The organism is Verrucosispora sp. ts21 (assembly GCF_002879555.1).
GTDB lineage: Bacteria > Actinomycetota > Actinomycetes > Mycobacteriales > Micromonosporaceae > Micromonospora > Micromonospora gifhornensis.
Window position 1 is genome coordinate 113,428 of the sequence record NZ_PNOZ01000004.1, and the last position, 41,444, is coordinate 154,871.

Genomic DNA, 41,444 nt, shown 5'->3' on the forward strand with positions numbered 1-41,444 from the left:
GTGGCAGCGTACGGCAGCCTTGCCGCGGCGCTGCACGTCGTAGCAGCCGACCAAGGTATGTCCCTCACGATGGTCGTCACCCCGTCCGATCCCCTTCGTCATGCAACGATCAGCAGCGTTCTCCCGCACCGGGAAACACTGTTCGTGTCAGCCTGGCATTTTGAACCCAGATGGCGGATCCAGGGTTCGGCCAACAACGGGATCCTGATCAGCGGAACCACTCCTGACCTGCGCCAGCTTCCTGCAGTGGTGCTCGGCTGGGCGGAAGGAGCTGCTCTGGATGACATCGCCCAGGCCGCGCCGTTCGACATCCTGACCGGACGTTTCGAGGTCCCGGACGGCAACCCCGCCGACGTCATCGCCTCAGAATGGCAGTGGTTGCTCAAGGACGCCAAGGAATCAGGCTGGCCTGAGTATGAAGCACTAATCAAAGCGGCCCACGCTGAGCCGAAGCTGCGCAAGCTCTATCCCTACACCAGCCACTGGGCGCTGAGTTTCTCCGCAACCCCATACCCCTTCACCCCGAGCTTCGCCACTCTACTGGCTTCCCAGGGAGGCGCATACACCGTCAAGGAATGGTGGAACGGTCCGCCACTGGCACAGGTTGCCACCCCAGCCGAAGCGATCTCCATGGCCACTGACCGACTCCCGGAACATCTCGCATCAGCAAGCCGAACCGAGCGAAACAACGACTGAGCCTCAGCGGGCAGCCCGGCGTCGCGTCGAAGAAGCCGGACCCGACCAGCCGTTTGCGTTGGACTACAGACCTTACATAGTCACCCCATCGGTGATCTACCTGAGCACAGCGGCGGACTGGGTCGAGGTTGCGCCCAACATTGAGAGCTGATCGAACGCCTCGGGATCTGACTGTGCCGAGGGAAGCCGCACGCTTCTGCCGTGAGGTGCGCGTTCGACCATGCTCGCCCGTGTCCGCTAATCGTCGAAGTCGAAGTCGAAGGTGCCCGCCTCGATGCGGTCGATGAGCTCGTCGACATCATCGGCTTGCCGGATGGCGCTGTCCCATCCGCTGCTCGTGATGTCGACCAGGAGCACCGGTGCGGGGTCGCTGCGCAGGTCGAGTACGAGCTGTTCGCGGGATCCGTCGCCGCCGATGATCGCGATGCCGGGGTGCAAGTCGGTGCTCTCGTGCCATGCGTGATGCAGCTCAAGCATCTCGCGTGGGGTGTTGAGCCAAACGTACGCCTCGCCTGTCATCCAGCCTCGCCGAAACCACGACGCACCTTGCAGGTACGTTCGCCACGCGGCCGGTAGGGCTCGGCCCAGCGCATGGTGGGCGTCGGTGAACTCCTGGTCGCCTACAGGGCCGCGATAGTCGGCTTCCTCGCTGATCGCGCCGACGAGGTGGGCGTTGAAGTCCGCAAGCTCCTCTGCGGGGATCCAGTACTCCAGCACGTCGCGGCCACCGACCTGATGAACCTCGTAACGGTCCATGTACTCACGCTGGACCTCGAATCGAGTCACGTAGCCGACGCCACCGGCAGGGACGTTCCACTCGCGGGCAATCTTCGTGGCGTACCAGCGGTTGAGTACCGGGTAGAAGATCGGCTGGTCCGGCAGGCGTGGAGGCCACTCCCGCCACCCTGACGCCTCCACAAGGTCGAGTTCGGCCTGCCCGGTGGGCCGCCAGAGGGTGATCGTGTCGGCCTTGTCGATGGTCTGCTCCTCGCAATCATGGTTGCCCCGTGGTCGGGGCGAGCCACGTACGCACCATTCTGATGGTCCGCCTCCGGACGTTGCCGAGGCCGGCTCGGTCAGGCCGGTCACACCTGGGACCCAGGTACACGGATCTACCGCGAACGGCGCTGCCGGAAGCATGATGCGTCCGGGAGCGGTGGCGCTCATCGGCTCATGGCTGGTTCTCAGGACGGCAGGATGAGGCGGGGGTCGTGGAGACTCTCGGGCGTATCGCTCATCTCTTGCGGCGTACGAGGTCTGCCACTGTGGTCGGTAGTTCGTCCTGCGGCATGTCCTCGCAGCCGGGACGGGCGAAGTCGAACAAGAGCACGATGCGGTCGCTGGAGCCGTAGTTCCACGCCTCGTGGATGACGGTGTCGGAAGGCGACCAGTCCGTACACGCTCCAGCCCTGGCCGTACATCTCGCGTTGCACCCACGGCTGGTGACTGTCCTGCGGCAGAGCAAGGCATTCGTCCCGGATCGCCTCCCACCGTGCCCGAAGATCGGCCAGGAAGGGGAACTGCCGCTGATCCAAGAACATGAGACATCATCCTGCAGCAATGACAGAGGATCTGTGGTGCGGGCACGGTCCCGCCGCCCCCGGAGCTGAGCGCCCGGTGGCGAGCTGCCGGGCTGGTGGCGGCCAGCGACCGGGACGCCACCTGGCAGGGGAGTGGCCGCCTGCGGCCAGTTGCGCCTGCGGGAGCCAAGGCCGCGTAGGGCGAGGTTGGCCAACTGCGCCACTGTGGAGGTGTCTGCCGGTGGGGCGGTCCGCGGTATGAGAGCCGACTCAGGCTGTCCCGGCAGCGTCCGTACGCGCGTCAAGGTGAGCGTGACGCGGTAGGGCGTTGCGGTCTGCTCACCGGCGCGGATCGACGTTAGTGAGCTCGGCGTCCAACAGATGGGCTGCTTCCTCGACCGTGGCCACGAATTCCTCGGGCGGGATCCTGGCGACGAAGACCTTGCCCAGGTCCTCTGGAAAGGGATGGTCATCGCGCCAGAACTCGAAGACGATCACCAGGTCGTCGTCCAGGTATCCGTACATGGAGACGTTGTCGACCGTCTCTCCCCACCGCATGAACCAGAACTGCTCCCGGAACTCCGTCTCGTCTGCGTGGAGCAGCCGGAAGACCTCCTCCGGTGCGCGGCCCGGAAAGGGACAGGGCTTGACGTCACGTCGGCGCACCTGCGCCGCGCTTGACCGCATAACGCGGATGAAGAACGGGAGGAAGGCCCAGTTGTCCCCGATGGTCAGCCTCTTGCCAGCCGCCCACAAGTCGACGACGCGGAGTTGGTGCGGTTCGACCTCGCCGATCTCCACCGCGAACGTGGCCCGGTCACCGAAGCGTCGCGTCATCAGTCCGACGGCGCAGTCATATGAAAGGCCGTGCCTGGCTGGGTAGGTTGCCATCCCTCGGCCAGTGCTGCTCGGACGATCGCCGCGACCGTCGACGGGAGAGCGGGCACCGCCGGCCCGCCAAACCAGTTGCTCGGATGGTCCTGAGGCATGCTGACCAACAACACCCTGCCCTTGCAGTCGACCTGTTCGACAGCGACAGCGAGTGGCTTCTCACACAGCGCTTGGGCATAGGTTGGTCTGGCGCGTACTCGCCACCTGTAGGTGATCCCGTCAACCGTGATGAGCCGAGAGCCCTTCTTGACCAACGCCATGACGACCCTCCTCGACGTCAGATGCCCGTGCCCGTGGCGCGCCCGATGCAATGGTCAGTATGGGGCGGCCGAGAAACCCGGGCAGGAACAAGCCTGCCCGACCGACGAAGCCCACCACCGCCGAGCCAGGTGACAGCCGCCGTCGAGTCGGGCGCGACGTTCGACTGCGGCTACGACCCGACGGGAGGCCAGAACTCGTCGTCCTCCTCGTCAGGCGACGAAGGGGCGTACTGGCGTAGAGCGCCCTCGGGGTTCTTATGTCCGCCCCACTGATTGTCCACACCGGTGATGAAGCGCAGGCGGCCGCAGCCGCCCGGCCCCATGCCTGGTTCACGACAACGACACCGGCTGTCGAGCCAGTCGCTGAACGCCTCCGCGTTGAGGCGGTCCGCCAGGCCCACCGACAGCATCACGTTGGCAACCCAGCTCACCGCATCCTCCGATCCACGCCCGGACCGTACCGCCAGGATCATCCGCTGACACCGGCACAGACAAGGCGATGACGTGCTGGGGCAGCATGGCCGTCGGTCCGCTGGGCGGCCGGTGGGACGATCTGGCTAGCATTCCCTCGTGATCGAGGAGCTGATCCAACAGGTTGCCGCCGAGGACGGCGACGCGATCGAGGAACTGTGCCAGATCGCGGACACCGATCCGGGCAGGCTGACACCACACCTGGGCTCCCTGCTCGATCTGGACGTGCTGTGGCCGGCGAAGTTGTACCGGGCTGCAGACGCCGACGTGGTTCACCGGATCATCGAGCGGATCGATGGTGGTCGAACACCCGGGCGGCTCAACCACCTGCTGGTCATCCTGGCGCACACCGCTCACCCGCTCGCCGAGGACGCCTTGCGCCGCTGGTCGACCGAGCCACCGAGCGGCGCGGACCAGCTGTATGTCCCGGTGCTGACCTACGCGCATGAGGGCGGTTGGACGGTCACGCCGGACGGCAGCCGGCGGGAGCTGTGCGGCAGCACCGCGTACCAGTGGGTCATGCGCGACACACCGCGCCGCGCGGACGGCCCCACCTGTCCGTGGTGCTCGTCGCCGCTGTGGATTGCCGCGGACCTCGACACCACGGAACCTGCCATCGCTGCGGCCTTGGCACACACCGGCTGGTCCGGTCGGCTGGTGATCGAGACCTGTCACTTCTGTGCCTGCTACACGACGCTGTACAGCCAGGTCACACCGACCGGGTCCACCACCTGGTGGAGCGGTAACACCCGCCCCGGCTACATCGGCTCCGCCGAACCGGAGGATCCGCCGGCGCTGGCACCTGTCCCGGGCGCGGCCCGGCCGAGCCCTTACCAGGCGTGTGCTTGGAGTCGCGGGGGCTCGACCCTGGGTGGCTGGCCCGACTGGATTCAGGACGCGGAGCACGCCGACTGCCCCGACTGCGGTCAGCCCATGGACTATGTGGGCCTGGTCGGCGGCGCGGACCTCGACGACTACGGCGAGGGTGCCTACTACCTGCACCTGCACCAGCCGTGCGGGTTCGCCGCAGTCAACTACCAGCAGAGCTGACCGCCGTACCCGCTCCGCCCGCAGGCCGCTGGCACCACCCATGCCGCGCGCCGCGGATGGAGGAAGAATTGGCTGTCTTCCAACGCATTGCCTGCGGCACACGACTTCAAATGTTGCGTTACTGACTCCCGTCATTGGGCGAATGAGATGGGGGTGGCAATACAGTTACCCCTGTCGACACCGGCGGTTCTCCTCTCAGTCATGAAGCTCCATCCCTCCGGCTGGCCCCACGCCACCTGCTGTTCTACATACCAGGATTGGGGGCATGCGCGTCGCCGTGGATCTCGACGCCCATATGCTGTTACCGAGACCAGGGCCTACGACGGGTGGACGACTGCCGCGCGGGCCCGTCCGATGTCTTTGGCGCGAGGTCGCGTAGGAAGCATGCCTGGAGGGCCATTTGTCGACGCATGAGAAGTTCGAGGCCGTTCTGACCGGTGTGATCCGACGCAACCCCGGCGAGGAGGAGTTCCACCAGGCGGTGCGCGAGGTGCTGGACAGCATCCGTCCCGCGCTCGTGCGGCACCCGGAGTACGTCGAGGCGAAGATCATCGAGCGGATCTGCGAACCGGAGCGGCAGGTGATCTTCCGCGTACCGTGGGAGGACGACCGTGGCGAGGTGCACGTCAACCGCGGTTTCCGGGTGGAGTACAACAGCGCCCTGGGCCCGTACAAGGGCGGCCTGCGGTTCCATCCGTCGGTGTATCTGGGCATCGTGAAGTTCCTCGGTTTCGAGCAGATCTTCAAAAACTCCCTGACCGGTATGCCGATCGGTGGTGGCAAGGGCGGCGCGGACTTCGATCCCAAGGGTCGCTCGGATCGCGAGGTGATGCGCTTCTGCCAGAGCTTCATGACCGAGTTGTACCGGCACATCGGCGAGTACACCGACGTGCCGGCCGGTGACATCGGCGTCGGCGCACGCGAGATCGGTTACCTGTTCGGCCAGTACAAGCGCATCACCAACCGGTACGAGTCCGGGGTGCTGACCGGCAAGGGCCTTGCGTACGGCGGCGCCCAGGTGCGTCGGGAGGCCACCGGGTACGGCTGCGTGTTCTTCGCCGAGGAGATGCTGCGTGCCGCCGGGGACGGGCTCGACGGCAAGCGGGTGGTGGTCTCCGGATCCGGCAACGTGGCGATCTACGCCATCGAGAAGGTCCAGCAGTTCGGCGGCGTGGTGGTGGCGTGCGCGGACTCCTCCGGGTACGTGGTGGACGAGAAGGGCATCGACGTCGAGGTGCTCAAGCAGGTCAAGGAGGTGCAGCGCGGCCCGATCAGGGACTACGCCATGGCCCGACGACACGCGACCTTCGTACCCGGGCGCAGAGTGTGGGAGGTGCCCTGTGAGGTCGCCCTACCCTGCGCCACACAGAACGAGGTCAGTGGCGCGGACGCCGCAACCCTTGTCGCGAACGGCTGCATCACGGTGGTGGAAGGCGCGAACATGCCGACGACGCCCGACGGCATCCGGGTCTTCACCGAAGCCGGTGTACGTTTCGCCCCGGGTAAGGCCGCCAACGCCGGTGGTGTGGCCACCAGCGCCTTGGAGATGCAGCAGAACGCGAGCCGCGACTCATGGACGTTCACCTACTCCGAGCAGCGGCTCCAGCAGATCATGCAGGACATCCACGCCCGCTGCTTCGAGACCGCCGAGGAGTACGGGATGCCCGGCAACTACATGGCCGGGGCGAACATCAACGGCTTCCTCCGGGTCGCCGAAGCCATGCTCGTTCAGGGACTCATCTGACTGTCCTGCCGGTGGACGGCGTGGGGCGCGTGACGAGCAGGCTCAGCACACTGTTGACGGCCAACGATGTCTGCGCCACCCGTCCCATGTCGTGAACCCGGCCGGTGGGTTGTCGACGGGTTCACTGCCGTCGAGTTCCCCTGGCGTGGGGATGTCGAAGCGCTCAGCCCACTCGGCGAGGTCCCGATCGGACATGGGCCACGTGGTGTGTGGCGCTGCGGCTTGACGTCGGTCGCGTCGTCTCCGCTGTTCCGTGAGAGTGAGTTCGAAGTAGCGCATCTGCACTGCCACACCGAGGTCTGCTGCTGCCTGGCGTAGCGCCGAACGTTCGTTGCGGTCCCAGAGGCCGAAGTCGATCACGACGTTGGTGCCGAGTTCGAGGGCGCGTAGCCCGATCTGGATGAGCCGCCCCTCGATCACGTCCCCGGCCGATGGTGGATTCTCGGGCCCGTAGAGGGCCTTCACCCATTCGTCCTTCGTCAGGCGCAACGCTTCCTGCTCGATCTCGATGCGCCGGGCGGCTGTGGTCTTTCCCGTACAGGGAAGCCCCACGGTCAGGAACAGTGTCGCTTGCCCCATCATCACCCTGCGAACGTACGCCTCATCACCACCTTCGGTGGGGTGGGGAGAAATCAGCACCGGCGCTCGAATCACCGCCCTGACGTCGCGTGCTCGGAGACGATGTCGTCGATGACGCGGTGGGCCTCTGCGACCGCGGCCGGGTCGTCGTGCAGCGCGCCAGCGCACGTGATCAGGGTCTTCCACAGGGCCCAGGCCCGCCCGCGGGCCCAGGTCGCCGCATCGACATCGAGCCCGGCGCGGAAGGCGTCGCGGCTCGGACCGGACAGCAGCGTCCAGGCGATCGCCACATCGCACGCGGGTCGCCCACCCCGCAGGTGCCGAAGTCGATGACGGCGGCGAGCACCCCGTCTCGGATCAGGAGGTTTCCCGGGGCCATGTCGCCGTGGAACCACACCGGGCGGCCGTCCCAGGTCGCCGTCAGTGCCGACTGCCAGATCTCGGTGATGATGTCGCGGGGTATCCGGTGGTCCAGTGTCTCGACCGCCCGGCGGACCTGCGGGTCGTAGACGTGCAGGGGCCCGCCACGAAACCAGTTGTGCAGTCCGGGCTGCGGCCCCGTGGCCGGATCGACGCGACGCAGAGCGACGAGGAACGCGGCCAGCTCTTTCGCGAACCCGGTCAGGTCGCCGATCCTGTCGAGGCTGGCGGGTTTCCCGTCGATCCACTCGTAGACCGACCAGTCGAAGCGGTACCCGTGGGCGGGGACGCCGCGCGTTACCGGCCTGGGCACCGGCAGCGGCAGTTGCGGCGCGAGCACCGGCAGCCATCGGTGTTCCTTGTCGACCGCCAGGGCGTACTCCCGCGCGGTGGGCAGTCGTACCGACAAACGCTCACCCAACCGGAACGTCTGGTTGTCCCAACCGCGCGGCACAGGCCGAACCGGCAGATCGGCCCACTGCGGGAACTGGCTCGCCACCAGCCGGCACACCAGCGCTGCGGCCCTTGAGGACCAACGCTCGGAGAAGTCCCGTTAGGCAAGATCAATTAGCCACGCCCGAGTTGGGGGTCTAGCGGAAGCGGCGACCTCAAGCCGACCGCGACCGGCACGGTGCTGACTCGCCGTGCTTTTCTGCGATAGATGCGGGAGGGCGGTCCGGATGGGTACGGTGCGCCGGCTGCGCTCGGTGGCGGGGCCGTCCGTGGTCGAGGCGATCGACGGCTTCCTGGCTACCCTCGATCACCCAGAAACCGCTGGCACCCGTCGGGTCTACGCCTCCACCCTGCGGCAGGTGCGGGAGCACCTGGGCGCGGCTACCCCGCTGGCGGTGCTCGACACCCCGGCCGCCGCGGCGGGATTGGTTGCCTGGTTCACCGTCCGGTGGGGTGAGCGGGCGCCGGCCACGTTCAACCGCAACCTGGACACCCTGCGCTCGGCGATCGGCTACTGGCGGGAGCAGGACTGGCTGGCCGGCGATCCGAGCCGGGCGTTGCGACGGCGTGGCCGGGCACCGGACCGGACCCGGTCGCTGGGCCGGGCGGAGATCACCGCGCTGCTGGGCCGGGAGGAGCTGCCGCTGCGGGAGCGGACGCTGTGGCGGCTGCTGTACGAGAGCGCCGCCCGCGCCGGCGAGGTCCTCGCGCTTGACGTGGAGGACCTCGACCTGCGCAACCGGTGCGCGAAGGTGCGCCGCAAGGGCAACGCCGTCGACGTGATCGTGTGGCAGACAGGCACCGCCCGGCTGCTGCCCCGCCTGCTCAAAGGGCGGTCCGGCGGGCCGGTGTTCCTCACCGACCGCCGCGCCCGGGTGCCCTTGGCCCCGGGCGACGTCTACGAGCCGACCGGGCAGGCCCGGCTGTCCTACCGCCGCGCCGCCGAGACGTTCACCGCCGCGACCGGCGGCGCGACGCTGCACCAGCTGCGGCACTCCGCGTTGACCCACGCCGCGGAGGACGGGGCGAACACCTCGACCCTGCTGTCGTTCTCCGGGCACACCTCGGTGGCATCTCTGGCCCGCTACGCCCGGGTGTCACCGGAGGCGCTGCGCCGCTGGCAGCAACGCCGCGACCCGGCCACCCGTTGCCGGTAGGCGTCAGCGCGGCCGGGCCGGAGGCCGGCCGCGTAGCGATTCCCACGCCACCTGCTCGTCGGGCTTGGCCATCAGCGCCTCGATCCGTCGTCGGCCTCAGGGCTTTGCGAGCCAGCGAAGCACGTCGTCGGTGAGGATCACGTCGTATGGAAGACCGCGCAGGTCTTCGGCAGAGGCCTTCAGGCCGCGAGCCCGAGCCAGGTCGGCCAGCTCCGCCCACGGGTGTGTCTCGGGGTTTTCGTCGTCGTCAGGAAGAACGGCGTTCAACGTCGCGTGGATGATGCTGTCCCGGGCCACGTGGTCCGGGACAGCATCGTCGCGTGTGCTACCGGACGTCCGGCCGATCGTGAAGCCACGAGCATTATGCAAGATCACGCGGCGGCCGTCATCGAGCGCGGCGTATTCACTGACCGAGAAGCTCTGGGCGTCCGGGTCGTCAAGGCGTTCCGGTCGGATGTCGCAGATCGCACCCAGCCCTACGACTCGTCCTGGGTTGACCGGGCGAAGATCGGCGTGATCGTCAGCGGCGTCCGGGTACGCATGCCAACCGCTCTCCACGTCGCTCACTTCCTCGGAGGTCCCGCGTTGCCGCGTCGAAGCTCATCGCGGTAGACCGTTCAACCCGATCAGATGCTGCGACGCACTCCGACGCTGGTGCGGCTGGAGCACGTCCTATTGAAACAAGCTTTGCCGTCCACGGGGTCCGAATTGGCGCAGAGGCGGTCAGGGACTGCACGCGAGGTTCTGAATGGTCCCCGTAGTGGTGCCGGACGGGTCGATAATCCCGGGTAGGTCCACGTCCACGACACCGCGCCAGCCGACCGTCGAGGAGTTCGAGCACGCCTTTCTCCCAGTGGCGCGTTGGCCGGAGCCACCCCCGGGGTAGTACCTGCCGCTGCCCGACCCGACCGTCACCCAGTAGCACGAGAAGGAGTCACAGAAGTAGCCCTGCAAATTCACCGACACGTCTGATTTATCGGGGCAACTGCCGGAGACCTTGATCCACCAGCCGTGAACAGAGGTTTCCCCACCGGACAGGTGAGGGTCATCAACGGCCTGCCGGTACGTGCAGCCGCCGGCACTGATATTGGACGACTCCGTCTGCGGGCTGACCCCACCCGGGTAGGGCGCGAAGTGACCCGCCCGCGAGGGCGATGACGGCTGCGACGCTACCGATAGTGCTGGCGATGCCACCGCGGCGGTGGGCATCGCGCCGAGGAACACCGCAGCAGCGCAGCACGCCGCGACGGATGCGCGGCGCAGAGTTCGGAGTCTGTGGGCTCTGGTCACAACAACCACCTCCACGAATGTCGATGTAACTCGTGGTGCACCTCATGGGTGCAGCCTGTCAACAGGCGGGAGGGGTCTGCGCGTTGCCGAGGGCCTGGCTCGGTCGCCGGCATTCGCTGCGGACGCGGCCCGGACCTAGCGTGACTTCTGTTCTGATGCTCCCCAGCGGCTTTACCGCTGGTCGGGGTTGCGCAGCGGGCGCCGCCCGCCGGCGAGGTCGGGTAGCACGAACGAGTAGTGGCCGTGGACGTTGAGGTGCGCGTGCTGGTAGACCGACAGGCGGGCGGCGTCGGCGTCGCGCACCGGGTAGCCCTGGGTTCGCAGGGTGTCCATGGCGTGATCGAGGTAGAGGGTGTTCCACAGGGTCACGCAGTTGAGGACCAGGCCGAGGGCGCCGAGTTGGTCTTCCATGCCGTCGTGGTATGCCCGGTACACCTCGCCCTTGCGTCCGTGGAACACCTTGCGGCCCAGGCCGTGGCGCTGCTCCTGCAGGTTGCGCATCCGCTTCATCTCCCGCCGGTACGCCGGGTCCTCGACCAGGGTCAACACGTGCAGGGTCTTGAAGATCCTGCCGTAGTGGGCGATCGCCTCACCGAGGGCGTTGAGCCGGCCGTCGCGTTGCAGCACCCGGATCGCGTCGTGAGCGCAGATCTCCCGGGTGTGGATCGAGGCGATCACCCGCAGGATGTCCGGCCAGTGCCGGGCGATCTTGCCCAGGTCGCTGCGGCCCCGAGCGGTGCGGTCCAGGTAGCCGTAGTCGGCGCTGGCGTCGATGCGCCACAGCTTGGTGTCGGGCAGGTCGGCCAGCACCGGCCGGTAGTCGAAGCCGAGCAGGGTGACGATGCCGAAGATCAGGTCCGAGTACGAGCCGGCGTCGGTGATCAGGACCTCGGGTCGGGGCCCGCCGTGCGGGTCGTAGACCAGGTCGACGAAGTGCAGGGTGTCGCGGGGGGTGCCCGACAGCACCCGCCCGGTCAGGCCGATGGCCTGATCCGAGATCATGTTGAGCCAGGTCACGCCGCGTTTGCGGGCAAAGTACTTCGGGTTCGGCCGGGCATCGACGCTGCGCACCGGGACCACGAAGCGCATCCCGTCGACCGCGGCGACCAGCCCGCCGCCGAACAGCTGCGCCAGGCCGAGCTCGGCCTGGGCGTCGACGAACACTGCGTTGGCGCCGCGGTAGCAGTTCGGGCGCAGGTAGTACTGGTCGACGTGGGCGAGCCGGTCGCGGGTCAACGCGTCCGCGCCGGCGATGACGGGGCCGAGACCGACGTTGAGCGCGTGCGCGGTCAGCAGCGCCGCGACCGAGACGTGCAGGTCGCCCAGCCGCGACGTGCTGCCGGAGATCGAGGTGAACGCCGCCGGGAACGCCGGGTACAGCGCCATCAGTTCCAGGATCATCTCGGGCAGGTCGACCTCGGGCAGCATCGCCGAGGTCCGCGCCCGCAGGTCGACCAGGCTTTGCGGCTCGTCCAGGGCGTCGTCCTTCGCCAGGTGCAACCGGCCGTCGGCGTCGACGGTGACTGGTCCGTCCGGCACGATCCCACCGGCGGCGGCCCGCCACGCGGCGTCGACGGTGGCGGTCAGCTCGTCGAACAGCTCGTCGGGGCGGTCGGGCAGTTCCAGCGCCGACAGCGCCGGCCCTCGCACCTGCTGCCACCGCTGCCCGGCGAGAAGCTTGGCCCGCGGGTCGGCCCACCGGTCGGAGACGACCGCGTAGATGTCGCGGTGCTTGAGCGCCGTGTGGAACAGCTCCAACACGCAGAACACGTACGCGTTGCGGTCCACCGTGCCGGCTGGCCGGTCGGAGGGGAACACCAGCTGCTGCCACCAGCCCTTGGGCACGATGTCGACGTTGACCTTCCGTGCGTCCAGATATCCCTTGGGCACCCGCTCGCTCGGGCGCGCCTCCAGCAGGTGCGCCAGGTCGCGCATCGCGGCCAGCACCGACGCGGCGTCCACCGTCGCCCCGAACTCGATCACCTCGCACAGCAGCCGCACGAAGGGGCGCACCGTGGCGAAGCGTTCCACCACCTGCGCCCGCCACTGCCCGTGCACATCCGCCGCCGGCGGTGGAATCATCTCCTGCACCCCCGCCACCGCGGCGGCCAGCCGGGCCCGCGACCCGACCGCGGTGTCGATCGCCTCCCACACCAGGTCCAGGGGCACCGCCTCCCCCCAACCGTCGGCCTCGAACAGCACCTGCACCGCGCTCGCCAGCACCGCGACGTGCCGGGACTGCCCCGGCAGGCGGCGCAGCTTCTGCCGGTCCGCGTTCTTGCCCGCCCGGCCGATCAGCTCGTTGGTCATGAACACGTCGAACAGCTCGAGGGCGTCGTCGGTGGCCTGGACCTCCAGCCACCGCACCGTGGCCAGCAGCGTCGCCAACTTGCGCTCGTACGGGTGCCCGGCCAGCTTCGGCGCCTTCGCCGCCATTCCGTACCGGGCCAAGCCGATCACCCGCCGGGCCGGCACCGCCGGCACCTCGACCGCGCGCATCCCCAACCCGGCGATCTGCGTCACCCGGTGCAGCGCCGCGCTCATCCCCTTGCCCGTCGTGCTGCGCTCGGCGTGGCGCCACAGGTCAAGCTGCGAACGGCGCCGACCCTCCGGCACCCGCAGAATCGCCTCGAGCTCCACCGCCTGCTGCGCGCTGACCGCCTGCGCCAACACCGCGTACAGCCGCTGCTGGGCCGCGTTACGCACGCTGGCCACCGCCTCCGCCAACGTGCTCACCCCCGGCAGCAGCACCCGCCGCTGCCGCAGCCACGCCACCGCGGCGTAGAACAACGCCTTCGGCCCCTCACCGGTGGTCCACGCCTGATCATCCAACCACCGCAAGAACTCGCCCTCGGCCGCCGCGAAGTCTCGGTACCCGTACACCGCAGCGATCTCCGCCTGGTGCTCATACCGGGTGTTCCGCCGCTCCAGATACCGCTTCACCGACGACGGATCGTCGATGCGCAGCTGCACCGCCAGGTAGTCCACCACCGACGCCGGCACGTCCAACGGATCCGGTAGAAACCGGCCCACATGACGAACCGTCACCAACTGCAGCCCAAACCCCAACCGTGAGTGCGTCCCACGATGCCCCTCGACCAGCTCACGATCCGCGTCGTCGAGGAAGAAGAACCGCTCCAGCGTGCCCCGGTCCGGCGGCGTCTCGGCGTACCGGCCGAACCCGTCCCACTCCGCCTGCGACAAAAAGCTCACCGTCGATGACACGACCGATCACCGTACGCGACACCGCCCCACCCCACCAGAGCCGATCTTGCCTAACGGGACTTTTCCGAGCGTTGGTCCTCAAGGGCCGCTGCGTCAACGAGGCGGCGAACCGGCACGGGAACGGTATCGGGATCGGCGCTCACACCCTCAACCTCGCAAAACGTGCCATCGGTGACAACCGATTTCGCGTTCCTCACGCGCATGGGGACGAGAAGACCCGGAAGACCGAGGGCTCCACCGGATTCGGCGTGGCTTCAGCAACGGGAGGCCTACGGCTTCTCGATCACCGCCCCGGCGATCATCGCCACTGACCTTGTACGACAGGCGTACCCATGTACCCATCGCGGCGTCGTCAGCGCGGGGGCGGACATGGGCCGTCCAGACGGACTGTGCTGGCAAGAGCCAACTCATCGTCGGCTACGTCATCGAACACGGCGCGGCACAGCGTATCGGCGGAGTCAGGCGTGGTGAGCCGGATTCCATGGGTCAGTGGAGGCACATCCAACGCCGCCAGGCGCGGCTCGGGGCGGCCGAGGTCCCACGGCGGGGTCAGCGGCGCCGGCCTGCGCCACTGGTCGGGTAACTCGCCGTCGCAGCGGCCGCCGATGCTGGCGGACGCCATCAGGTGGCGCAGCCGGTTGATCGTGCCGCTCTGGGGCGGGTCCAGGGTGATGCACGCCGCGTGGGGCTTACCGCCGCCCCAGCTCGGTCGGCGCTTCAGCAGCGCCGACCGGGCCGCCGCCACCACCAGCAGCGGCAACGGCGCGTTCAGATCGGCCAGTTCCTCGACAGCGTCGAGCAGGTCGTCGCCGGCCAGGTGCAGATCCCGCAGGAGCACCACCAGCGGCTGGGCTCGCGCCGCCTGTTCCAGCAGCAGCTGCCACGCCGCGAGGGTGCCCGGCTGCGCCGAATGTTCCGGGCGCAGCAGCGGCAGCAACGCCGACACCACGGACTCTGCCGGACCGCCTGCGCCCAGAGTCGTCCGCAACCGGCCGCGTACCACCTCCGGTGTGTCTTCCGGTGCGACTGCGCACAGCTCGGTCACCAGTTCGGCCGCCGCGCTCAGCGGATCATCGGGGACGGTGCGGCCGTCCAGGACCCGGGGTCCGTTCACCAGCCCGGTCAGCCGGTCGAGCAGGTCGTCGGAGTCGCCGAGGACGGTCACCAGGTGTGGGCTGTTGCGCCGCAACGCCCGCTCCAGCAGGCCGTGTATCAGGGCCAGATCACTGTCACGCTCGGGGTCGTGGCCACCGACGCCGCGAATCTCCCATGCCCCTTCTGCGGCCGGCAGGGCGTCGAAACCGTCTCCGATCAGCTCGCGGGTGCGCGGGCAGACCCACACCGTCCCCTCCGGCACGGCCGACAGCATCTGGTGGCACCGGTCGACCAGGGCGCCGCTGACAGTCAGTCGGGAGTTCGGCTCGGTCAGCACCAGCGTCTCACCGGTCGCCACCGCGACCTGCATGACGAGGCCGCGTCCCATTCCGTCGGCAAAGCAGTCGCGCAGGGTAAGTGCCGCACGCACCGCGCGTTCCTCGTCGCCGCCGCGTGCGGGTGGCCTGCCGAACACCGCGAGTGTCGCCGACCCGATGGACGTGGCCACCGTGCCGCCCAGTTCCTCGATGCCCGAGCGCACCATGCGGGTCGCCGCCGCCAGTTCGTAGTCGACGCGGACCGGATCGGTGGCATCTGCGCAGGTGCGCACTCGCACCATGGCCAACGTCAGGTGTGCCCGTCGCGGGTCGGAGGGTCCCCGGGGTGCCGGGATCGGCGGCATCGGGCGTGGCGGCCGCACCACGGCGACGTCACGGGCGGGCGCCGGGACGGTGGCCGGGTCGAGGGTGAGCGAGGGGTCGTGGGTGAGGATGGCGTGTTGCAGCTTCTGCAGCGCCGGGCCCGGCTCCAGCCCGAGGTCCTCGACCAGGGACGTGCGGAGGCCACTGTAGACGGCGAGGGCGTCGGCGTGGCGCCCGCAACGGTAGAGGGCCAGCATCAGTTGACCGCACGCCCGCTCCCGCAACGGATGCGCCTCGACCATGGCTTTCAGCTCGCCGAGCACCGACTGGTGTCGTCCGCACGCCAGTTCCGCGTCGAACCAGTCCTGCTGGGTGTCCAGGCGGGCGTTTTCCACCGCTGCCAGTTCCGGCCACGAGATACCGTTCTCCACGAGGTCGGACAGCGCCGTGCCGCGCCAGGTGGCGAGGGCCTCGCGGAGTATGGCCGCGGCGCGATCCGGTTGTGCCTTCTCGTCGCGGCCACGCTCGGCCAGCTGGTGGAAGCGGAACAGGTCCACGTAGGCCGGGTCGACCTGCAGTATGTAGCCCGGCGCCTGGGTGGACAGGCGCAGCATGTCCGTTCCCTTGGTCACCGACAGCGCGGCCCGCAGGCTCCACACGGCGTTCTGCAGGACCTTGCGCGCCGACGCGGGCGGGTCCTTGTCCGGCCAGAGCGCACTGAGCAACTGGCTGGTCGGCACCACCTGGTTTGCCTTGAGCAGCAGAAAACCGAGGGTGGCGCGTTGCTTGATACCGCCGAGCCGAATCGGACGGCTGTCTATCAGTACTTCCAGCGGGCCCAGAACTCTGAACATCATCTCCCCCTTATTCGGATGGGGACGGAGCCTGTCCGGCCCCGTCCCCACCACGTCCGGCAGAATGAGCGACGGTGCTCTCCGGCTGTGTCTGTTTTTGTTGTCTGGTGCGACGACCCGCCGTAGATGTCAGTTGCGGCTGGTCGCTGCCTCCTCCATCACCGGCTGGGTCGGTCCGGCCTCAGGACCCCGTACCAGCAGAGCGGTCACGACCGCGATCCCCACGGCGGCGACCGCACCGGCCCAGCCGACCGCGTTCAGCGCGGAGGTGAACGCCTCGCGGGCCGCCGCCACCAGGTCCGCGTTGCCGACCGCGAGCGCGCCGGCCAGGGACTCCGTCGCCTCCGCCGGCGTGCCGCCGGGCAGTTCCGACCGGTACACCGCAGCGCCGAGGCTGCCGAGTACGGCCACACCCAGGGCCAGCCCGAACTCCATGCTGGTCTCCGACATCGCGGCAGCCGATCCTGCCCGCTCGGCCGGGGCCCGGCTCACCACCAGGTCGGTGCCCAGCGCCATCATCGGTCCGATGCCGAGGTAGATCACGACCAGGCCGGCGACCACAAGTGCCATCCCGTTCGGGCCGTCCACGAAGGCCAGCAGCACGTAACCCACCGCCGAGACGACAAGCGACGCCGCTACCAGCAACCCAGGGGCGACCTTGCGGGCCAGCACCGGCGCGGCGATCGAGGTGACGATCATCGCGACGGCCGACGGGAGGAGCCACAACCCGGCAGCCAGGGGCGACAGACCGGAGACCATCTGCAGGTACTGCGTGGCGAACAGGTAGACCACGCCCACCACGGCCAGGCCCACCAGCAGGGCGAGCAGGGCCCCGACGAACGACGGCCGGGCGAACAGCCGCAGATCCAGCAGGGGGTCGGCCAGGGTCCGCTGCCGGCGTACGAACAGCACCCCGAACACGACACTGGCCACCAGCGCGACCAACGCACCCACCTCGATGCCCTCGGTCGCGATCACCTTGAGGCTGTAGATCGCCGGCAGCATCGCGGCCAGCGACAGCGCCACGCTCACCAGGTCGATCCGGCCGGCCTGCGGATCCTTCGCCTCGGGCAGCAGAACCGGCGCGGCCACCAGCAGCACCACCATCACCGGTACGGCCAGCAGGAACACCGAGCCCCACCAGAACAGCTCCAGCAGCGCGCCGCCGATCAGTGGACCTGCGGCCAGACCGGCCGAGAAGCACGCCGCCCACACACCGATCGCCATGCCCCGCTGGGCCGGGTCCCGGAACATGGTGGTGATCAGCGCCAATGTCGACGGCATCAGGGTGGCGCCGGCCACGCCGAGCAGGGCCCGCGCCGCGATCAGGACGGTGGGGTCGGTGGCGTACGCCGCCAGCACCGACGCCGCCCCGAACGCGAGCGCACCGATCATGAGCAACCGTCGGCGGCCGATGCGGTCGCCGAGGGTGCCCATGGTGATGAGGAATCCTCCGATCATGAATCCGTAGATGTCGACGATCCACAGCGTCTGCGTCGCGGTCGGCCACAGATCCGTCGTCAGGTGCGGCAACGCGAGGTAGAGCACTGTCGCATCTACCGACAACAGCAACGTGGGTAGGGCGAGCACTGCCAGGCCGAGCCACTCGCGCACTCCGGCTCGTGGTTGCGTCCTCACCGACACGTCTGGTACCTCCGCTCGTGATGGCGGGTCTGTGTCCGCCGTTCAGGCACTGCTTGTCGGGACTGGGCTACTGGGCTGCGGGTGCGCGCAGCACCTCGAACACGGCGCCGAAGCCGTCGCCCGCGTGCCCGCGTCGGATGGCCTGTTCGGCCCGGGCGTGCAGGAACTCCGGCAGGGTCGGGTCCACGCCCTGCGTACGGCTGGCCTCGACCAGGTGTTCGATGGCCACCGTCTGCATCCCGAGAGTGGAGTCGTTGTCCGGGTAGGCGCCGGTGTCGACCTGGGTTGCCAGGTTCGGCACCTCCGGGGAGATGACGTACTCGAACCAGGCCTGCGCGTAGGGCAGGAAGGCCGCTGCGGGTACCTTCTCCGAGGCGAGCAGTGCCGCCGAGTGCATGAAGCCGGCCCAGGTGGTCCACATCAGGCCGAGCAGGGCCACGTCGTACAGCGACGGCAGCCCCGGCTCCTCCCCGAGGTAGGTGCCCGCGCCGGCGATGGACCGCAGGGTGTCGGCGTGCGCGTCGTACACCTCCTGCGGGCCGCCGTAGAAGATCAGCGTCTCCTCCGAGCCGATCATCGACGGCGTCGCCATGATCGCGCCGTCGATGTACTCCATGCCCTGCTCCTGGGCCCAGGCCGCCGTGGCGCGGGCGTCGCCCGGCGTGCCGGAGGTGAGGTTCACGATCACCCGGTCGGTGGGCGAGTCGCCGGTGGAGTCGATGATCTCGCGCATCGCCCGGTAGTCGAGGACGCAGATCACGATCAGGTTGCCGGCCGACATCGCGTCGGCGACCGTCGCGGCCCGCACCGCTCCTTGACCGACGAGGTCGTCGGCCTTGTCGGGTGACCTGTTCCAGACCGTCGTCGGGTGTCCGGCGGCGAGGAAGGCCCGGGCCAGGGCCGAACCCATCGCGCCGAGGCCGATGACGGTGACTGGTGCGCGGCTGTCCGCAGCCATGTTGAATCCCCTTTTGTTGACGGGCGTTCCTCGGGCGGGCACGATCGGCCACCCTGCTCTGCGCACAATCTGCCGGTTGACTCTCCAAGAACTCTCTCGGTCCGCTCTTACGCCGCGGGCCAATCTCTCTGCGTAGCAACTCCCATGACTCAGCGTGTGCTTGAGACCCCGTATCGTATGTGTCTATGCGTTTCGGCATTCTGGGGAACCTGGCCGTGTGGCCCGCGGACGACCGCCCGGCACACCTGCCCGGCCACAAGGTCCGGACGCTGCTGGCGGTGCTGTTGGTGCACGAGGGTCGGCCGGTGTCCGCGGACGCGCTGGCCGACGTCCTGTGGGGCGACGAGCCACCCGGCAACCTGATCGGCGCCCTGCACACGACCGTGTGGCAGCTGCGCCGTGCGCTGGAGAAGGCCGAGTCCGGTGCGGGCACCCGGGTGGTGGTGTCCCGCCCCCCGGGCTACCTGCTCGACGTGTCCGACCACGACGTGGATGCCCGCCGGTTCGAATACCGGCTGCGCCGGGCGCGTGCCGCCACCGACACCCGCGACCGCGTGTCGATCCTGGGTGACGCGCTCGCCGAGTGGCGTGGACCGGCGCTTGCCGACTTCACCGATGCCGAGTTCGCCCGCCCGGCCATCGCCCGTCTGGAGGAGCAGCGGCTGACTGCCCTGGAGGACCGGGCGCACGCGATGCTGGAGTTGGGCGAGCACCGCCTCCTGGCCAGCGAACTGGCCGACCTGGTGGTGCGTCACCCGCTGCGGGAGCGGCTGCGCGCCGCGCACATGCGGGCCCTGTACGGCAGCGGCCGGCAGAGCGAGGCGCTGGCCGGCTTCGACGAGCTGCGCGAGCTGCTGGCCGAGGAACTCGGAGTGGAACCGGGCGCCGAACTGGTCACGCTGCGGCAGTCGATTCTGGAACGTGACCCGGTGCTGGCGCCGTCGCCCACCCCGATCACCACCACCGCGCGTCCGGTGACCAACTTGCCCGCGCCGGTCAGCGGCCTGATCGGCCGCGACGCCGCGGTGGTGCAGGTACGGGCCCTGCTGGAGGCCAGCCGTCTGGTGACGCTGCACGGCATCGGCGGGGTCGGCAAGACCAGTCTCGCGCTGGCCGCCGCCCGGCAGGTCGCCGGTCAGTACCCGGACGGGGTGTGGCTGGTGGAACTGTCCATCGTCGCCGCCGGCCCGGACGAGCCGGACCCGTTCTCCGCCGTCGCCGACCAGGTCGCCATCGCGCTGGGGGTGCGGACGACCGCCCGGGAGGACTGGCTGATCAGTGCCGTACGGGCCAAGCAGATGTTGCTGGTGCTGGACAACTGCGAACATGTGGTCGCTGCCGCAGCCCAGCTGGTGGGGCTGGTGCTGCAGGCCGCCCCGGGAGTACGGGTGCTGGCCACCAGCCAGGAGCCGCTGGGCATCGCGGGAGAGCGGTTGTGGACGGTGCCGCCGCTGGCGCTGCCCACCTCGTTGGCGCAGGCCGCCACGTCCAGCGCGGTGCAGCTGTTCGTGGCCCGAGCCACCGACGCGTCGGCCGGGTTCGTGCTGGACGAGAGCACCGTCGAGGCGGTCGATGCGATCTGCCGTCGCCTCGACGGCCTGCCGCTGGCCCTGGAACTGGCCGCTACCCGGGTGCGGGCCCTCGGGGTGCACGAACTGGCGGCCCGGCTGGAGGACCGGTTTGCCCTGTTGACCCAGGGAATGCGGGGTGCGCCGGCCCGGCATCGGACCCTGCGCGCCGCGCTCGACTGGACCTGGGAGCTGTTGACCGAGCCGGAACGGGTGGTGCTGCGCCGCCTCGCGGTGTTCAGCGGTGGCTGCCCGCTGCAGATGGCCGAGGACGTCTGCGCCGGCGGTGTGGTCGGCCGCGCCGACGTGCTGGACCTGGTCGCCCGACTGGTCGACCGTTCGCTGGTCACCGTGACCGACGTCGCCGGGGTACGCCGCTACGGCCTGTTGGAGTCCGTCGCCGCCTACAGCGCCGAGCGGTTGCGGGAGGCCGGCGAAGAGGCTGACGTCCGGTTGCGGCACGCCCGCTACCACGCGGACCTGGCCGAACGGGTGCTGCCGCACCTACGCGGACCGAGCCAGCGCCGGTGGCTGGAACGGATGGACGCCGAACGGGCCAACTTCCGGGCAGCACTGGACGCCGGGGCCCGGCTCGGCGCGAACGGTCTGGCCCTGCGCATGGTCAACGCGCTGGCCTGGTACTGGTTCCTGCGGGGCCGGCTGGCCGAGGCCAAGCGGGCGTTCAGCGTCGCCCTCGACGGCTCACCGACCGACGGCGGCTCCCCGCGCGCCACCGCCCTGGCCTGGCAGGCGGGTTTCGGGCTGCGCGCCGGAGATGCCAGTTACGACCTCGACCGGTTCGACGAACTGGAGAACGAGGTGGCCGATCCCGTGGACCGGGCCATCGTCCGGTGGTTCCTGGGGTTCACCCGGATCGGATTCGGTGGCCAGGACAGCGCCGAGAAGTACCTGGACCGGGCGCTGGGCGAGTTCCGCAACCTCGACTACGCCTGGGGGACCGCGGCGGCGCTGGCCGCGCTGGCCACCCGCAGCATCCTGCGGGGAGATCTCGACGCCACCCGTCAGTACGGCGAGGAGAGCGCGGCCCTGTTCCGCGACCTGGGTGACGGCTGGGGCCGGCTGCAGGCCACCGATGCCCTGGCATCGCTGTCCGAAGTGCTCGGCCGCTACGACGAGGCGGCCCGCCTGCACCGCGATGGGCTGCGGATCGCCGAAGCCCTGGGGCTGTGGAACGAGGCGTCCACCAAGATGTCCGGGCTGGGCCGAATCGCGCTGCTCGGTGGCGACTACCCGCAGGCGCGTGAGCTGCATGAGCGGGCGTTGCGGCTGGCCGCCGAGCAGAGCTACACCTTCGGGCAGCAGTTCGCCGAGGTGGGCCTCGGCCTGGTCGCCCGCCGCGAGGGCCGCCTCGACGCGGCCGAGATGCACCTGCGGCGCTGGCTCGACTGGTGCCGACAGCTCGACGGCGAGTACGGCGTCGCGCTGATCCTGGCCGAACTCGGCTTCGTCGCCGAGCAGCGCGGAGACGCCGAGACCGCACTGCGCCTGCACCGTGAGGGCAGTGTGGCGGCGTGGGGGACCGGTGACCCGCGGACCATCGCGCTGTCCCTGGAGGGTGTCGCAGGCACCTACTCGCTGCTCGGCGACCACGAACGCGCGGCGCTGCTGTCCGGCGCCGCCCAGGCGGTCCGCGCGGGCGCGGGCGCGCCATTGCCCCCGGCGGAGCGCGGCGACGTGGACCGGATCACCGCCCGCGGGGTCGCCGCCGTGGGCGATGCCTTCGCCAAGCACGTCGGCGACGGACGGCTGATGGAGTTGAGCGAGGCCCGGCGGCTGGTCTTCGACGACTGACCCACGGCCGCAGCGTTAATCGTCCGGTAATCGGCTGCCCTTCGCGTGCCCATTCGCCGGTCGGTGAACCCGCGATGACCGGACACGACAGGAACTCACGATATACAAGACCTGTCGCTCGCTAAAACCGCGCGGGCCGCAGATCTTCGATATCCGCCGGAACCTTTCCTGATCGGAGACGGTAAAGATGACCTCTTCTCCTGGCGCGCCCGAATTCGCGGACTCCTATCTGGTCGAAGTGCTGACCGAGTTCGGTCTCGCGCTGAAGTACGTCCGTGCCCGCGGGAACACCCTGTACTACCTGGCCGACGACGGCACCGAGGTCGGGGTCTTCGACGCGGCCAGCGGATTCGGCTCCCTCATGTTCGGCCACAACAACCCGGAAATCGTCGAGCACGCGAAATGGCTGCTCGACCAGCAGACCCCCGTGCACGCGCAGTTCTCCGGCTATTCTTTCGCGCTCAACCTGGCCGCTGAGCTCAATGCCGTCATCCGGCGCGAGTTGCAGACCGACGACAAATTCTTCGCCCTTTTCGGTAACTCCGGTGCCGAGGCCGTCGAAATCAGCATCAAGCACGCCGAAATGGACCGCGGGGCGCGGATCGCCGAGCTGAAGGCGGAGATCGACACGCATGTGGAGCAGGCGCGCACCGCCGTCGCCGACGGCGCCCGGCTCTCCGCCGACGCGGCCGCCCTGGTGGGCGGCGCCGACTTCGACCTGCTGGCTGCCGAGGTGGCCCGCCGCAACGCGCAGACCGAGGCTCGCCCGCCGCTGTTCCTCGCCTTGGAGGGCGGCTTCCACGGCAAGCTGGTCAGCAGCGTCCAGCTCACTCACAACGCCGAGTTCCGGGGCCCGTTCAAGGCGCTCGCCGCGCAGGCCCGCTTCATCCCCCGTGACCGTCCCGAGCTGATCGCCAAGGTCGTCGAGGACGAACGGGCCACCCTGCTCGACATCACGGTGCAGGACGGCGTGGTCGACCTGGTCGAGCGCGACTTCCCGGTGTTCGCCGCCTTCCTGATCGAGCCGATCATGGGTGAGGCAGGCATCTTCCCGCTGTCGGCGCAGCTGGCCGGCGCACTGCGCGAGGCGTGCGACACGATCGGCGTACCGCTGATCTCCGACGAGATCCAGTCCGGGATGGGCCGCTCGGGCACCTTCCTCGCCGGCACCCAGATCGGCCTGAAGCCCGACTACATCATCCTGGCCAAGGCCCTCGGCGGTGGACTGGCCAAGCTCGGCGTCGTCCTGGTCAACGAACACCGCTACCGCAAGGACATCGAGCTGATCCACACCTCCACCTACGGCCGGGACGGCTTCTCCAGCCGACTGGCGCTCAAGGTGCTGCAGATGCTGGAGGCCGAGGACGGCAAGGCGTACCAGTTGGCCGCCGAACGGGGCGCCAAGGCCAAGGCCATGATGGAGGCGATCAAGGCCGACTATCCCGATGTCGTCAGGGAGGTGCGCGGCGTCGGCCTGATGCTCGGCTTCGAGCTGCACGACCAGTCCAACTCGTCGTCACCGGAGATCCGCGAGGCCGTCGAGCACGAGGCACTCGCCTTCATCATCGGCGGCCACCTGCTGCGCAAGCACCAGATCCGGATCTTCTCCACCGCCAGCAACCTGGAGACGATGCGCTTCGAGCCGTCGATCTACCTGTCCGACGAGGAGATCGCGCGGGTGGACGCCGGCTTCCGCGACATCTGCCAGATCCTGCGCGACCAGGACGCGAGCCGGTTCGAATGACCAGCCGGCTGAGCATCCCGGTCATCGACACGGCCGGACGTGACATCCACGGCGAGGGCGAGCGCCTGCGTGCGCTCGGCCGGGCCGTCCAGGTGCTGCTGCCCGGCGACGTGACCGCGTGGTGGGTCACCGACCACGCGCTGATCAAGCAGCTGCTCACCGACGACCGGGTCTCCCGGGACACCTACCAGCACTGGCCGGCCTGGGGTGGCGGCGAGAGCGAGCTGGCCCGTACCTGGTCACTGGCGATGTGGGTGGCCGACCGCAACATGATCACCGCCTACGGCGCCGACCACAAACGCCTGCGCAAGCTGGTGGCCCGGGCGTTCACCGCGCGCCGCACCGAGGCGATGCGCCCGCGCATCGAGGCGGTCACCGCCGACCTGCTGGCCGACCTGGGCCGCACGCCCGCCGGCCAGGTGGTCGACCTGCGGGAACGGTTCGCCTACCCGCTGCCGGTCGAGGTGATCTCCGTGCTGCTGGGCATCCCCGACGAGATCCGCGGCCCGCTGCTGCGCACCGTGCACGAGATCATGGACACCGCCGCCACGCCCGAGCAGGCCAAGGCCAACGAGGTCGAGCTCTACCGGCTGCTGCACGAGCTGGTCGAGATCAAACGCCGCCAACCCGGCGACGACGTCACCACCGGCCTGATCCAGGCACACGACGAGGACGGCGGTGGGCTCAGCGAACGCGAGCTGGTGGACACCGTGCTGCTGATGTTCACCGCCGGCCACGAGACGACGGTGAACCTGCTCGACCAGACCATCGTCCTGCTGCTCAGCCATCCCGAGCAACTCGACGCCCTGCGTCGCGGCGACCTGGACTGGGCGGACGTGATCGAGGAATCGCTGCGCCTGCAGACCCCGTTTCCCAACCTGCCGCTGCGGTACGCGGTCACCGACATCGACCTCGGTGACGCCGTCATCGCCCAGGGTGACCCGATCGTCATCGCCTTCGGCGCGGGCAACCGCGACCCCGGCGTGTACGGCGACACCGCCGCGCAGTTCGACCCGTTGCGGCCCACCCGCCGCGACCACCTGGCATTCGGCTACGGCGTGCATCGCTGCCTGGGCGCGCCGCTGGCCCGACTGGAGGCGGCGATCGGCCTGTCCGCCCTGTTCGACCGGTTCCCGGACCTGCGTCTCGCGCAACCGGTGGACCAACTGCGGCCGCTGGGCTCGTTCATCTCCAACGGTCACGAGACGTTGCCCGCACTGCTGACCCGAGACGAAGGAGACCCCCGATGAGCGAGGTGCTGGACGCGGTCCGCAACATCGTGCCGAGGCTGCGCGACAACGGCCTGGAATCCGAGGAACGACGCTGGATCCTCGACGAGAACACCGAACTGCTCGACAAGGCAGGCGTGTTCCGGCTGGCCGTGCCGAAGCGCTTCGGCGGCCTCGACGCGCCGCTGCCCGAGCAGGTCGCCGTGCTCACCGAGATCGCCCGCGGCTGCGGTTCCACCGCCTGGGCCGCCGTGGCGTGGGTGTCCACCGCCTGGATGGCCACCCTCTACCCGGACCAGACGCAGGAGGAGATCTTCGCCGGCGGCTCGGTACGCATCTCCGGCGGCTTCACCCCGACCGCGAAGGCCGTCCCGACCGGCGGCGGCTACCTGCTCAACGGCTCGTGGCGGTTCAACTCCGGCTGTCGGGGCGCCCACTGGGACCTGCTCGCCGCGATCGTCGAAGAGCCGGACGGCACCGAGACCGAGGTGTTCGCCATGGTGCCGATGTCCGACCTGAGCATCGCCGATGACTGGCACGTCACCGCCGCAGCCGCCACCGGCTCGTCGACCACCACCGCCCGGGACCTGTTCGTACCCGCGCACCGCGTCGTGACCGGCGAGGAGGCGCTGACCACCGGTGCCCCCGGCCGCACCCCCACCGCACCGGGCCGCTCCTACAGCCTGATCAGCTACGTGGTGGCCGAGTCGGCGGCCGCCTACATCGGCATGGCCAAGGCGGCGCTTGAGCTGTTCCTGGAGCGGCTTCCCGGACGCGGCCTGGCCTACACGTCCTGGACCGACCAGCGGCAGCACCCGCTGATTCAACACCGGGTCGCCCTGGCCGCCAACAAGATCACCGCCGCCGAGACGCTGTCCGCGTCCTACGTGGACATGCTGCAACGCCGCGCCGACGCCGGCGAGGACCCCACCTGGGAGGAAAAGGCCGCCGTGCGCGGCCAGGCCGGCACCGCGATCCAGCTGGTCAAGGAGGCCGTGCAGGACCTGCACACCATCGCCGGGGCCTCCGCGCTGAGCAAGTTCGCGCCGTTCCAGCGCTTCCACCGCGACCTGCTCGGCCTCACCACACACGGCCTCATGTCCCCGGACATGAGTCTGGAGGTGCACGGACGGGTCCTCGTCGGACTCGACCCGGACACACCTTTCCTGTAAATCCAACCCACCAAATCCCACAGGGGACGACACCAATGAGCAACACCACATTGTCCGGACTGCCGCTCACCCGGCGCGGCGTCCTGACCGCGGTCACGGCGGCCGCCGCCGCGCACACCATCCTGCGTCCATCGCAGGCATCGGCGACCCGCAGACGCCACGCGTACGACGTCATCGTGGTCGGCGCCGGCTTCGCCGGCATCACCGCGGCACGGGACCTGCGGCGCAAGGGACTGCGCGTGCTGATCCTGGAAGCACGCAACCGCATCGGCGGACGCACCTGGACCAGCACCTTCCAGGGCGAACAGGTCGAGATGGGTGGCGTCTGGGTCGACCCGATGCAGACCCACGTGTGGCAGGAGATCGAGGACCAGGGAATCGGCCTCGTCGCCGACCCGGAGGCCGACCGGGCGCTGTTCCCGACCGCCACCGGCTTCGGCTACTTCAGCCCCGAGGAGGCGTTCGGCCGGCAGGGTGAGCTGCTCACCCAGTTCTGCGAACAGGCACCGCAGGTGTTCTCCGACCCGACGGACCCGATGGCCCAGGCCGACGTGCTGCGCCTCGTCGACTCGTACAGCATCCGCGACCGACTCAACGCCATGGGCCTGAGCACCCTGGACGAGAAGTGGCTCTCCGGGGCCACCGGCGGGCTCGGCGGGGGATCCGACCGCGGCGCGTACACGCAGTTCCTGCACTGGTGGGCGCTGTGCAACTACAACGCCGAGCAGTACTACGGCATCAACACCTTCCGACCGGCCGGCGGCATGACCGGACTCGCCCAGGCCATCCTGAACGAGGCGGCAGCCGACCTGCGGCTCAACTCGCCGGTGCGGTCCATCACCGACAACGGCCGCGAGGTGACCGTCCGCACCAGGGCCGGCATGTCGTACACCGCCTCCTCGGTCGTGGTCGCGGTCCCGGTGAACGTCTGGAACACAATCGATTTCGCACCGGGCCTCAGCCTGCAACGGCGGCGCGCCTCCAGCGAGACCTTCGGCGTGCCCGGCGCGCAGAAGTTCTGGCTGCGGCTGCGTACCTCGCTCGGCAACACCTACGTGCACACCCCCGACGGATACCCGGTGGACACCCTGGTGCCGATCAAGCAGCTCGCGGACAGCCAGCTGATGGTCGGGTTCAGCAACGACCGTCGGCTCAACGTCAACAACGTGGCACAGGTCGAACGTGCCGTACGGCTGGTCGTGCCGGACGCGAGGGTGCTGGCCGTCAAGGGCCAGAACTGGGGCGCCGACCCGTACGCGCGCGGCGGCTGGTCCTTCCGCCGGCCCGGCCAGCTGACCGGGCTGCTCGACGCGATCCAACGCCCCCAGGGCCGGATCTCGTTCGCCACCAGCGACATCGCCAGCGGGTGGAGCGGCTACGTGGAAGGGGCGATCGAGTCCGGACTGCGCGCGGCCGAACAGGTGACGCACTACGCGTTCAGGTGACCGGATCCCGGCCGGTCCCGCCCGTGCCAACCGCATCGCGAGGAGGAACAGTGGAATTCGACTACGTGGTGGTGGGGGCGGGATCGGCCGGGTGCGCGGTGGCCGCCCGGCTGTCCGAGGATCCGACCGTCACCGTGGCGCTGCTGGAAGCCGGCGGCCCCGACGACCATCCGGACATCCGGGTCCCGCTGGGCGCCCTGGAGCTGATCGGCTCCGAGCTCGACTGGGACTTCGGCACCCTGCCCCAGCCACACCTGGGCGGCCGGGAGGTGCGCTGGCCGCGCGGCCGGGTGCTGGGCGGCTCGTCGGCGACCAACTTCCAGATGTGGGTGCCCGGTCACGCCGAGGACTTCACGTCGTGGCCGCCGTCCTGGTCGTGGGAGCAGGTCCGGCCCTGGTTCCGCCGGGCCGAGCACTGGGCGGGCCCCGCCGAGGACAGGGGAGCGCTCGGCACCGGCGGCCCGTTGTGGATCTCACCCCAGCGAGACCCGGACGCCAGCAGCCTGCGTTTCCTGCAGGCGTGCGCGGAGGTCGGGCTCGCGCCGGTCGACGGCGGGCTGGCCGGTCCGGACAACCGTGGGTACGCGCTGACCCCGGTCACCCAGCGCGACGGCGCCCGGTGGAGCAGCGCGGACGGGTACCTCCGGCCGGCCCTGCACCGCCCCAACCTGACCGTGCTCACCGGCGCCCAGGCGCACCGGGTGCTGATCGACGCCGGCCACCGCGCCACCGGCGTGCGACTGGCCGACCGGACCGTCACCGCCCGCCGCGAGATCGTGCTCAGCGCCGGGACGGTCGGCTCGCCGCACCTGCTGCTGCTCTCCGGCATCGGCGACCCGGACGACCTGCACGCGGCCGGGGTGCGCCCACAGGTGGAGCTGCCCGCCGTTGGACGCGGCCTGCACGACCACATGATCCTCGATCTGGCGGTCCGGGCCGATGACGCGACCCGCTTCCTGCAGGACGGCCAGGAACGCTACCAACGCGATCGCATGGGCCCGCTGACCTCCAACATCGGCGAGGCGGTGGCGTTGCTGCGGGCCGACGGCGCGGCGGGCGCACCGGACGTGGAGCTGATCTGGTCCCCGATGGCGTTCGACGACACCGGCACCCCGATCCCCGGCTACACCCTCGGCGTCGTGCTGCTGCGCCCCCGCAGCCGGGGCCGGCTCACCCTGGGCAGCGCCGACCCGCACACCCCGCCGCGCATCGACCCGGGTTACCTCACCGACGACGCCGACCTGCAGACCTTCGTGGCGGGCGTCCGGTTCGCCGAACGGATCCTCGACTCCGCGGCCCTGCGCACCCTGCACCAGGGGCCGGTGGTGCCGTGGCCGGCCGACGGCACGGTGGCCGAGTACGTCCGGCAGCGGGCGCAGACGGTGTTCCACCCGGTCGGCAGTTGCCGCTTCGGTGACGTGGTCGACGCCGACCTGCGGGTGCACGGCGTGACCGGGCTGCGGGTGGCCGACGCGTCGGTGATCCCCGAGGCGCCGCGTGGTCACACCCACGCCCACGCCGTGATGATCGGTGAGCGCGCCGCGGACCTGATCCGCGCGTCCGGGGTGTCGCACCCGGCAGCGCAGGAGGTCGTCGACGAGCGTCCCGTGGCTGCCCGGTAACCCGCATGGAACGCTGCGTGAGAGGTTGATTACCGGGAATCAGAATTGATGCCGTTGAATGTGTTGTGGTGCGCCGAACGTACCGATCCCCACCCGGAAGTGAGGACACGATGACCCAGACCGACGTGAGCAACCTGAGCCTGGAACTGACCGACGACCCGGAGACCCAGAACGCGGTCTTCCTGGCCGCGTTCAACTCCGGCCGGGGTGACCTGTTCGACCTGCTCTACCGTTCGGACGCGATCTCCAACCTGTCCGGCCAGCCACTCGCCGGCGCGGCCCGCACCGAGGCGATCACCAAGCTGCTGGCCACCGGCCCCAAACTGCACTCGGTGGTGCGCGACTCCGTCGTGGCCGGCGACACCTCGCTCATCATCGTCGGCTTCGAGCTGGAGGTGACCGCCGCCGACGGCACCCGGCAACGGATCACCGGCCGCTGCACCGACGTGCTGGTCCGCGAACCCGACGGCAAGTGGATCATGGCGGTGGACCGCCCGGTGGCCGAGCACACCGAGACCCTCGGCGCCTGAGGCCGCAGCGGCTTGCGTCCCGCCGTCGGTCGGGACGTGGGCCGCGCCACCACGGCGGGAAGGACCGCACATGGATACGGCCACCAACGCATCCCTGGTCGGCGCTGCCCAGATGCGCTCGACGATGTCTCAGTTCGCCACCGGCGTCGTGGTTCTCACCGTCGGCGGCGACCACCTGCACGGCATGACCGCCAACGCCTTCAGCTCGGTATCGCTGGAACCACCCATGGTGCTGTGCTGCGTCGGCAAGAACGCGGTGATGCACCGGGCGATCACCGGGTCCGGCCACTTCGCGGCCTCCGTGCTCCGGGCCGGGCACGAGACGTACGCCCGGCACTTCGCCAGCCGCGACCGACCGCTGGGCAGTGCACAGTTCGCGGTGGGCGACTGGATCCCCGGGGCACTCACCGGCGCGCCGCTACTCACCGACAGCCTGGCCTGGGTCGAGTGCGCGCTGGCCGACGTGTACGAGGCCGGGGACCACTCGGTCTTCCTGGGCAGGGTCATCGGCTCCGGCCACCGCTCCGGCGCCGGACTGCTGTTCTTCGACGGCGAGTTCCACCCCACGACGACCTGGCCACCCAGCACCGACGCCGGCCCGACGGACAGCATCTGACAACCCTGCCGACCCACGGCCCCCGGGAGGCGCGCAGCCGCACCGGGACCCGGCCGAAGCACCCGAACACCAACAGGCGGACAGCGGCGCCTGCCGCGTGACGCCCCCGACCGTCGGCCTTCAAGACCACGACCAGGTCTTGAAGGCCGACGTCACGGTCTTGAAGGCCGACGTCACGGTCTGGACGGTGACGTGACGCAGAACCCGAACTCACCGACAGCCTCCGAGAACGTCCCCGACGCCTTCTTCCGTGTGTCGGCACCACCCGGTGGGCCCGCACGACGACGGCCGCCGATCGCGATGATCGGCGGCCGCCACCCCGGCTGATGTGGAGGAGATCAGCCGGTCAACAAAGTCGGGTCGTTGGCGCGGATCAGCGCGCACACGTCGGTCAGCCCGGTCACCAGGCGGGCGATCGCCTCGTCGGTCACCGCGAGGGACGGCTGGAAACGCAGCGTGTGCGGCGCGCTGGCGGTCGGGAACACCCGAATCCGGTGCGCCCGCAGCAGCCGCCCCGCGACCATGTAGCCGAAGAGGCCGTTGCGAGCGAAGTCACGCACCACCCCGGCCGGCGCGTCGGTCTGGTCGCGGAACTCCAGACCCTGCATCAGGCCCCGGCCCCGCACCTCGGCCACCACGTCCGCGTTGGCCTCGGCCACCCCGTCCAGGGCCGCCCGCAACGCGTCGCCGCGTTCCCGCACGGTCCGGTACGCCTGCCCGCCGTCCGCCTCGAGCAGGTCGACGACGGCCAGTCCGATGTGACACGACAGCGCGTCCTTGGCGAACGTGGAGCTGTGCACCAGCTCGAACTCGGGCTGGTAGCGGCTGTCCCGCACCAGCAGCACGGCGTTCTTCACAAGCCCGCCGCCGATGCTCTTGGCCAGCAGCACGTAGTCGCCGAGCAGCCCGGCCTGTGCGCCGGCGAAGAAGGTGCCGGTGCGACCCACGCCGGTCTGGATCTCGTCCACCACCACGGGGAACCCGCCGGCCTCGGCGGCCTGGCGGATCTCGGCCGCCAGAGCGGCGTCCAGCGGCCGGATGCCGCCCTCGCCCTGCACCGGCTCGGCGAAGAACGCGGCGATCACCGGCAGGTCCCGCTCGACGAGCCGGACAGCGCCGTCGCCGGACTCCAGGTCGAACACCGTGACCCGCTCGGCCTCGACCGCCTTGGCCACCGCGCCCGGCCGGTCCACCGGCACGAACCGGGCTGGTGCGGCAAGCGTCCGGAATGGCAACCGGTAGGCCGGATTGTGGGTGAGCTGCACGCTGGCCGCGAGCTTGCCGTGGAAGGAGTTCTCCAGGGTCAGGAACACCGGTCCGCGAGCCAGCTGGGCCGTGTTGTGCTGCCGGACCGCGGCGATCAGCCCGTCCACGCCGGTGAACGCACCCAGTCGGGCGGTGGCCGCGTCGCCGGGCAGGCCGGCCCCGGCCGCCGCGGCCGCCCGGGCATCGTCCAGGTGCGTGTCGATCTCGGCGATCAGCGCGGCGACCCGCTGACCGCGTTCCATCTCGGCGTGCTTGAGCGCGCACTCGGCCGCCTCGGCCCCGGTGTTGGCGAAGATCGCCCGGTAGGGCTCCGCGATGCCGAACTCGCGGTGCAGCACCCGGTTCAGCGAGGCGGCCAGGTCGTTGGCGTACGGGTGTCGGGAGAACTGCGCGTGCACCGGCACCTGGCGCTCCAGCAGGTCGTGCAGCAGCCGGGTCAGGGTCGGATGGTGGTGACCGAAGATCAGCGACCCGTACCCCCCGACGAAGTCGTCGACGGCCACCTCGGCGCCGGTGTCGTCGACGAAGTAGAGGGTGTCACCGCTGGCCCGGGAGTAGGGCACGGCCAGGCCCAACTGGTCGAGTAGTCCGCCGAGGTGCGCCTCGGCCAGCTCGGGGAGTTCGGTGGTCACGGCGGCCACCTCAGACACTGTCGCCGTAGGCGTTGTCGACCGCGTAGCGCCACTTGCCGTCGGAGCCCCGGCGCAGGACGTCCAGCCCCGTCCCGGTCAGGTGCGTGGTGCCGCCCGCGCCGTCCGGGTGATCGATGCTCCAGTCCACCACGAGCAGCGCGGCGTCGCCGGCGACGTACGACTCGCGCAGCTCGGCGCGCATCGACGGGCGGGACGCGACGAACTCGCGTACCGCGTCGACGTGCTCCTGGCCGCGCAGCGGCTTGCCCGGTTCCCAGATGGTCACCGCGTCGTCGGTGTAGAAGCTGAGCACCGTCTCCGCGTCGCCGGAGTTCATCGCGTTCACGTACCGGGCGGTTACCTGTCGGGCGTCGTCGGCCAGCTGGGTGTCGTCCACTGAGGAGGTCATGCGTACACACCTGCCTTTCGGTAGTTGGGCACAACATAGAAGCCATGGGTGACTGTGCAGTCACTCAGCGGTAATCGTCATTCCATCGACGGTCATCGAGAGAGTCGAGCGACTGGAGCGTGACTGAGCGCTGACGCTCCGTCGCCGATCCATTGATAGAAACGGATCAACCGCCGACTGCGGTTCCCAGGGGAAGCGACGAAGGGCAACCGAACGCGATGACCCACGACACGCACGCCGACGCCCCGACCACCGACACACCCGGCGCCCCGCACACCGCCGACACCGCGGTGGCCGTGGTCGGACTCTCCTGCCGCCTACCCGGCGCGGCGGACCCGGAGGCGTTCTGGGAACTGCTGGCCCAGGGCCGCGACGCCGTCACCGACGCACCCGCCGACCGCCGCCCCTCCGGCGACGACCACACCCCGGGCGCCCTGCGCGGCGGATTCCTGGACCGGCCCGGCGACTTCGACGCCGCCTTCTTCGGCATCTCCCCGCGCGAGGCCGCAGCCACCGACCCCCAGCAGCGGCTCGTCCTGGAACTGGTCTGGGAAGCCCTGGAGGACGCGGGCATCGTCCCCGCCGACCTGGCCGGCACACCGACCGCCGTCTACGTGGGGGCACTGCGCGACGACTGGGCCGGCCTGATCCACCGCGCCGGACCGGACGCGGTCACCGGGCACACCAACACCGGCACCCACCGCGGACTCATCGCCAACCGCGTCTCGTACGCGCTGGATCTGCGCGGCCCCAGCATGGTCGTCGACACCGCCCAGTCGTCGTCACTGGTCGCCGTGCACCTCGCCGCCGAGGCCGTCCGCGCCGGCACCGTTCCGCTGGCCGTCGCAGCCGGGGTCAACCTCAACCTGCTCGCCGACGGCGTGCACACCGCGCAACGCTTCGGAGGACTGTCCCCGGACGGCCGTTGCCACACCTTCGACGAACGCGCCAACGGCTACGTCCGCGGCGAGGGCGCGGCCGTCGTGGTCCTCAAACCCCTGACGCAGGCCCACGCCGACGGCGACGACGTCCTCGCCGTCCTGCACGGCAGCGCGGTCAACAACGACGGCGCCACCACCGGACTGACCGTGCCCAGCGCAGACGCCCAACAGCGGATGCTGACCCGGGCGCACACCGCCGCCGGCATCGACGCCGCCGACGTGCAGTACGTGGAACTGCACGGCACCGGCACCCCCGTCGGCGACCCGATCGAGGCGGCCGCGCTCGGCGCCGTCTTCGCCGCCGGCCGCGACCCGGCCGACCCGCTCCTCGTGGGCTCGGTGAAAACCAACATCGGCCACCTCGAAGGCGCCGCCGGCATCGCCGGACTGGTCAAGGCCGTGCTGAGCATCCGGCACCGGATGCTGCCGCCCAGCCTGCACTTCGCCCGACCCCACCCGGCCATCCCCCTGTCCGAACTGCGACTGCGGGTCGCCACCGCGCACAGCCCGTGGCCGCACCCCGACCGGCCGCTGATCGCCGGGGTGAGCAGCTTCGGCATGGGCGGCACCAACTGCCACGTGGTGATCGGCGAGCCACCACCGTCGCCGGCGTCCACCCCGACCGACCCCCTGCCGACCGGCCCCGCGCTGGTCACGCTCTCCGCCCGGACCGCACCGGCCCTGCGCGAGCAGGCCACCCGGTTGCTCGAGCACACCGGCCGCCACCCCGCCACCCCGCTGGCCGGCCTCGCGCACGCGCTGGCCACCTCCCGGACCGCCTTCCGGCACCGGGCCGCGGTGTGGGCGGACGACCACGCCGAGCTGACCGCCGCCCTCACCGCCCTGGCCGACGGCACGCCCTCGGCCCACCTGGTCACCGGCGAGACCGCCACCCATCCCGGCGTCGGAGTGCTGTTCACCGGCCAGGGCGCGCAACGCATCGGGATGGGCCTCGGGCTGCGCACCGCATTCCCCGTGTACGCCGCAGCCTTCGACGAGGTCTGCGCACACCTCGACCCGCTGCTGCCCCGCCCGCTGGCCGACATCATCGGCACCGGTGACAGGCTCGACGGCACCGACCTGGCCCAGCCTGCGCTGTTCGCCGTCGAGGTCGCCGCGTACCGCCTGATCGAGTCCTGGGGGGTCACCACCGCCCGGCTGCTCGGCCACTCCATCGGTGAGATCGCCGCAGCCCATGTCGCCGGGGTGCTGTCGCTGCCCGACGCCTGCACCATGGTCGCCGCCCGCGGCGCACTGATGCGCGACCTGCCCGCCGGGGGCGCCATGATCGCCGTGGACGCCCCGCCGGACGGACTGCGCCCGTTCGTCGACGCCACCCCGGACCGGCTGGCCGTGGCCGCGGTCAACGGTGTGCGGGCCACCGTGCTCTCCGGCGCCGGCGCGGAGATCGACGCGGCCGCCCAGGCCCTGCGCGCCGCCGGGCACCGGGTCAAGCGGCTCACCGTCAGCCACGCCTTCCACTCACCGCTGATGGAACCGATGCTGCCCGCCTTCCGCCAGGTCGTCGCCGGGCTCACCCTGCGACCGCCGCGCCTGCCGGTGGTCTCCACCCGCACCGGTGGCCTGGCCGCGGACGCCCTGACCACCGTGGACCACTGGGTCGCCCAGATCCGCGAACCCGTGCTGTTCGCCGCGGCCGTCCGCGCCGCCGCCGACGCCGCGCCCGCGATGATCGAGGCCGGTCCGGACGGCGTCTGCGCGGCCCTGGTCCCCGGCTGCGGACTCGACGACGGCACCGTCGTCGCGGTGCCGCTGCTGCGCGCCGGAACCGACGAAACCCGGTCGGCGCGCACCGCCCTGGCCCGGCTGCACGTGCGCGGTGTCCACACCGACCCGGCGGTCTGGGCGCCGCCGGTCGGACGGCGGCCGCGGCTGCCCACGTACGCCTTCCAGCGGCAGGACTTCGGCACCGGCCCGGCCGCCGCGCCCGCGCGCCCGCCCACCCCGGCCGCACCGCCCACCCCGACGGCAGCGCCCGTCCCGACGGCAGGGCCCATCGAAACGCCGCGGATCGACACGTCGGCGCTGGTGGCCGCGCACGTCGCGGCGGTCCTCGGCGTGCCCGACCCCGACCTGGTCGATCGTCAGGCCACCTTCCGCGACCTCGGCGTCGACTCGCTGATGGCCGTCGAACTACGCGACGCGTTGGCCGCCGCGACCGGCACCACGCTTCCCACCGGCCTGCTGTTCGACCACCCCACCCCGGACGCCCTCGCCGCCCACCTCGCCGGCCGCACCCCCGCCGCCACGGGCACCGACGCCACGGCCGCCGCCGGCGAGCCGATCGCCATCGTCGGCATGGCCTGCCGCTACCCGGGCGGCGCCGACACCCCGGACGCGCTGTGGCAGCTGATCGTCGACGAACGCGACGCCGTCGGACCGTTCCCCACCGACCGTGGCTGGCCCGCCGCCCTGTTCCACCCCGACCCCGACCACCCCGGCACCAGCTACGTGCGCGAGGGCGGATTCCTGCCCGACGCCGCCGCGTTCGACCCCGCCTTCTTCGGCATCTCGCCCCGTGAGGCGCTGGCCATGGACCCGCAACAGCGGCTGCTGCTGCTCACCGCCTGGGAAGCCCTGGAACGCGCCGGCATCGACCCGGAAACCCTGCGCGGCAGCCGCACCGGGGTGTTCGTCGGCGGCACCGGCGGCGACTACGGCCCCCGCATGCACGACGGCGGCACCGCCGGCGAGGGCCACATCCTCACCGGCACCACACCCAGCGTGATGTCCGGGCGCATCGCCTACCACCTCGGCCTGGCCGGCCCGGCGCTCACCGTGGACACCGCCTGCTCGTCCTCGCTGGTCGCCCTGCACCTGGCCGTCCGGTCGCTGCGCAGCGGAGAGTCCACGACCGCTCTGGCCGGCGGCGTCACCGTGCTCGCCACCCCCGGCATGTTCCTGGAGTTCTCCCGCCAGCGCGGCCTCGCCCCCGACGCCCGATGCAAGTCGTTCGCCGCCGCGGCCGACGGCACCGCCTGGGCCGAGGGCGCCGGCCTGCTGGTCCTGCAACGACTCAGCGACGCCCGCCGCGCCGGACGCCCCGTGCTGGCCGTCATCCGCGGCTCCGCGGTCAACTCCGACGGCGCCTCCAACGGACTGACCGCCCCCAGCGGCCTGGCCCAGCGCCAGGTCATCCACACCGCGCTGGCCGACGCCGCACTGGCCCCGCACGACGTCGACGCCATCGAAGCACACGGCACCGGCACCGCCCTCGGCGACCCGATCGAGGCCGAGGCGCTGGCCGCCGCGTACGGGCCCGGCCGCGAACGTCCACTGTGGCTGGGCTCGTTGAAGTCGAACATCGGCCACACGCAGGCCGCCGCCGGGGTCGCCGGCGTCATCAAGCTGGTGCAGGCCATGCGCACCGGCACCCTGCCACGCACCCTGCACGTGGACGCGCCGACCCCCCGGGTCGACTGGGCGGCCGGCCCGCTGCGCCTGCTCACCGAGGCCCGCCCGTGGCCGACCGACGCCACCCGCCGGGCCGCCGTCTCCTCGTTCGGCATCAGCGGCACCAACGCCCACCTGATCCTGGAACAGGCACCCCGCGACCCGGACCCGCAACCACCCGCCGAGGTGCCCGTACCCTGGCTGATCAGCGCCCGCGACCCGGACGCTGTCGCCCGGCAGGCCGGCCGGCTGCACGCCGCACTGGCCGCCGGCGACGCCCCCCACCCCGCCGCCGTGGCCCGCACGCTGGCCGGCCGGACCCGGTTCCCGCACCGCGCCGCGGTCGTCGCCCGCACCCACACCGACCTGCTCGCCGGCCTGACCAGCCTGGCCACCGGGACGGACGACGCCCGGGTGGTCCGTGGCCTCGCCGAGCGGCCCGCCCGCGTCGCGTTCGTCTTCGCCGGCCAGGGCGCCCAACGGCCCGGGATGGGCGCCGAGCTGGCCGACGCCTTCCCCGTCTTCGCCGCCGCGCTGCACGAGGTCGCCGCCGCCCTGGACCCGCACCTGGACCGCGCGTTGACCGACGTGCTCAGCGCCGAGGACGTGCACCGCACCCGGTACGCCCAGCCGGCGCTGTTCGCCGTCGAGGTCGCCCTGGCCCGGTTGCTGGCCCACCACGGCCTGCGACCGGATCTGGTCGCCGGTCACTCGGTCGGCGAGGTGGCCGCCGCGCACGTGGCCGGGGCGCTGACCCTGCCCGAGGCGGCCGCCCTGGTCGCCGCGCGCGGCCGGCTGATGGACCGGGCCCGCTCCGGCGGGGCGATGCTGGCGGTGCAGGCCAGCGAACAGGAGGTGCAGGCCACGCTGGCCGCGTACCCGCAACTGAGCCTGGCCGCGGTCAACGGACCGACGTCGGTGGTGCTCTCCGGTGACCCCGACCCGATCGTGGAAGCGGCCGCACACTGGGCCGTCAAGGGCCGACGCACCCGGCGGCTGCGCGTGAGCCACGCCTTCCACAGCGCCCACATGGACGAGATCCTCACCGAGTTCGCCGAGGTGGCCGCAGCCCGCGAGGTCACCGAGCCGCAGGTGCCGTTCATCTCCACCGCGACCGGCGACCGGCTGCCCGGCGACCGGCTGGCCGACCCCGCCTACTGGACCGGCCAGCTGCGCGGGACCGTCCGGTTCGCCGACGCGGTGACCAGCCTGCGCACCCTCGGAGCCACCGTCTTCGTCGAGGTGGGACCGGACGCCGCGCTGGTCCCGGCGATCCTGCAGACGCTTGGCGACGCCAACGCCACCGTGATCTCCACCGGTCGCGCCGGCCGCCCGGAACCGGAGACCGCCATCCTGGCCGTGGCCGCCGCACACACCGCGGGCGCCCCGCTCGATCCCGCCTCGATCGGCGTCGGCTCACCGCCGGCGGACCTGCCCACGTACCCGTTCCACCTGGACCGCTACTGGCTCGCCCCACGCACCTCGGCCGACCCGACCGCACACCCGCTGCTGCACACCACGGTGGACCTGGCCGACCGGGCCAGCCTGGTCCTCGCCGGGGAACTGTCCCGGTCGGACCTGCCGTGGCTGGCCGACCACGTGATCAACGGCGCTGCGCTGGTGCCCGCCACCGCGTTCCTGGAGATGGCCCGGGTGGCCGGCGAACGGGCCGACGCGACCCGACTGGACGAGCTGACCCTGGCCGCCCCGCTCGCCGTCCCCGCCCAGGGCACCCTGCAGGTCCAGGTCAGCGTGGACGAACCGGACCCCGACGGCGGTCGCCGCTTCACCGTGCACGCCCGGGCCGACAGCGGCGCGGCCCCGCAGGACTGGCGACGCTGCGTCACCGGCCGACTCGTCCCGACCACCGTCGCCGGCACCGGGCCCGCGGACGCGCCGTGGCCGCCGCCGGGTGCGGTCGAGGAACCCATCGCCGACCTCTACCCCCGGCTCGCCGAGGCCGGCTACGACTATCGCGGCGACTTCACCGCGGTCCGCCGGCTGTGGCGGGTCGGCGACGAGGTCTGCGCCGACCTGGAACTGCCCAGCGACGCCGACCCCGCCCGCTACCGCATCCACCCGGCGTTGCTCGACGCCGCCCTGCACCCGGTCGTGCTGCAGGCCGCATCCCGCACCGCCCCGGGCCGCATCCGGCTGCCCTTCACCGTCACCGGCGCCGATCTGACCGGCACACCCGGCCACGCCCTGCGGGCCCGGATCACCCCGGCCGGCCCCGACACGGTGACCATCACCCTCACCGACGCCACCGGCCGCCCGGTCGGCCGGATCGAGGGGCTCACCCTGCGCGAGGTGGACACCCGCGACCTGGCCGCCGCCACCGGCGGCACCGGCGGGCTCTGGACACTCGGCTGGCAGCCACTGCCCGCCCCGTCCCGCCCGGCCGACCCCCGCGAGGTGCTCACCCTGGACGGTGACGACGACCCGCTGACCGCCGTCCGCACCGCCCTGCACACGGTGCGCGAACGGCTCACCGGCCCACTCACCGTGGTGACCCGCCACGCGGTCAGCACCCCCGGCGATCCCGCCCCCGATCCGGCCGGCGCGGCCGTCTGGGGCCTGCTGCGCAGCGTCCAGGCCGAACATCCGGACGTCACCCTGGTCGACCTCGGCGACGGTGCCGGCCCGGAGGCGGTGGCCGCCGCCGTCGCCACCGGCGAACCGCAGGTCGCCGTGCGCGGCGGCACACTGCTGGCACCCCGCCTCGGCCCGGCGCCCGCCACCGGGGACGCACCGGTGATCGACCCCGCCGGCACGGTCCTGATCACCGGCGGCACCGGCGGGCTGGGCCGGCTGATCGCCGAGCACCTGGTCACCACGTACGGGGTGCGTCACCTCGTCCTGGTCAGCCGACGCGGCCCGGACGCCCCGGACGCCGCCGCGGCCACCGCCGCGCTGCGCGAGAACGGTGCCGAGGTCCGCGTGGTGGCCGCCGACGTCACCGACCGCGACGCCGTCGCCGCCGTGCTGGCCGCCATCCCGGCCGCGCACCCGCTGACCGCGATCGTGCACGCCGCCGGAGTGGTCGACGACGCCACCGTGGCCACCCTCACCGACGAGCAACTGGACCGGGTGTGGCGAGTCAAGGTGGACGCTGCCCAGCACCTGCACGACCTGACGGCCGACCAGCCGCTGACCGCGTTCGTGCTGTTCTCCTCGATCGCCGGAGTGCTGGGCACGGCCGGGCAGGCCGGGTACGCGGCAGCAAACTGCGCCCTCGACGCCCTGGCTGCGCACCGGCACGCCGCCGGGCTGCCCGCCACCTCACTGGCCTGGGGCCTGTGGGACACCACCACCGGGATGGGCGCGGCGCTGCGGGACGCCGACATCGCCCGCTGGGCCCGGCTCGGCATCGAACCGCTGACCCCCGCCCACGGCCTCGCCCTGTTCGACCGGGCGCTGCGTTCATCCGAACCGGTCCTCGTGCCGGTGGCCCTGGAACCGGCACGGCTGCGCACCGACGACCCGCTGCCGGCACCCCTGCGCGCGCTGGCACCGGCCCGTCCGCGCCGGGCCGCCGCGCCCCCGAGCGGCGACTGGGCGGCGCACGCCGCCAGGCTCGACGAATCGGAACGGCACGCGTACGCGCTGGACACCGTCCGGACCGCCGCCGCCGCGGTGCTCGGCCACGACAGCCCGGCCGGTGTGCTGCCGGAGGTGCCGTTCCGCGACGCCGGCTTCGACTCGCTGACCGGAGTCGACCTGCGCAACCGCCTTACCGCCCTCACCGGCCTGCCGCTGCCGGCGACGCTGGTCTTCGATCACCCGACCCCGGCCGCAATCGCCGAATATCTGGTCGCAACGGTCAACGGTCCCGCCGCCGAGCAGGCCCCGGCTGCGGTGGTGGTGGCCGATGAGGATCCGGTGGTGATCGTTGGTATGGGGTGTCGTTTCCCGGGGGGTGTCACGTCACCGGATGGGTTGTGGGATCTGGTGGTGGGGGAGCGGGATGCTGTCGGCCTGTTCCCGGAGAACCGGGGTTGGCCGGCTGATCTGGTCGATCCGGATCCGGAGGCGGTGGGGAAGTCGTATGCGGGTGAGGGCGGCTTCCTGTATGACGCGGATCTGTTTGATGCGG

The 41,444-nt window shown here is 71.0% G+C and carries 25 protein-coding genes and 2 pseudogenes; 13 read left to right on the top strand and 14 right to left on the bottom strand.

Annotated features, from left to right (window positions below; genetic code table 11):
• On the top strand, positions 1–696 hold the full coding sequence (locus tag C1A38_RS30610; RefSeq protein WP_146017414.1) for a DUF6193 family natural product biosynthesis protein: 696 nt from the start codon (positions 1–3) through the stop codon (positions 694–696).
• A gap of 630 nt (positions 697–1,326) precedes the next feature.
• Here the strand turns inward: C1A38_RS30610 and C1A38_RS02815 are convergent.
• From C1A38_RS02815 to C1A38_RS02835, 5 genes and pseudogenes are all read right to left on the bottom strand, one after another.
• Positions 1,327–1,674, bottom strand: a pseudogene (locus C1A38_RS02815) (ADP-ribosylation/crystallin J1); the annotation flags it as partial.
• A 361-nt stretch (positions 1,675–2,035) separates the two neighbouring features.
• Positions 2,036–2,440: pseudogene (locus C1A38_RS32325) on the bottom strand (hypothetical protein); the annotation flags it as partial.
• A gap of 115 nt (positions 2,441–2,555) precedes the next feature.
• Positions 2,556–3,053 (bottom strand): hypothetical protein, encoded by a 498-nt coding sequence (locus C1A38_RS02825; protein WP_102656246.1) that lies wholly within the window; start codon positions 3,051–3,053, stop codon positions 2,556–2,558.
• Positions 3,053–3,367 carry a hypothetical protein gene (locus tag C1A38_RS02830; protein WP_102656247.1) on the bottom strand — a complete coding sequence of 105 codons (315 nt, stop codon included), beginning with the start codon at positions 3,365–3,367 and terminating at the stop codon, positions 3,053–3,055. Before C1A38_RS02830 ends, C1A38_RS02825 begins: the two co-directional genes overlap by 1 nt.
• 170 nt (positions 3,368–3,537) lie before the next feature.
• Positions 3,538–3,840 (bottom strand): hypothetical protein, encoded by a 303-nt coding sequence (locus C1A38_RS02835; RefSeq protein WP_102656248.1) that lies wholly within the window; start codon positions 3,838–3,840, stop codon positions 3,538–3,540.
• Between the two features lie 97 nt (positions 3,841–3,937).
• On the opposite strand from C1A38_RS02835, the gene C1A38_RS02840 reads away from it, so the two are divergent.
• Both C1A38_RS02840 and gdhA read left to right on the top strand, forming a co-directional pair.
• Positions 3,938–4,888 (top strand): hypothetical protein, encoded by a 951-nt coding sequence (locus C1A38_RS02840; RefSeq protein WP_102656249.1) that lies wholly within the window; start codon positions 3,938–3,940, stop codon positions 4,886–4,888.
• 400 nt (positions 4,889–5,288) lie between these two features.
• On the top strand, positions 5,289–6,632 hold the full coding sequence (gene gdhA / locus C1A38_RS02845) for an NADP-specific glutamate dehydrogenase (protein ID WP_102656250.1): 1,344 nt from the start codon (positions 5,289–5,291) through the stop codon (positions 6,630–6,632).
• A 42-nt stretch (positions 6,633–6,674) separates the two neighbouring features.
• Here the strand turns inward: gdhA and C1A38_RS02850 are convergent, their stop codons facing one another.
• Together C1A38_RS02850 and C1A38_RS02855 are read right to left on the bottom strand one after the other, a co-directional pair.
• On the bottom strand, positions 6,675–7,271 hold the full coding sequence (locus C1A38_RS02850; RefSeq protein WP_233196575.1) for an ATP-binding protein: 597 nt from the start codon (positions 7,269–7,271) through the stop codon (positions 6,675–6,677).
• Positions 7,272–7,383: 112 nt separating this feature from the next.
• Positions 7,384–8,130 carry an aminoglycoside phosphotransferase family protein gene (locus tag C1A38_RS02855; RefSeq protein ID WP_233196576.1) on the bottom strand — a complete coding sequence of 249 codons (747 nt, stop codon included), beginning with the start codon at positions 8,128–8,130 and terminating at the stop codon, positions 7,384–7,386.
• A 181-nt stretch (positions 8,131–8,311) separates the two neighbouring features.
• On the opposite strand from C1A38_RS02855, the gene C1A38_RS02860 reads away from it, so the two are divergent.
• The gene (locus tag C1A38_RS02860; protein ID WP_102656252.1) at positions 8,312–9,241 is read left to right on the top strand and encodes a tyrosine-type recombinase/integrase; all 930 of its coding nucleotides are present in this window, start codon (positions 8,312–8,314) and stop codon (positions 9,239–9,241) included.
• A 96-nt stretch (positions 9,242–9,337) separates the two neighbouring features.
• On the opposite strand, the gene C1A38_RS02865 is transcribed toward C1A38_RS02860, so the two are convergent.
• The 5 genes from C1A38_RS02865 to C1A38_RS02885 form a co-directional block, all read right to left on the bottom strand.
• A complete protein-coding gene (locus tag C1A38_RS02865; RefSeq protein WP_102656253.1) occupies positions 9,338–9,808 on the bottom strand; it encodes a hypothetical protein in 471 nt (156 codons plus the stop codon).
• 894 nt (positions 9,809–10,702) lie between these two features.
• Complete coding sequence (locus C1A38_RS02870; RefSeq protein WP_233196577.1) at positions 10,703–13,756, bottom strand: Tn3 family transposase; 3,054 nt, start codon at positions 13,754–13,756, stop codon at positions 10,703–10,705.
• 352 nt (positions 13,757–14,108) lie between these two features.
• Entirely contained in the window at positions 14,109–16,346 is a 2,238-nt protein-coding gene (locus C1A38_RS02875; RefSeq protein WP_158244837.1) for an ATP-binding protein, read from the bottom strand.
• Positions 16,347–16,475: 129 nt separating this feature from the next.
• Positions 16,476–17,990, bottom strand: a complete 1,515-nt coding sequence (locus C1A38_RS02880) for an MFS transporter (protein WP_502696912.1) — start codon at positions 17,988–17,990, stop codon at positions 16,476–16,478.
• 67 nt (positions 17,991–18,057) lie between these two features.
• On the bottom strand, positions 18,058–18,948 hold the full coding sequence (locus C1A38_RS02885) for an NAD(P)-dependent oxidoreductase (protein WP_102656257.1): 891 nt from the start codon (positions 18,946–18,948) through the stop codon (positions 18,058–18,060).
• Between the two features lie 185 nt (positions 18,949–19,133).
• On the opposite strand from C1A38_RS02885, the gene C1A38_RS02890 reads away from it, so the two are divergent.
• The 8 genes from C1A38_RS02890 to C1A38_RS02925 all read left to right on the top strand — a co-directional run bounded on the left by C1A38_RS02890 (position 19,134) and on the right by C1A38_RS02925 (position 30,686).
• The gene (locus C1A38_RS02890; RefSeq protein WP_102656258.1) at positions 19,134–22,328 is read left to right on the top strand and encodes an AfsR/SARP family transcriptional regulator; all 3,195 of its coding nucleotides are present in this window, start codon (positions 19,134–19,136) and stop codon (positions 22,326–22,328) included.
• A gap of 187 nt (positions 22,329–22,515) precedes the next feature.
• On the top strand, positions 22,516–24,072 hold the full coding sequence (locus tag C1A38_RS02895; RefSeq protein WP_233196578.1) for an aspartate aminotransferase family protein: 1,557 nt from the start codon (positions 22,516–22,518) through the stop codon (positions 24,070–24,072).
• Positions 24,069–25,322 (top strand): cytochrome P450 family protein, encoded by a 1,254-nt coding sequence (locus C1A38_RS02900; protein WP_102656260.1) that lies wholly within the window; start codon positions 24,069–24,071, stop codon positions 25,320–25,322. Before C1A38_RS02895 ends, C1A38_RS02900 begins: the two co-directional genes overlap by 4 nt.
• On the top strand, positions 25,319–26,473 hold the full coding sequence (locus tag C1A38_RS02905) for an acyl-CoA dehydrogenase family protein (protein ID WP_102656261.1): 1,155 nt from the start codon (positions 25,319–25,321) through the stop codon (positions 26,471–26,473). The genes C1A38_RS02900 and C1A38_RS02905 overlap by 4 nt, the downstream gene beginning before the upstream one ends.
• Before the next feature lie 35 nt (positions 26,474–26,508).
• Entirely contained in the window at positions 26,509–27,918 is a 1,410-nt protein-coding gene (locus C1A38_RS02910) for a flavin monoamine oxidase family protein (RefSeq protein ID WP_102656262.1), read from the top strand.
• Positions 27,919–27,968: 50 nt separating this feature from the next.
• Complete coding sequence (locus tag C1A38_RS02915; protein WP_102656263.1) at positions 27,969–29,540, top strand: GMC family oxidoreductase; 1,572 nt, start codon at positions 27,969–27,971, stop codon at positions 29,538–29,540.
• A 110-nt stretch (positions 29,541–29,650) separates the two neighbouring features.
• Complete coding sequence (locus tag C1A38_RS02920; RefSeq protein ID WP_102656264.1) at positions 29,651–30,070, top strand: YybH family protein; 420 nt, start codon at positions 29,651–29,653, stop codon at positions 30,068–30,070.
• Positions 30,071–30,140: 70 nt separating this feature from the next.
• The gene (locus C1A38_RS02925; protein ID WP_102656265.1) at positions 30,141–30,686 is read left to right on the top strand and encodes a flavin reductase family protein; all 546 of its coding nucleotides are present in this window, start codon (positions 30,141–30,143) and stop codon (positions 30,684–30,686) included.
• Positions 30,687–31,024: 338 nt separating this feature from the next.
• On the opposite strand, the gene C1A38_RS02930 is transcribed toward C1A38_RS02925, so the two are convergent.
• Together C1A38_RS02930 and C1A38_RS02935 are read right to left on the bottom strand one after the other, a co-directional pair.
• On the bottom strand, positions 31,025–32,584 hold the full coding sequence (locus tag C1A38_RS02930) for an aspartate aminotransferase family protein (protein ID WP_102656277.1): 1,560 nt from the start codon (positions 32,582–32,584) through the stop codon (positions 31,025–31,027).
• Positions 32,585–32,594: 10 nt separating this feature from the next.
• Positions 32,595–32,993, bottom strand: coding sequence for a YybH family protein (locus C1A38_RS02935; protein WP_233196579.1), 399 nt, complete (start codon positions 32,991–32,993; stop codon positions 32,595–32,597).
• A gap of 218 nt (positions 32,994–33,211) precedes the next feature.
• Between C1A38_RS02935 and C1A38_RS02940 the strand changes: the two genes are divergently transcribed.
• The coding region (locus C1A38_RS02940; RefSeq protein WP_146017415.1) for a type I polyketide synthase at positions 33,212–41,444 on the top strand (8,233 nt) is incomplete at its 3' end.

Bases quoted from the DNA above. Each gene is read 5' to 3' on its own strand.
- C1A38_RS02835 (WP_102656248.1), bottom strand. From the start codon at position 3,840: ATGATCCTGGCGGTACGGTCCGGGCGTGGATCGGAGGATGCGGTGAGC.
- C1A38_RS02935 (WP_233196579.1), bottom strand. From the start codon at position 32,993: ATGACCTCCTCAGTGGACGACACCCAGCTGGCCGACGACGCCCGACAG.
- C1A38_RS02895 (WP_233196578.1), top strand. From the start codon at position 22,516: ATGACCTCTTCTCCTGGCGCGCCCGAATTCGCGGACTCCTATCTGGTC.
- C1A38_RS02860 (WP_102656252.1), top strand. From the start codon at position 8,312: ATGGGTACGGTGCGCCGGCTGCGCTCGGTGGCGGGGCCGTCCGTGGTC.
- C1A38_RS02925 (WP_102656265.1), top strand. From the start codon at position 30,141: ATGGATACGGCCACCAACGCATCCCTGGTCGGCGCTGCCCAGATGCGC.
- C1A38_RS02910 (WP_102656262.1), top strand. From the start codon at position 26,509: ATGAGCAACACCACATTGTCCGGACTGCCGCTCACCCGGCGCGGCGTC.
- C1A38_RS02885 (WP_102656257.1), bottom strand. From the start codon at position 18,948: ATGGCTGCGGACAGCCGCGCACCAGTCACCGTCATCGGCCTCGGCGCG.
- C1A38_RS02920 (WP_102656264.1), top strand. From the start codon at position 29,651: ATGACCCAGACCGACGTGAGCAACCTGAGCCTGGAACTGACCGACGAC.
- C1A38_RS02875 (WP_158244837.1), bottom strand. From the start codon at position 16,346: ATGTTCAGAGTTCTGGGCCCGCTGGAAGTACTGATAGACAGCCGTCCG.
- C1A38_RS02900 (WP_102656260.1), top strand. From the start codon at position 24,069: ATGACCAGCCGGCTGAGCATCCCGGTCATCGACACGGCCGGACGTGAC.
- C1A38_RS02830 (WP_102656247.1), bottom strand. From the start codon at position 3,367: ATGGCGTTGGTCAAGAAGGGCTCTCGGCTCATCACGGTTGACGGGATC.
- C1A38_RS02905 (WP_102656261.1), top strand. From the start codon at position 25,319: ATGAGCGAGGTGCTGGACGCGGTCCGCAACATCGTGCCGAGGCTGCGC.
- C1A38_RS02890 (WP_102656258.1), top strand. From the start codon at position 19,134: ATGCGTTTCGGCATTCTGGGGAACCTGGCCGTGTGGCCCGCGGACGAC.
- C1A38_RS02825 (WP_102656246.1), bottom strand. From the start codon at position 3,053: ATGACGCGACGCTTCGGTGACCGGGCCACGTTCGCGGTGGAGATCGGC.